Source organism: Nocardioides alkalitolerans DSM 16699 (assembly GCF_000426525.1).
Classification (GTDB): domain Bacteria; phylum Actinomycetota; class Actinomycetes; order Propionibacteriales; family Nocardioidaceae; genus Nocardioides; species Nocardioides alkalitolerans.
The window spans coordinates 56,645-114,171 of the sequence record NZ_AUFN01000011.1 but is presented as its reverse complement, the minus strand read 5'-3'; the positions used below and the strand labels follow the sequence as shown (position 1 = coordinate 114,171).

Annotated in this window: 50 protein-coding genes (2 of these 50 running past the window's edge); 25 read left to right on the top strand and 25 right to left on the bottom strand. The window is 74.3% G+C overall.

All coding sequences use genetic code 11. The annotated features are described in order from the left end of the window. Nucleotides 1-383, top strand: the 3' end of a protein-coding gene (locus K329_RS0107185; RefSeq protein WP_028472499.1) for a citrate synthase. 925 nt of this gene lie to the left of the window's left edge; the window shows 383 of its 1,308 coding nt (coding positions 926-1,308); the start codon falls outside the window, past its left edge; it ends in the stop codon at nt 381-383. Nucleotides 384-882: 499 nt separating this feature from the next. On the opposite strand, the gene K329_RS0107180 is transcribed toward K329_RS0107185, so the two are convergent. From K329_RS0107180 to K329_RS0107160, 5 genes are all read right to left on the bottom strand, one after another. Further along, on the bottom strand, nt 883-2,610 hold the full coding sequence (locus tag K329_RS0107180) for a DEAD/DEAH box helicase (RefSeq protein WP_028472498.1): 1,728 nt from the start codon (nt 2,608-2,610) through the stop codon (nt 883-885). A gap of 114 nt (nt 2,611-2,724) precedes the next feature. Then, on the bottom strand, nt 2,725-4,047 hold the full coding sequence (locus tag K329_RS0107175; protein WP_028472497.1) for a M1 family metallopeptidase: 1,323 nt from the start codon (nt 4,045-4,047) through the stop codon (nt 2,725-2,727). Continuing rightward, nucleotides 4,044-8,108, bottom strand: coding sequence for a Pls/PosA family non-ribosomal peptide synthetase (locus K329_RS25290; protein ID WP_245596469.1), 4,065 nt, complete (start codon nt 8,106-8,108; stop codon nt 4,044-4,046). Before K329_RS25290 ends, K329_RS0107175 begins: the two co-directional genes overlap by 4 nt. A gap of 287 nt (nt 8,109-8,395) precedes the next feature. Next, on the bottom strand, nt 8,396-10,036 hold the full coding sequence (locus K329_RS25285; RefSeq protein WP_084541083.1) for a long-chain-fatty-acid--CoA ligase: 1,641 nt from the start codon (nt 10,034-10,036) through the stop codon (nt 8,396-8,398). A 112-nt stretch (nt 10,037-10,148) separates the two neighbouring features. After that, nucleotides 10,149-11,870 (bottom strand): ABC-F family ATP-binding cassette domain-containing protein, encoded by a 1,722-nt coding sequence (locus K329_RS0107160; RefSeq protein ID WP_028472496.1) that lies wholly within the window; start codon nt 11,868-11,870, stop codon nt 10,149-10,151. Between the two features lie 85 nt (nt 11,871-11,955). Here K329_RS0107160 and K329_RS0107155 point away from each other — a divergent pair, with 85 nt between their 5' ends. The 4 genes from K329_RS0107155 (at nt 11,956) to K329_RS0107140 (ending at nt 15,314) form a co-directional block, all read left to right on the top strand. Next, nucleotides 11,956-12,849: an MOSC domain-containing protein gene (locus tag K329_RS0107155; protein WP_245596468.1), complete on the top strand. Its 894-nt coding sequence runs from the start codon at nt 11,956-11,958 to the stop codon at nt 12,847-12,849. Nucleotides 12,850-12,983: 134 nt separating this feature from the next. After that, the gene (locus tag K329_RS0107150) at nt 12,984-13,571 is read left to right on the top strand and encodes a dihydrofolate reductase family protein (protein WP_028472494.1); all 588 of its coding nucleotides are present in this window, start codon (nt 12,984-12,986) and stop codon (nt 13,569-13,571) included. Nucleotides 13,572-13,695: 124 nt separating this feature from the next. Further along, nucleotides 13,696-14,457: an SDR family oxidoreductase gene (locus tag K329_RS0107145; protein ID WP_028472493.1), complete on the top strand. Its 762-nt coding sequence runs from the start codon at nt 13,696-13,698 to the stop codon at nt 14,455-14,457. Further along, the gene (locus K329_RS0107140; protein ID WP_084541082.1) at nt 14,454-15,314 is read left to right on the top strand and encodes an SDR family NAD(P)-dependent oxidoreductase; all 861 of its coding nucleotides are present in this window, start codon (nt 14,454-14,456) and stop codon (nt 15,312-15,314) included. Before K329_RS0107145 ends, K329_RS0107140 begins: the two co-directional genes overlap by 4 nt. Before the next feature lie 22 nt (nt 15,315-15,336). Here K329_RS0107140 and hemE read toward each other — a convergent pair whose 3' ends face one another. Beyond that, on the bottom strand, nt 15,337-16,401 hold the full coding sequence (gene hemE, locus K329_RS0107135) for a uroporphyrinogen decarboxylase (protein ID WP_245596467.1): 1,065 nt from the start codon (nt 16,399-16,401) through the stop codon (nt 15,337-15,339). A 69-nt stretch (nt 16,402-16,470) separates the two neighbouring features. On the opposite strand from hemE, the gene K329_RS0107130 reads away from it, so the two are divergent. Together K329_RS0107130 and K329_RS25280 are read left to right on the top strand one after the other, a co-directional pair. After that, complete coding sequence (locus tag K329_RS0107130; protein WP_052336525.1) at nt 16,471-17,082, top strand: DUF3000 domain-containing protein; 612 nt, start codon at nt 16,471-16,473, stop codon at nt 17,080-17,082. After that, the gene (locus tag K329_RS25280) at nt 17,079-18,440 is read left to right on the top strand and encodes an HRDC domain-containing protein (RefSeq protein WP_084541081.1); all 1,362 of its coding nucleotides are present in this window, start codon (nt 17,079-17,081) and stop codon (nt 18,438-18,440) included. Before K329_RS0107130 ends, K329_RS25280 begins: the two co-directional genes overlap by 4 nt. Nucleotides 18,441-18,461: 21 nt before the next feature. On the opposite strand, the gene K329_RS0107120 is transcribed toward K329_RS25280, so the two are convergent. The 5 genes from K329_RS0107120 to K329_RS0107100 all read right to left on the bottom strand — a co-directional run bounded on the left by K329_RS0107120 (nt 18,462) and on the right by K329_RS0107100 (nt 22,913). After that, nucleotides 18,462-19,835, bottom strand: a complete 1,374-nt coding sequence (locus K329_RS0107120) for an ABC transporter substrate-binding protein (RefSeq protein WP_028472489.1) — start codon at nt 19,833-19,835, stop codon at nt 18,462-18,464. Nucleotides 19,836-19,914: 79 nt separating this feature from the next. Further along, nucleotides 19,915-20,421 (bottom strand): type II toxin-antitoxin system PemK/MazF family toxin, encoded by a 507-nt coding sequence (locus K329_RS30760; protein ID WP_245596466.1) that lies wholly within the window; start codon nt 20,419-20,421, stop codon nt 19,915-19,917. A 218-nt stretch (nt 20,422-20,639) separates the two neighbouring features. Next, nucleotides 20,640-21,242 carry a hypothetical protein gene (locus K329_RS0107110; protein ID WP_028472487.1) on the bottom strand — a complete coding sequence of 201 codons (603 nt, stop codon included), beginning with the start codon at nt 21,240-21,242 and terminating at the stop codon, nt 20,640-20,642. Nucleotides 21,243-21,330: 88 nt separating this feature from the next. Further along, nucleotides 21,331-21,774 (bottom strand): hypothetical protein, encoded by a 444-nt coding sequence (locus tag K329_RS0107105; RefSeq protein WP_028472486.1) that lies wholly within the window; start codon nt 21,772-21,774, stop codon nt 21,331-21,333. Further along, the gene (locus K329_RS0107100) at nt 21,771-22,913 is read right to left on the bottom strand and encodes a WXG100 family type VII secretion target (protein ID WP_028472485.1); all 1,143 of its coding nucleotides are present in this window, start codon (nt 22,911-22,913) and stop codon (nt 21,771-21,773) included. The genes K329_RS0107105 and K329_RS0107100 overlap by 4 nt, the downstream gene beginning before the upstream one ends. A 178-nt stretch (nt 22,914-23,091) precedes the next feature. Between K329_RS0107100 and K329_RS25275 the strand changes: the two genes are divergently transcribed. Beyond that, nucleotides 23,092-23,652, top strand: a complete 561-nt coding sequence (locus K329_RS25275; RefSeq protein WP_043642545.1) for a DUF3558 domain-containing protein — start codon at nt 23,092-23,094, stop codon at nt 23,650-23,652. Nucleotides 23,653-23,656: 4 nt separating this feature from the next. Here the strand turns inward: K329_RS25275 and hrpA are convergent, their stop codons facing one another. After that, nucleotides 23,657-27,538, bottom strand: coding sequence for an ATP-dependent RNA helicase HrpA (hrpA, locus tag K329_RS25270; protein ID WP_043642544.1), 3,882 nt, complete (start codon nt 27,536-27,538; stop codon nt 23,657-23,659). A 188-nt stretch (nt 27,539-27,726) separates the two neighbouring features. Between hrpA and K329_RS0107085 the strand changes: the two genes are divergently transcribed. Then, nucleotides 27,727-28,707 (top strand): hypothetical protein, encoded by a 981-nt coding sequence (locus tag K329_RS0107085; RefSeq protein WP_028472877.1) that lies wholly within the window; start codon nt 27,727-27,729, stop codon nt 28,705-28,707. 84 nt (nt 28,708-28,791) lie between these two features. Here the strand turns inward: K329_RS0107085 and K329_RS0107080 are convergent, their stop codons facing one another. Both K329_RS0107080 and K329_RS29430 read right to left on the bottom strand, forming a co-directional pair. Continuing rightward, a complete protein-coding gene (locus K329_RS0107080; protein WP_028472484.1) occupies nt 28,792-29,430 on the bottom strand; it encodes a hypothetical protein in 639 nt (212 codons plus the stop codon). Further along, nucleotides 29,427-30,101, bottom strand: coding sequence for a hypothetical protein (locus K329_RS29430; RefSeq protein ID WP_052336524.1), 675 nt, complete (start codon nt 30,099-30,101; stop codon nt 29,427-29,429). Before K329_RS29430 ends, K329_RS0107080 begins: the two co-directional genes overlap by 4 nt. A 61-nt stretch (nt 30,102-30,162) precedes the next feature. Here K329_RS29430 and K329_RS0107070 point away from each other — a divergent pair, with 61 nt between their 5' ends. The 5 genes from K329_RS0107070 (at nt 30,163) to K329_RS25245 (ending at nt 36,815) form a co-directional block, all read left to right on the top strand. Beyond that, entirely contained in the window at nt 30,163-30,873 is a 711-nt protein-coding gene (locus K329_RS0107070; protein WP_028472483.1) for a response regulator transcription factor, read from the top strand. A gap of 3 nt (nt 30,874-30,876) precedes the next feature. Further along, nucleotides 30,877-32,472, top strand: coding sequence for a sensor histidine kinase (locus tag K329_RS25260; protein WP_245596465.1), 1,596 nt, complete (start codon nt 30,877-30,879; stop codon nt 32,470-32,472). Nucleotides 32,473-32,527: 55 nt separating this feature from the next. After that, nucleotides 32,528-33,793 carry an ornithine--oxo-acid transaminase gene (gene rocD, locus K329_RS25255; RefSeq protein WP_052336523.1) on the top strand — a complete coding sequence of 422 codons (1,266 nt, stop codon included), beginning with the start codon at nt 32,528-32,530 and terminating at the stop codon, nt 33,791-33,793. A gap of 80 nt (nt 33,794-33,873) precedes the next feature. Further along, the gene (locus tag K329_RS25250; RefSeq protein WP_052336522.1) at nt 33,874-35,982 is read left to right on the top strand and encodes an ArnT family glycosyltransferase; all 2,109 of its coding nucleotides are present in this window, start codon (nt 33,874-33,876) and stop codon (nt 35,980-35,982) included. Continuing rightward, nucleotides 35,979-36,815, top strand: coding sequence for a dolichyl-phosphate beta-glucosyltransferase (locus tag K329_RS25245; RefSeq protein WP_084541078.1), 837 nt, complete (start codon nt 35,979-35,981; stop codon nt 36,813-36,815). The genes K329_RS25250 and K329_RS25245 overlap by 4 nt, the downstream gene beginning before the upstream one ends. Nucleotides 36,816-36,827: 12 nt before the next feature. Here the strand turns inward: K329_RS25245 and K329_RS25240 are convergent, their stop codons facing one another. Both K329_RS25240 and K329_RS0107040 read right to left on the bottom strand, forming a co-directional pair. Beyond that, nucleotides 36,828-37,532, bottom strand: coding sequence for an NUDIX hydrolase (locus K329_RS25240; RefSeq protein WP_052336521.1), 705 nt, complete (start codon nt 37,530-37,532; stop codon nt 36,828-36,830). Between the two features lie 50 nt (nt 37,533-37,582). Continuing rightward, entirely contained in the window at nt 37,583-38,236 is a 654-nt protein-coding gene (locus K329_RS0107040) for a TetR/AcrR family transcriptional regulator (protein WP_052336520.1), read from the bottom strand. 72 nt (nt 38,237-38,308) lie between these two features. Between K329_RS0107040 and K329_RS25235 the strand changes: the two genes are divergently transcribed. From K329_RS25235 to K329_RS0107020, 4 genes are read left to right on the top strand one after another with little or no spacing between them, the layout of a single operon-like run. After that, nucleotides 38,309-39,871 carry a flavin-containing monooxygenase gene (locus K329_RS25235; RefSeq protein WP_052336519.1) on the top strand — a complete coding sequence of 521 codons (1,563 nt, stop codon included), beginning with the start codon at nt 38,309-38,311 and terminating at the stop codon, nt 39,869-39,871. Further along, nucleotides 39,868-40,695: an SDR family NAD(P)-dependent oxidoreductase gene (locus tag K329_RS0107030; RefSeq protein WP_028472481.1), complete on the top strand. Its 828-nt coding sequence runs from the start codon at nt 39,868-39,870 to the stop codon at nt 40,693-40,695. Before K329_RS25235 ends, K329_RS0107030 begins: the two co-directional genes overlap by 4 nt. Nucleotides 40,696-40,754: 59 nt before the next feature. Beyond that, nucleotides 40,755-41,300, top strand: coding sequence for a ribonuclease FAU-1 family protein (locus tag K329_RS31440; RefSeq protein WP_052336518.1), 546 nt, complete (start codon nt 40,755-40,757; stop codon nt 41,298-41,300). A 50-nt stretch (nt 41,301-41,350) separates the two neighbouring features. After that, complete coding sequence (locus K329_RS0107020; RefSeq protein ID WP_157571616.1) at nt 41,351-41,821, top strand: hypothetical protein; 471 nt, start codon at nt 41,351-41,353, stop codon at nt 41,819-41,821. A 97-nt stretch (nt 41,822-41,918) separates the two neighbouring features. Here K329_RS0107020 and K329_RS25225 read toward each other — a convergent pair whose 3' ends face one another. Next, entirely contained in the window at nt 41,919-43,250 is a 1,332-nt protein-coding gene (locus tag K329_RS25225) for a threonine/serine exporter family protein (protein ID WP_043642543.1), read from the bottom strand. A gap of 6 nt (nt 43,251-43,256) precedes the next feature. Here K329_RS25225 and K329_RS0107010 point away from each other — a divergent pair, with 6 nt between their 5' ends. After that, complete coding sequence (locus K329_RS0107010; RefSeq protein WP_084541147.1) at nt 43,257-44,456, top strand: glutamate--cysteine ligase; 1,200 nt, start codon at nt 43,257-43,259, stop codon at nt 44,454-44,456. Nucleotides 44,457-44,497: 41 nt separating this feature from the next. Here the strand turns inward: K329_RS0107010 and K329_RS0107005 are convergent, their stop codons facing one another. Further along, on the bottom strand, nt 44,498-45,901 hold the full coding sequence (locus tag K329_RS0107005; protein ID WP_028472479.1) for an aminotransferase-like domain-containing protein: 1,404 nt from the start codon (nt 45,899-45,901) through the stop codon (nt 44,498-44,500). Between K329_RS0107005 and K329_RS0107000 the strand changes: the two genes are divergently transcribed. Beyond that, entirely contained in the window at nt 45,900-46,817 is a 918-nt protein-coding gene (locus tag K329_RS0107000) for a DMT family transporter (RefSeq protein ID WP_043642542.1), read from the top strand. The two genes, K329_RS0107005 and K329_RS0107000, sit on opposite strands and share 2 nt — an antisense overlap. Nucleotides 46,818-46,820: 3 nt before the next feature. On the opposite strand, the gene K329_RS0106995 is transcribed toward K329_RS0107000, so the two are convergent. The 3 genes from K329_RS0106995 to K329_RS0106985 form a co-directional block, all read right to left on the bottom strand. Continuing rightward, the gene (locus tag K329_RS0106995) at nt 46,821-47,921 is read right to left on the bottom strand and encodes an FUSC family protein (protein WP_028472478.1); all 1,101 of its coding nucleotides are present in this window, start codon (nt 47,919-47,921) and stop codon (nt 46,821-46,823) included. 54 nt (nt 47,922-47,975) lie between these two features. Continuing rightward, nucleotides 47,976-48,425 (bottom strand): hypothetical protein, encoded by a 450-nt coding sequence (locus K329_RS29425; protein WP_052336517.1) that lies wholly within the window; start codon nt 48,423-48,425, stop codon nt 47,976-47,978. Nucleotides 48,426-48,577: 152 nt separating this feature from the next. Further along, nucleotides 48,578-49,276 carry an HNH endonuclease family protein gene (locus K329_RS0106985; protein WP_084541075.1) on the bottom strand — a complete coding sequence of 233 codons (699 nt, stop codon included), beginning with the start codon at nt 49,274-49,276 and terminating at the stop codon, nt 48,578-48,580. A gap of 174 nt (nt 49,277-49,450) precedes the next feature. Here K329_RS0106985 and K329_RS0106980 point away from each other — a divergent pair, with 174 nt between their 5' ends. Then, nucleotides 49,451-50,869: a WS/DGAT/MGAT family O-acyltransferase gene (locus tag K329_RS0106980; protein ID WP_028472476.1), complete on the top strand. Its 1,419-nt coding sequence runs from the start codon at nt 49,451-49,453 to the stop codon at nt 50,867-50,869. Nucleotides 50,870-50,884: 15 nt separating this feature from the next. Here K329_RS0106980 and K329_RS25215 read toward each other — a convergent pair whose 3' ends face one another. Next, nucleotides 50,885-52,093 carry a site-specific DNA-methyltransferase gene (locus K329_RS25215; RefSeq protein ID WP_052336612.1) on the bottom strand — a complete coding sequence of 403 codons (1,209 nt, stop codon included), beginning with the start codon at nt 52,091-52,093 and terminating at the stop codon, nt 50,885-50,887. A gap of 60 nt (nt 52,094-52,153) precedes the next feature. On the opposite strand from K329_RS25215, the gene K329_RS0106970 reads away from it, so the two are divergent. Continuing rightward, on the top strand, nt 52,154-52,648 hold the full coding sequence (locus K329_RS0106970) for a GNAT family N-acetyltransferase (RefSeq protein WP_245596464.1): 495 nt from the start codon (nt 52,154-52,156) through the stop codon (nt 52,646-52,648). On the opposite strand, the gene K329_RS0106965 is transcribed toward K329_RS0106970, so the two are convergent. Then, nucleotides 52,645-53,085 (bottom strand): hypothetical protein, encoded by a 441-nt coding sequence (locus K329_RS0106965; protein WP_157571615.1) that lies wholly within the window; start codon nt 53,083-53,085, stop codon nt 52,645-52,647. The two genes, K329_RS0106970 and K329_RS0106965, sit on opposite strands and share 4 nt — an antisense overlap. 49 nt (nt 53,086-53,134) lie before the next feature. Between K329_RS0106965 and K329_RS29420 the strand changes: the two genes are divergently transcribed. The 3 genes from K329_RS29420 (at nt 53,135) to K329_RS25205 (ending at nt 55,973) form a co-directional block, all read left to right on the top strand. After that, nucleotides 53,135-54,016 (top strand): zinc metalloprotease, encoded by an 882-nt coding sequence (locus tag K329_RS29420; protein WP_157571614.1) that lies wholly within the window; start codon nt 53,135-53,137, stop codon nt 54,014-54,016. A 201-nt stretch (nt 54,017-54,217) separates the two neighbouring features. Next, on the top strand, nt 54,218-55,120 hold the full coding sequence (locus K329_RS0106955) for an ABC transporter permease (RefSeq protein ID WP_211225768.1): 903 nt from the start codon (nt 54,218-54,220) through the stop codon (nt 55,118-55,120). Continuing rightward, the gene (locus K329_RS25205; RefSeq protein ID WP_245596463.1) at nt 55,113-55,973 is read left to right on the top strand and encodes an ABC transporter ATP-binding protein; all 861 of its coding nucleotides are present in this window, start codon (nt 55,113-55,115) and stop codon (nt 55,971-55,973) included. The genes K329_RS0106955 and K329_RS25205 overlap by 8 nt, the downstream gene beginning before the upstream one ends. A gap of 115 nt (nt 55,974-56,088) precedes the next feature. On the opposite strand, the gene K329_RS25200 is transcribed toward K329_RS25205, so the two are convergent. After that, complete coding sequence (locus K329_RS25200) at nt 56,089-57,063, bottom strand: type IV toxin-antitoxin system AbiEi family antitoxin domain-containing protein (RefSeq protein ID WP_052336515.1); 975 nt, start codon at nt 57,061-57,063, stop codon at nt 56,089-56,091. 239 nt (nt 57,064-57,302) lie between these two features. Beyond that, nucleotides 57,303-57,527: the final stretch of a glycosyltransferase family 2 protein gene (locus K329_RS25195; protein ID WP_052336514.1), read on the bottom strand. It continues 828 nt past the right edge of the window; 225 of the gene's 1,053 nt are visible here — the last part of the coding sequence; its start codon lies off the right edge, out of view — the gene reads right to left on this strand; the stop codon is at nt 57,303-57,305.

The following is a 57,527-nucleotide window of genomic DNA, read 5'->3' as shown; positions in this document are numbered from 1 at the left end:
GGTTCGGCCACCGGGTCTACAAGAACTACGACCCGCGCGCCCGCATCATCAAGAAGGCCGCCGACGACGTCTTCGAGGTCACCGGGGTCAACCCGCTCCTGGAGATCGCGCTCGAGCTCGAGAAGATCGCCCTCGAGGACGAGTACTTCGTCAAGCGCAAGCTCTACCCCAACGTGGACTTCTACTCGGGCCTGATCTACGAGGCCCTGGAGTTCCCGCCGGAGATGTTCACCGTGCTGTTCGCCATCGGCCGTACGCCGGGCTGGCTCGCGCAGTGGAACGAGCTCGTGCAGGACAAGGAGCAGAAGATCGCCCGCCCGAAGCAGATCTACACGGGCGAGCGCACGCTCGACTTCGTCCCCGCCTCGCAGCGCTGGGCGTGAGTCGCACCGTCGGGGCCTGAGCCCCGGCGACCGCTCCGTCCGAAGGGCCCCCGACCGCACTCCGGTCGGGGGCCCTTCGTCGTACGTCGGGGTCTCGCGCATTGCTCCCGCGGCCCTCATGTCGCTGGCGCCCGCGGAGGACGGGAAACGCGGACCGGTGCGCCCCGTGACGAGAAACGCGGACCCGTGGGCCCCGTGAGGGGAAACGCGGACGCCGGACGGCGACACGCCGGCGGTGCATCCGGGGAGCTCCGCGTTCCCGCCGGCCGGAGGGTCGCGGTCCGCGTTCTCTCCCGCCCGGCCGGCGACTCTCGCCGCCAGGCTGCGCTCGCAGTGTGGCGGACCGATGCGTTCGCACGTCGGGAACGGGCGCATCCGTCCGCCACACTCCTCGGCCCCCACGGGGGCGGCCCGGGGCCCGGCTCGGCATCACCCGACGCACGAGGGCCCCCGACCGCACTCCGGTCGGGGGCCCTTCGTCGTACGTCGGGGGTGTCGCTCAGTGGCGGGGCTTGCGCGAGCGACCGCCGGCGGGGGCGCCGCCGTCCGGCTGCAGCTCGATGAGCTGGCCCGAGACGCGCGTCTTCTTGAGCGCGTCCCACGTCGCCGGCGAGAGCTCGGCCGGCAGCTCGACCAGCGAGTGGTCGGCGCGGATGTCGATGTGCCCGAAGTCGCGGCGCGACAGGTTGCCCTCGTTGGCGATGGCGCCGACGATCTGGCGCGGCTCGACCTTGTGGCGCTTGCCGACCGCGATCCGGTAGGTCGCCATCGGCTGGTCCGACTCACGACGCTGGCGCCGCTCGCCGCGCGGGGCCCCGCGGCCCTGCTCGGGCCGGGAGCCGCGCTCGGGACGGTCGCGCTCGGGGCGGTCGCGCTCCGGGCGCTGCACCGGACCGGGCTCGAGGAGCAGGGGCTCCTCGCCCTGGAGCACCACGGCGAGGGCGGCGGCCACGTCGACCTCGGGGACGTCGTGCTCCTCGAGGTAGTGGCGGACCACGTCGCGGAAGAAGTCCACGCGGGGCGACGTGAGGGCCGTCGTGATCTGGTCGTCGAAGCGCGCGAGGCGCGTCGAGTTCACGTCGTCGACGCTCGGCAGGTTCATCTGCGTCAGCGGCTGGCGGGTGGCCTTCTCGATGTGGCGCAGCAGGTACTTCTCGCGCGGGGTCACGAAGGAGATCGCCTCGCCCGAGCGGCCCGCGCGACCGGTGCGGCCGATCCGGTGGACGTACGACTCCGGGTCGGTGGGGATGTCGTAGTTCACGACGTGGCTGATGCGCTCCACGTCGAGGCCGCGGGCCGCGACGTCGGTGGCCACGAGGATGTCGAGCTTGGCGGACTTCAGCTGGTTGACCGTGCGCTCGCGCTGCACCTGGGCCACGTCGCCGTTGATGGCCGCGGCGGAGAACCCGCGGGCGCGCAGCTTCTCGGCGAGCGACTCCGTCTCCTGCTTGGTGCGGACGAAGACGATCATGCCCTCGAAGTTCTCGACCTCGAGGATGCGCGTGAGGGCGTCGACCTTCTGCGGGTAGCTGCAGATGAGGTAGCGCTGCGTGATGTTGGGCGCCGTGGCCGTCTTGTTCTTCACCGTGATCTCGATCGGATCGGTGAGGTACTTCTTCGACAGGCGGCGGATCTGCGGCGGCATCGTCGCGCTGAAGAGCGCGACCTGCTTGTCGTCGGGCGTGTCCGCGAGGATCGTCTCGACGTCCTCCGCGAAGCCCATCTTCAGCATCTCGTCGGCCTCGTCGAGCACGAGGAACCGCAGCTCGGTGAGGTCGAGGGTGCCCTTGTCGAGGTGGTCCATGATCCGACCGGGCGTCCCGACGACGACGTGGACGCCGCGGCGCAGGGCGGAGAGCTGCACGCCGTACCCCTGGCCGCCGTACACGGGGAGCACGCTGACGCGGCTGCCGCTGGCGTACTTCTCGAAGGCCTCGCAGACCTGGAGCGCGAGCTCACGGGTCGGTGCGAGCACGAGCGCCTGCGGGGTCTTCTGGCGCAGGTCGAGCCGGTCGAGGATCGGGAGCGCGAACGCCGCCGTCTTGCCCGTGCCGGTCTGGGCGAGGCCCACGACGTCGCTGCCGGCCAGCAGGGGCGGGATCGTCTGCTCCTGGATGGCCGACGGCCGCTCGTAGCCGACGCCCTTCAGCGCCTTCAGCACGGCCTCACCGAGGCCGAGGTCGGCGAAGGTCACGGGCTCTGGTTCTGTCTGCTCCTGCTGGCTCACCCGACCACGGTAGTGAATAGATGGCCGATCCGCCGCTTCAGCGGGCAGGTGATCCTCGTCCGACCCGTCGTCGGCGGCTGGTCCGGGACCCGCGAGCGCGTCCGCGGGCCCCGCTCAGGCCGGCAGGTCGGGCAGCGCCGTCTCGAACAGCCACGGCGCCAGCAGCCCGCTGACGTCCGTGCCGGTGCGCGCGTCGGCGTACTCCAGGAACGCCTCGGTCGTGACGGACCCGCCGGCGTGGTCGGCCACCCAGCCCGTCAGCAGGTCGAAGAACGCCTCGTCGCCGACGCTGCGTCGTACGACGTGCAGGGCGACCGCGCCGCGCTTGTAGAGCCGGTCGTCGAACATGAGCTCCGGGCCGGGGTCGGCCAGCAGGAGGTCCTCGTCGGCGTCGGTCAGGCCGGCGTGGTGGTGCTCGACCCACTCCTGGCAGGAGCGCTCCCCCGACCGCTCCGACCACAGCCACTCGCTGTAGCAGGCGAACCCCTCGTGGAGCCAGATGTCCTGCCAGCGGGCGAGCGTGACGCTGTTGCCGAACCACTGGTGGGCGAGCTCGTGGGCGACGAGCCGCACCTGCTCCCAGTCGGCGGAGACGAAGTTGCGGCCGAAGGTCGAGAGGCTCTGCGACTCCAGCGGGATATCGAGCGGGTCGCCGGTGACGACCGCGGCGTAGGAGGCGAACGGGTAGGGCCCGAACCACTCCGCGAAGGCCGCCATCATCTCGGCCTGGCGGCCGAAGCCGGCCTCGTAGCCCTCGCTGCGGCGGCGTCCGGAGCCCTCGGGGACCGCCGAGAGCAGCGGCACCGCGGCGTCGTGCTCGACGATCTCGTAGCGGCCGATCTGCACGGTGGCGAGGTAGGTCGCCATGGGCTGGTCCATCACGTAGGTCCACGACTCGGTGCTGCCGCGGCGCTTGCGCGCCTCGAGCAGGCCGTTGGAGACGACGGTGTAGCCGGTGTCGGTGGTGACCGTGATGCGGTACGGCGCCTTGTCGTCCGGCCGGTCGTTGCAGGGGAACCAGGTGGGCGAGCCGTGCGGCTGCCCGGCGACGATGACGCCGTCGGTCAGCTCCTCCCAGCCCGCGTCGCCGTGGTGCTTCTCGACGAGGGGGGCGGGGTGGCCGCCGTACTTCACGACGAGGCGCAGCGTCGTGCCCGCCGCCCCGGCCTCGCGGAGCTTGACGACCAGGCGGTGCCGGCGCTGGCTGAACTTCGCGGGCGCCTTGCCGTCGACCGTCACCTTCGAGACGTCGAGGCCGGCGAGGTCGAGCACGACCCGGTCGGTCTCCTCGAGCAGCTCGACCTCGATGCGGGCCTCGCCGCTCAGCCGGTTGCCCTCGAGCTTGTAGGTGAGGTCGAGGGCGTAGGACCGGGCCGACCAGGAGCGGTCGCCGTGGCCAGGCAGGTAGTCGTCGGCCGTCGGCAGTCCGCCGATCACGCGGTCACCGGCTCGCCGGACGTCGGCGACGCGGGAGCGGTCACGCCCGTCGTGGGGGCGAGCGACGCGGGCCAGGGCCCGATCGGGTTGCCGATCCACGCGGTCTTGTCGGGAACGGACTCGCCTCGCATGACCAGGGACACGGGGCCGACCGTAGCGTGCCGACCGAGCACCGCCGCGGGCAGGATGACGCTGTTGGGGCCGAGCGTCGCGCCCCGTCGCAGGGTCACCGTGTCCATGGCCAGCACGCGGTCGTGGAAGAGGTGGGTCTGCACGACCGTGCCCGGGTTGACGGTCGCCCCGTCGGCGAGGTGCACGAGGTCGGCCTCGGGCAGCCAGTGGGTCGCGCACCAGACCCCGCGGCCGATGTGGGCGCCCATCGAGCGGAACCACACGTTGAGCAGCGGCGTGCCCGACACCGTGCGGGCGAACCACGGCACGGCGAGCACCTCGACGAACGTGTCGGCCAGCTCGTTGCGCCACACGAACGAGCTCCAGAGCGGGTGGCTGCCGGGGCGCATCCGGCCGACGAGCGCCCACTTGGCGGCGGTCGTCACGAGCGCCGCGACGAGCCCGCCGACCGCCAGGAGCGGACCGACGAGCGCCGCGGCGAGCAGCGCGCCGTACGCGGCGTCGTCGGGCACCGCGAGCAGCGCGGCGAGGCCGACCACGACCGTCACCGTGAGCGCGACGGTGAGCAGCACGGGCACGAGCCGGCAGACCTCGACGAGCGCGCGGGCCACGTGGAGGCGCCGCGCCGGGGCGTAGGTGCGGGCGGTGTCGCCGCTCTCCGACGTCCGTCGCAGCGCCGCGGGCGGACTGCCCAGCCAGGACTCGCCGCTGCGCGCCGTCTTGCGCTGCGGGGCCGCCGAGAGCACCGCCACGAGGGAGGCCTTCGGCACCTTGCGGCCCGGGGCCGCCATGCCGGAGTTGCCGACGAACGCCCGCTTGCCGATCTTCACGCGCTCGACGCGCAGCCAGCCGCCGCCGAGCTCGTAGCCCCCGATGAGGGTGTCGTCGGCGAGGAACGCGTGGTCGCCGACCTGGGTCAGGCGCGGCACCATCAGCACCGTCGAGGCCTCGACACCGGTGCCGATCCGGGCGCCGAGCGAGCGCAGCCAGTACGGCGTGAGCGACGACGCGTAGAGGCCGTAGAGCCAGGTGCGCGCCTCGTCGAGCACGCGCATCGTCGTCCACACCTGCAGGGCGGTGCGGCTACGCACGGGGTGGATGCCGGTGGCGAGCCGCAGCGCGCACAGACGCACGACGGCCCAGATCGAGACCGTGAGCACGAGCAGGCCGACGAGGACGCCGAGGGGCAGCCGCACGAGCAGGTGGGCGAGCAGCGCGCCGTACCCGTCGACGGCGGCCAGCCCGGGCAGCGCCACGAGGGCGCCGACGCCCATCGCGAGGGCGGGGAGGAGGCCGAGCACGACGGCGCTGGCGGCGTACGCCGCGACCCACGCCCGGGGGCGCTCGGGCCGCTCCTGCCAGGGGCCGCGGGCGGTACGGCGCACCCGGCGCGCGGGCGAGCCCGCCCAGAACTCGCCGGACGGCACGTCGCCGAAGACGGCGGAGCCCGGGGCGATCTCGGCGTCGGAGCCGACGTGGGCACCCGGCACGAGCATGCTGCGCGCCCCGATGCGGGCGCGGGCCCCGACCTCGATGCGGCCGACGTGCACGACGTCGCCGTCGATCCAGTGGCCGGTGAGGTCGACCTCCGGCTCCACGGAGGCGCCCTTGCCGAGGCGGAGCATGCCGGTGACGCCGGGCAGCGAGTGCAGGTCGACGTCGCGACCCACGTCGGCGCCGAGCAGGCGGGCGTACCAGGTGATGAGCGGCGCCCCTGCGAGGTTCGTGGCGCCGATCTCGTCGGCGAGCTTCTCGGCCAGCCAGAGCCGCAGGTGCACCTTGCCGCCGCGCGGGTGCTCCCCCGGGGTGACGCCCCGCAGCAGCAGCCGGGCCTGGCCGGCGGCGAGCAGCATGCGCCCGGGCGGGGTGAGCAGCGCGGCCCACAGCACGACGAGCAGCCACCAGGGGTAGGTCGGCAGCCAGTCCGCGTCGTCGAGCACCGGTGCGAGCAGGGTGGAGCCGATCATCGTCCAGACCACCCAGCGCAGGCCGCCGACCGCGCGCACCAGCAGCGTCGCCGCCACCTGGCCGCGCTGGCTCTTCACCGGCAGCGGGCGCACCTTGCGGTCGCTCGCCGTCGTCGCCGGGGCGGCCATCGCGTCGAGGTACGCCGCCAGCGCCGCCACCGTCGAGCGCTCGTAGACGTCGCCGACCGCGACCTCGGGGAACCGGGTGCGCAGCCGCCCCACGATCTGGGCCGCGGTGAGGCTGCCGCCGCCGAGGTCGAAGAAGTCGGCGTCGGCGCCCTGCACGTCGGCGCCGAGCACGTCGAGCCACAGCTCGGCGATCCAGGCCTCGGTGTCGGAGAGGTCGTCGCGGGGCCCGCTCTCGGCGGCGCCGGGGAGCGGCCAGGGCAGCGCGTCGCGGTCGACCTTGCCCGACGTACGCGTCGGCAGCGTGTCGACCACCGCGAGCCGCGGCACCAGCGCGGCCGGCATGGCGGCGCGCAGACGGTCGAGCGCGGCGGAGGCGTCGAAGCCGGGCTCGGCGGTCACGTAGCCGACGAGCAGCTGGTTGCCCGCGGCGGTACGGCGCACCGCGGCCGCCGCGCTGCTCACCCCGGGCAGCGCGAGGAGGGCCGAGTCGACCTCGCCCAGCTCGATGCGGCGCCCGCCCAGCTTCACCTGGTCGTCGGCGCGGCCGGCGAAGAGCAGCCCGACGGGGTCGTTCACGACGATGTCGCCCGAGCGGTAGGCGCGCTCCCAGCCCAGGGTGGGCATCGCGGCGTACTTCTCGGCGTCCTTGGCCGGGTCGAGGTAGCGGGCCAGGCCGACGCCGCCGATGATCAGCTCGCCCTGCTCGCCCGGGGCCACGGGCACGCCGGTGGCGGGGTCGACGACGGCGAGGTCCCAGCCGTCGAGGGGCAGCCCGATGCGCACGGGGGCCTCGCCGGTGAGCTCGCACCCGCAGGCCACGACCGTCGCCTCGGTGGGGCCGTAGGTGTTCCAGACCTCGCGGCCCTCGCGCACCAGGCGGGCGGCCAGCTCGGGCGGGCACGCCTCGCCGCCCATGATCAGCAGTCGCACGCGCTCGAGCGCCTCCGCGGGCCACAGCGCGACGAGGGTCGGCACGGTCGACACGACGGTGACCCGGTTGGCGACGAGCCACGGACCGACGTCGATGCCGGAGCGGACGAGAGCGCGCGGTGCGGGCACGAGGCACCCGCCGTACCGCCACGCCAGCCACATCTCCTCGCAGCTCGCGTCGAACGCCACCGAGAGCCCGGCCATCACCCGGTCGCCCACCCCGAGCGGCGCGGGCTGCAGGAACATCCGCGCCTCCGCGTCGACGAACGCGGCGGCGTTGCGGTGGGTGACGGCGACGCCCTTCGGCGTGCCCGTCGAGCCGGAGGTGAAGATCACCCAGGCGTCGTCGTCGGGCGAGGGGTCCTGCTGCGCGCGGGGCTCCCCCGACCGGCGGACCTCGACGGCGAGCTCGTCGGTGACGACCGCGGCCACGTCGGCCTCGCCGAAGACGAGCAGGGCGCGCTCCGGCGGGTCGTCGGCGTCGACCGGCACGTACGCCGCCCCCGCCAGCAGGACGCCGAGGATCGCGACGTAGAGGTCGGTCGTGCCGGACGTGACCTGCACGCCCACCTTGTCGCCCGGCCCCACGCCCTGCTGCGCCAGCTCGGCGGCGAGGCCCTCGGCCTGCTCCTCGAGCTCGGCGTACGTCAGCACCCCCAGCCCGGCGTCGACGGCCGGCTCGTCGGCGGCCTGCTCGACCGTCGCGCGGAACACGTCGACGAGCGTGCGCTCCACCGGCGCCAGGTGGCCGCGCCGGAGCGGGTCGTCGGCGGGGGCGCTCCGGGCGGACGGGGCGGCCGGGGCGGCCGGGGCGGCCGGGGCGGCCGGGGTGCTCGGGGCGGGAGGGGGAGGCGGGGCCACCGGCTGGTCGCCGGTGCTCCCGTCGTGGGGGGCGTCGCTCACGCGGGGCAGTGTGGCCGGTCCGGGTGAACGGACGGTGATGGCGCGCGAGGGGTGGGCGGTGGGGTTCGGGGGCGGCCCGGTGTGCCTGGGGCGGTGGGTCGCGGGCCGGGTCGCGGTGTGGGCGCCCCGTCCGCCCTGTCGCTGACACCGCGACCCACCCGACCCCACCGGTCGCGGTGTGGGCGCCCCGTTCGCCCTGACGCTGACACCGCGACCCGCCGGACCGGCATCGCCGAGGTCGAAGGCTCCACCGACCCTGCAGCGAAACCGCCGCCGCCCCCGCCGCCTCAGATCACCGACCCGCGCCCGTCCCAGTACGGCGCGCGCAGGTCGCGCTTGAGGATCTTGCCGGTCGGGTTGCGCGGCAGGGCCGGGAGCACGTCGACGGTCTTGGGGCACTTGAAGTGGGCGAGGCGGTCGCGGCAGAACGCGATGATCTCCTCGGCCGTCGCGGAGGTGTCGGGCTTGAGCGCCACGACCGCCTTCACCGTCTCGCCCCAGCGCTCGTCGGGCACCCCGATGACGGCGCACTCCATGACGGCCGGGTGCTCGGCCAGGACGCGCTCGACCTCGGGCGAGTAGATGTTCTCGCCGCCCGAGATGATCATGTCCTTGATGCGGTCCTGCACGAAGCAGAAGCCCTCGTCGTCGAGGCGGCCGACGTCGCCCGTGCGGAACCAGCCGTCGGACGTGATCACCTTCGCGGTCTCGTCGGGCTTGCCGAGGTACCCCTTCATCACCTGCGGTCCGCGCAGCCAGATCTCGCCGTGCTCGCCGGGGGCCGTGTCCTCGCCCGTGACGGCGTCGACGATCCGGACCTCCATCTCCGGCAGCGCCTGGCCCGCCGAGACGAGCCGCTCCGGGTGGTCGGCGTCGCGGTGGGCGTCCGGCATCAGGTGGGTGGCCACGCCGGCGACCTCGGTGAGCCCGTAGACCTGGATGAAGTCGGTCTCGGGCCAGGCCTCCATGGCGGCCCGCAGCAGCGGCGGGGGCATGGGGGCGGCGCCGTACGTGTAGTTGCGCAGGGCCCCGAAGAGCTTGATGGCGTCCGGCCCCGACTGCAGCACCTGCGCGAGCACGGCCGGCACGAGGAACGTCTTGTTGGCGCCGGCCATGATCGCGCCGGCCAGCGACATGCCGTCGGGGTCGCGGGTCATGATCGACGGGATGCCGTCGTGCAGGCCGAACAGCACGTACGACGAGCCGCCGACGTGGAACAGCGGCATCGCGACGAGCGAGACGTCGCCGGGGCCGAACTCCCAGCCGTCGTGGGCGTTGAGCGTGTGGGCGACCATGTTGCGGTGCGTCAGCATGACGCCCTTCGGCCGCCCGGTCGTGCCGGAGGAGTACATGACGAGGCAGGTGTCCTCCACGTCCACGTCCGCCGCGCGGCCCCGCGGGGTGGCGGCGGCCAGCCAGGCCTCGTACTCGTCGGGCTCCCCCGCCGCGTCGACGCCCTCGGGCGTCACGACCACGATCCGCTCCACGTTCACCAGCCGGTCGCGGATCGCCTCGATCGTCGGCAGCAGCTCGGCGCCCACGACGAGCAGCCGCGCCCCCGAGTCGTTGACCGCGTAGTCGACCTCGTCGCCGGCGCTGCGCCAGTTCACGATCGCGTTCGCCGCCCCGAGCGAGCCCGCCGCCATCGACAGCTCGACGCAGGCGGGGTGGTTCTTGTCGAGGAACGCCACGACGTCGCCCCGGCCGATGCCCGCGTCGGCGAGGGCGCCGGCGAGACGGCGGACGCGGTCGTCCCACTCCGCGTAGGTCCAGCTGCGGCCCCCGTAGCTCATCGCCGGCGCGTCGGGCGTCTGCTGCGCCCACCACGCCAGGCGGTCGTCGACGTACGACGGGCGCGGCGCGGCGGACGGGTCGGAGCCGGTGGACGGCGCGGGGGCGGTGGTCTCGGATGCGGTGACAGCGTTCAAGGCGGGGTCCCTCCCGGGTCGCCGACCGTCCTCGGTGACAGTCGGACTGTCACGATTGTGACGGCGGTCACAGACGGGGGCAAGGGGTGGCGTCCCCCATCCCGTCGACCGCTCAGCGCGCCCGCACCACGCGGCCCTCGTCCCACACCGGCTCCGGCGCCTCGTAGACGTGGCCGTCGGCGCCGTACACGAGGTAGCGGTCGAAGCCGCGCGCGAACCAGCGGTCGTGGGTCACCGCGAGCACCGTGCCCTCGAAGGCCTCGAGCCCCTGCTCGAGCGCCTCCGCGGAGGCGACGTCGAGGTTGTCGGTGGGCTCGTCGAGCAGCAGCAGCGTCGCGCCCGACAGCTCGAGCAGGAGGATCTGGAACCGCGCCTGCTGCCCGCCCGAGAGCGCGTCGAAGGTCTGCTCGGCGCTGGCGGCCAGCTCGTAGCGGTCGAGGGTCCGCGCCGCCTGCTCGCGCCCCATGCCGCGGCGGCCGTGCTCGGCGCCGTCGCCGCGGTGGAGGATCTCCGTGAGCGTGCGTCCGGCCAGCTCGGGGTGCTCGTGGGTCTGCACGAACCAGCCCGGCCGCACCCGCGCCCCCAACCGGGCGCGCCCCGTGTGGGGCACCGGCTCCGGCGGCACGTCGCCGACGGGCCGCTGCTCGATCTCCGGGTCGGTGCCGCCGGCGGCGAGCAGCCGCAGGAAGTGCGACTTGCCCGACCCGTTGGAACCCAGCACGGCGACGCGCTCGCCGTACCAGACCTCGAGGTCGAACGGCTGCATCAGCCCGCTCAGCTCGAGGCCCTCGCAGACCACCGCCCGCTTGCCCGTGCGCCCGCCGGAGAGCCGCATGGTGACCTTCTGCTCGCGGGGCTGCGCGGTGGGCGGGCCGGCCTCCTCGAACTTGCGCAGCCGGGTCTGGGCCGCGCGGTACTGGCTCGACATGCCGTCGTTGTACTCGGCCTTGATCTTCAGCCGCAGCACGAGCGACTTCAGCTTGGCCTGCTCCTCGTCCCAGCGCTTGCGCTGCTCCTCGAAGCGGGCGAACCGGTCGGTGCGGGCCTCGTGGTACGACGCGAAGCCGCCCGGGTGGGTCCACACCGAGTTGCCGGCGCCCTCGGTGCCGAGCTCGACGGTCACCACCCGCGTGGCCGCGTTGGCGAGCAGCTCGCGGTCGTGGCTGACGAACAGCACCGTCTTCGGCGAGCCGGCGATGCGCTGCTCGAGCCAGATCTTGCCGGGCACGTCGAGGTAGTTGTCGGGCTCGTCGAGCAGCAGCACCTCGTCGGGACCGCGCAGCAGGTACTCCAGCACCAGCCGCTTCTGCTCCCCACCGGAGAGGGTGCGCAGCACGCGGTGGCGGGCGCGCTCGTACGGCGTGCCCAGCGCGGCGGTCGTGCAGGTGTCCCAGACGACCTCGATGTCGTAGCCGCCAGCGTCGGCGAACTCGGAGAGCGCGGTGGCGTAGCGCATCTGGGTGGCCTCGTCGTCGGTCTCCATGAGCGCCAGCTCGCAGGCGTCCACGGCGGCCGCGGCGCGCCGTACGCGGTCGGGGGCCACCGACAGCAGCAGGTCGCCCACGGTGGGGTCGTCGACCTGCTCGGCGCCGCTGCCCACGACGCCCTGGCCGACGAACTGGCGCATCACGCCGAGCCCGCCCGACCGGGTCACCACCCCCGCGTGCGGGGCGAGGTCGCCCGTCACGATCTTCAGCAGCGTCGACTTGCCCGCCCCGTTGGCGCCCACCAGCGCGACCTTGGCGCCGTCGCCGACCCGGAACGAGACGTCGTCGAGCAGCACCCGCCCGTCCGGCAGCTCGAACCTGACCCCGGCGACCTCGACATGACCCACGGGAGGCGATTGTCCGGCACGACGCCGGCCAGGTCACGTCGATATCGCCGCGCACGCGAGGAACGGCCGCCTTAGCCTGTACGGCGTGCCCCTCACCGTCACCTCGCTGCACCGCTACCCCGTGAAGTCGATGCGTGGCGAGGCCCTCGCCGACGCCGTCGTCGAGCCCTGGGGGCTGGCCGGCGACCGCCGCTGGATGGTGGTGCTGGGCGAGGGGCCCGACACCGGCCGCTTCGTCTCGGCGCGCAGCGATCCCCGGCTCGTGCTCGTCGAGCCGCGCCTGACCGCGGCCGGGCTCCACCTCGCGGCGCCCGGCGTGGAGGACGCACCCGCCCCGCTCGACGTGCCCCTGCCCGACGCCGCGACGCTCCTCGACGTCGAGATCTGGGGGTCGGAGCTGCCGGCCGCCGTGGCGAGCACGGCGGCGGACGCCTGGCTCAGCGACTACCTGGGGCACGCGGTGCGCCTCGTGCACCTCGACGACCCGACGCGGCGCCCCACGAGCCCGGCCTTCAGCCGCGCGGACGACCGCGTGGGCTTCGCCGACGGCTACCCGCTGCTGCTCACCACCGAGCGCTCGTTGGCAGCGCTGAACGAGGCGGTCGCCGAGAACGACGGCGACCCCGTGGCGATGAACCGGTTCCGGCCCAACCTGGTCGTCGACGGCGACGTGGCCTGGGCGGAGGACGACTGGCGCCGCGTGCGCGTCGGCGACGCGACGTTCCGTATGGTCAAGGGCTGCGCCCGCTGCGTGCTCACCACCGTCGACCCCGACACGGGCGCCAAGGGCCGCGAGCCCATGTGGACCCTCGCCCGCACCCGCCGCTTCGACAAGGGCGTCTGGTTCGGGGTCAACCTCGTGCCCGACGGCCCCGCCGACGCCGGGGTGACGCTGCGGGTCGGCGACGAGCTCGAGGTGCTGGAGGCCGTCGCGCCCGGGGGCGGGCCGCTCCGGGCCGCTCCCGCCGTACCCGCCTGACCGACGCCGCCGCACCCGCCTGGCCCCTGCCGATGGGTCCGGCCGATCGATCCGGCCGATGAGTCCGGCCGGCGGACCGGGTCGGCACAGGGGTACGGCGCCCACCCGGCGCCCCCGACGGAAGGTCCCACGGCATGCGCAGGCTCGTCCTCACCCAGAACATCACCCTCGACGGCGTCGTGGAGGCGATCAGCGGCTGGTTCGGTCCGGCCGGCGACGACCGGCGGGGCGACCAGTCGGACGTGCTCGCCGAGCTGCGCCGCCAGGACTCCGCCGCCGACGGCTTCCTCACCGGCCGGCGCACGTTCGAGGACATGCGGGGCTACTGGCCGCAGCAGACCGACGACACCACCGGCATCACGGCGTACCTCGACCAGGTGCAGAAGTACGTCGTCTCCTCCACCCTCACCGACCCCGCCTGGGAGCCCACCGAGATCCTCCCCGGCGCCGACCTGGCCGCCGAGGTCACGGCGCTCAAGGAGCGCGACCGGCCCGGTGAGCGTCAGGAGATCGTGGTCACGGGGTCCATCACGCTGTGCCACGACTTGCTGCGCCTCGGTCTCGTCGACGAGGTCCGACTGTTCGTCCACCCCGTCGTCGTCGGGCGCGGCCGCCGGCTCTTCCGCGAGGCCGACGGCCCCGTGGACGACACCTGGCTGACCCTGCTGGAGACCCGGGCCTTCACCTCGGGCGTCACGCTGCAGCGGTACGCCGTGGCGTGAGGCCCCGGGTCGTGGAGCGCCGGGTCGTGCGGTGCCGGCTGCGACTCCTCTGGTAGACGTACGGTGACGCGGGTCACGCCCCCGCGGACCGCCCGTGCCACCGATCGTCCGAGGAGGACCCTCCATGCCCGCATCCCCCGGCCTCGCCGGCAAGACCGCGATCGTCACCGGCGCCAGCCGCGGCATCGGCCTCGCCATCGCCCAGCGTCTCGTCGACGAGGGGGCGCGCGTGGTCATCACCGCCCGCAAGGCCGAGGCCCTCGAGGCGGCGGTGGCCGAGCTGGGCGGGCCCGACAAGGCGCTCGGCATCCCGGGGCGCGCCGACGACGCGGAGCACCAGGCCGACGTCGTGCGGCGGGCCGTCGAGACGTTCGGCAGCATCGACCTGCTGGTCAACAACACGGGCATCAACCCGGCGTACGGCACCCTGATGGACCTCGACCTCGACGCCGCCCGCAAGATCCTCGAGGTCAACGCGGTGGGCACGCTCGCCTGGACGCAGAAGGTGGTGGGCGCCTGGATGAAGGAGCACGGCGGCGCGATCGTCAACGTCGCCTCCGTCGCGGGCCTGCGCCCGGCGCCCGGCATCGCGTTCTACGGCGCGTCGAAGGCCCTGCTGATCCACCTCACCGAGGAGCTCGCCGTCGAGCTCGGCCCCGACATCCGCGTCAACGCGGTCGCCCCCGCCGTGGTGAAGACCCGGTTCGCGGAGGCGCTCTACACCGACCGCGAGGAGGAGGTCGCCGCCGCCTACCCGCTCAAGCGCCTGGGCCTCCCCCACGACATCGCGGGCGCGGTCGCCTACCTGCTCTCGGACGACGCGTCCTGGACCACCGGCCAGACCCTCGTGCTCGACGGCGGCCTCACGCTCAGCGGTGGCGTGTGACACCGACCCCCGCCGGTCGGCTGGCCGGCCAGGGCGTCGTCGTCACCGGCGCCGGACGCGGCATCGGCCGGGCGCTCGCCCTGCGGGCCGCGGCCGAGGGTGCCCGCGTGGTCGTCAACGACCTCGACGAGGAGCACGCGGCGGCGGTGGCGGCCGAGGTCGGCGGGGTCGCCGTCCCGGGTGACGCCGCGACCGACGAGGGCGTACGACGCGTGGTCGCCGCCGCGACCGAGACCCTCGGCGCGATCGACGTCTACCTCGCCAACGCCGGGATCGACACGACGCCCGACGCCGGGACCGGGCTGGGCGACGGCCTCGCCGAGGGCGCCCCGACGAGCCTCGACACCCCCGACGCCGCCTGGGCACGGATGCTCGAGGTGAACGTGATGGCCCACGTCCGGGCGGCCCGCCTGCTCGTGCCGGGGTGGCTCGAGCGCCCGGAGGGCCCGGACGGCGCCCCGCGCGGACGCTTCGTCGTCACCGCCTCGGCCGCGGGCCTGCTCACGATGCTGGGCTCCGCGCCGTACTCGGTCACGAAGCACGCCGCCGTGGGCTTCGCGGAGTGGCTGAGCGCGACGTACGGCGCCCGCGGCGTCGCCGTGCAGGCGATCTGCCCCCAGGGGGTGCGCACGGCGATGCTGGAGAACTCCGGACCGCTGGCCGCCCTGCTCTCGCGCGACAGCGCGCTCGAGCCGGAGCAGGTGGCCGACGCGTGGACGGTCGCGCTCGACGAGGGCCGGTTCCTGGTGCTGCCGCACCCCGAGGTGGCCGACTACTACCGGATGCGCGCGCAGGACACCGACGCCTGGCTCGGCGGCATGCAGCGGCTCCAGGCGAAGCTCGACCGGTCGGTCTGAGGGCCGGGCCCGGCGCCGCCGATCAGCCCAGCGGGTAGCCCTGCACGAACTCGGTCAGCGCCTTGAGCTGGTCGGGGTCGGTGGAGGGGATGACGCCGTGGCCCAGGTTGAAGATGTGGCCGCGGGCGGCGCGTCCGGCCTCGATGATCTCGGCCGCGCGGGCGGTCATGACGTCGGTCGGGGCGAACACCAGGGTCGGGTCGAGGTTGCCCTGGACGCCCCGGTCGCCGACGACGGCGAGGGCGGACTCCAGGGGGGTGCGCCAGTCGACGCCCACGACGTCGGCGCCGGCCTCGCCCATGAGGCCGAGCAGGTTCGACGTGCCGACCCCGAAGTGGATGCGCGGCACGCCGAGCTCGCCCGCCTCGGCCAGCACGCGCGCGGAGTGGGGCATCACGTGCTCGGCGTAGTCGGCCGGGGTCAGGGCCCCGGCCCAGGAGTCGAAGAGCTGGACGGCGGAGGCGCCCGCCCGCACCTGGACGGCGAGGAACGCCGCGGCGATGCCGCCGATCTTGCGCATGAGGGCGTCCCACACGTCGGGGGCGCCGAACATCATGGCCTTGGTCTTCGCGTGCTCCTTGCTGGGCCCGCCCTCGACCAGGTACGACGCCACCGTGAACGGCGCCCCGGCGAAGCCGATCAGCGGCGTGCCGCCCAGCTCGCCGGCGAGCGCGCCGACGGCCTCGGTGATGAAGGGGACGTGCTCCGGCGTCAGGTCGGGGATCGCCGCCACGTCGGCCAGCGTCCGCACGGGCGAGGCGACGACCGGGCCCACGCCGGGCTTGATGTCGAGGTCGACCCCGACCGCCTTGAGCGGCAGCACGATGTCGGAGAAGAACACGGCCGCGTCGACGCCGTAGCGGCGCACGGGCTGCAGCGTGATCTCGGTGATGAGGTCCGCCCGCATGCACGACTCGAGCATGCCCACGCCCTCGCGCAGCGCCAGGTACTCCGGGAGCGACCGGCCGGCCTGACGCATGTACCAGACCGGCGTGTGGGGCACCTGCTCACCGCGCGCCGCCTTCAGGAAGGCGGAGTCGGCGAGTCGCGGGTCGGGCGTGCGGGTGGTCTCCACTGGGTTCGACACCCAGCGATCCTCCCAGGTCAGGCGGCGTGGCGCAGCAGCGACCTCGCGGAACCGGCCTACGGTGGGCCCATGGTGGCCGGACACGACACGCGACCGGGCGGACGCCCGGCGCTGCAGCCACGCGAGTTCACCGACGCCGTGGCCGCCCTGCGGGCCGCGCGGGTGCGCCCCGAGGTGAGCCTCGAGGAGATGCCCGCGCCGCAGCGCATCGCGCCGTACGCGGTCGCCCTCACCGGCGACGTGACGGGCGCGGACGACGACGAGGTCGCGACCGGCCGCATCATCCTGCTGCACGACCCGGCCGGCAACGACGCCTGGGACGGCACCTTCCGCTGCGTCGCCTACGTGCGCGCCGAGATCGACTCCGAGCTGGCCGCCGACCCGCTGCTGGCGGAGGTCGGCTGGACCTGGCTGGAGGAGGCGCTGGAGGCCCACGGGGCGTCGTACGGCGCCGCGGCCGGCACGGTGACCTGCGTGACCACCCAGAGCTTCGGCCAGATGGCCGACGAGGACTCGACCGCGCAGATCGAGATCCGGGCGTCCTGGACGCCGCAGGGCCTCGACCTCGACACCCACGTCGAGGCCTGGGGCGAGCTGATGTGCCAGGCCGGCGGCCTCGAGCCCGTCCCGGAGGGCGTGGCCGTGATGCCGAGCCGCCGCGGCCAGCGAGGCAGGTCGTGAGCGGCGACACGCAGGTCGCGCCCGAGCCCGACGACGGGGCTGCCGACGCGCCCACCGACGACGTGACCACCGACGCCGCCGAGCCCGAGGCTCCCCTGGCTCCCCTGCTCGAGCTGCGCGACGGGCTGCCGCCGATCATCGAGACCGACGAGGCGCTCGCGGCGTACTGCGAGAAGCTCGCGGCCGGCAGCGGCCCCGTGGCGATCGACGCCGAGCGCGCGTCGGGCTACCGGTACTCCTCGCGGGCCTACCTCATCCAGCTGCGTCGCGAGGGTGCCGGTACGGCGCTCGTCGACCCCATCGCGTTCGAGTCGCTCGCCCCCGTGCAGGAGGCCATCGGCGACGCCGAGTGGATCCTGCACGCCGCGACCCAGGACCTCGCGTGCCTCGCCGAGGTCGGCCTGCGCCCCACGACCCTCTTCGACACCGAGCTCGTCGGGCGCCTGCTCGGCCACCCCCGGGTGGGCCTGGCGACCCTCGTCGAGACCCTGCTCGGCCAGCGCATGCGCAAGGAGCACTCGGCCGTCGACTGGTCGAGGCGCCCCCTGCCCGAGCCGTGGCTCGACTACGCCGCCCTCGACGTCGAGGTGCTGCTCGAGCTGCGGGAGCTGCTCGTCGCCGAGCTCGAGGAGGCCGGCAAGACCGAGTGGGCCCGCCAGGAGTTCGAGCACCTGCTCTCCTTCACCCCCACCGTCCGGGCCGAGCCGTGGCGCCGGGTCTCCGGCTCCCACCGCCTGCGCGGACGCCGCGCCCTCGCCGCCGTCCGCGCCCTGTGGGAGGTGCGCGACGACATCGCCCGCAGCCGCGACGTGACCCCCGGCCGGGTGCTGCCCGACCCGGCGATCATCGCCGCGGCCGAGGCGCTGCCCACCACGAAGGCCACCCTGCTCGCGACACCCGGCTTCAAGGGCCGGGGCGCCGACCGGTACTCCGCCCGCTGGGTCGCCGCGCTCGAGGCCGTGACGCAGCTCGACGAGGCCGACCTGCCCAGCCGCGCCCCGCGCGGCGACGGTCCCCCGCCCCCGCGGGCCTGGGCCGACAAGGACCCGGTGGCCGCCCGACGGCTCGCCCTGGCGCGCGAGCGCATGGCGACGCTGTCCGACGAGCTCCACCTGCCGGTCGAGAACCTGCTGACGCCCGACTACCTGCGCCGCATCCTGTGGCAGCCGCCCGAGGAGCGCGAGGTCGGGGAGCTGCGCGAGGCCGTGACCGTGCAGCTGCTGGGGTACGGCGCCCGCTCCTGGCAGGTGGCGCAGACCCTCGAGCTGATCGTCACCGCGATCCTCGAGGCCGACGCGACACCGCCGCCGGCCGAACCGAGCGCGACGGTCGAGCCCGACCAGTCCGACGAGGACTGACCGGCCCGACCGGCGAGCGGGCTACTCGCCCTCGCTGCTCTGCTCCTGCTCCTGGGCGGCCTCGCCGCCGAGCAGCAGCTGGGACTCCTCGTCGATCTCGAGCGTGATCGCCTCGATCGTCTCCGGGTTGAGGATCGCCGAGTTGAACAGGCGGTCGAGCAGCGGCTCGACGGCGGCGTCGAGGGCCGCCCGGTCCTCGAGCGGGGGCAGGAACTGCGTGTAGCGCAGGAAGGCGAAGAAGGAGCCCGAGTTCTCGGGGCGCTCGTCGGTCTGGAGGTAGGCCTCCGACTGCGCGACCTCGAGGTTCGACGGCACGATGTAGCCGGCCTCGGCGACCCGCGACATCACGTCGACCGAGACGAGGTCGACGATGACGTCGGCCGCGGCCTGGGGGTTCTCCGTGTCGGCCGACATGCAGATGCCGACCGCGTTGCCGACGGTGGCGCGGGAGTCGAGCTCGGGCATCGGCATGACGTCGAAGTCGAGCCCCTCGGTCTCGCGCAGGGTGGGCGTGAGCGAGCGGGGGCCGACCATCATGCCGAGCTCGCCCTGGGTGAACCAGTCGAGCGCCGGGGCCTGCTGCAGCTGCTCGGTGGTCAGCGTCAGGTCGGGGCGGCGCAGCACCAGCAGCGCGCGCTCGAGCGCGCTGCGGCTGCTCTCGTCGGAGAGCGCGAGCGACGTCGGGGGCTCCTCGTCGGCGAAGACCGCGCCGCCGCCGGAGAGCACGAAGGGGGCGATCTGGTCGAGCGTCGGGTCGACGTGCACGCCCTTGGTGCCGGTGTCGGGGTTGCTCGCGAACTCGGCGGCGGCCTCGAACATGTCGAAGGTCCAGCGCGCCCGGGCCTCCGACGGCACGGGGAGGTCCTGCTCGGCCATCGCGTCGAAGTCCACGAGGTCGGTGTTGTAGTAGACGGCCAGCGGGTCGACGCCGTACGGCATGCACATGAGCCGGCTGTCGACGCTGAAGGCGCCGACGGCGTCGAGGGAGAACCCGTCGCCGAAGTCGACGTCGCGCTCCTGCATGAGGCTGTCGACGGGCTGGATGAGCTCGCTGCGGTCGAGCCACGCCAGGTCCTCGTAGGAGGCGAGGAAGAGGTCGGGCACGTCGGCCTCGCCGGCGCGCACCTGCGCCCACGCGGCGGCGCCGTCCTCCGGGCGGTCGACGGTGACCTGGCGGGTGGCGGTGGTGGTGTTGAGGTCGGTCACCGAGTCGACGAACGCGTCGGCCACGGTGTCGGGCGTGCCGTAGAGGCCGAGCGTGAGCGCGGCGGGCGCGTCCTCCGTGGTGGGGGCCGGCTCCTCCGGGTCGTCGTCGCTGCCCGTGCAGGCGCTCAGCGCCAGGGTGAGCACGACGAGCGCGACACCCGCCTGACGCAGGTTGGTACGACGCTGCACGGAGGCGCTCCTCTCTTGCCCCCGGACCTCGAGGCGCCCGCTCACGATACCGACCCCGCACGCGTCGTCACGACGAGGCTCACGCCAACCGGTGGTGCTCCCGGGCGGCCGCGACGACGCGGTCGAAGACGGGACGCGGCAGGGCCGCCCCCTCCCGACGGATCGCGTCCGGGCGCAGCCGCAGCAGCCGGTCGAGCCGTACCTCGCTGGGACGGCCCTGGCGGTCCCAGCCGCCGGTCCCGACGTCCATCCAGTGGCGTCCGGCGGCCGCCTGACGACCGGTGTCGCGGTCGTGGTCCTTGCTCGTGAGGCCCAGCCCGAGCCAGGCGTCGTCGTCGCGGGCGAGCAGCAGCACCGGCCGGTCCTTGCCCTGGGCCGGGTCGTCCTCGAACGGCACCCAGGCCCACACCACCTCACCGGGGTCGGGCAGACCGTCGGCCCGCGGGGCGTACGACGGGGTGGCGCCGCCGCCGGGACGCGCAGGAGCACCGGGGCGGGCGGGACGGGAGGGACGGGAGGTCGGGCGCGCACGTCGGACGACGTCGGCGGCGCGCCGCAGGGTGCGGAGGAGGGGGTTGCCGGCCATGCCGGGCAGCGTAGACGCCGCTCGTCGGCGGGGCCGACGACGAGGCCCGGCCGAGCGACGGGGCGGGGAACGTGAGGCAGGTACGCCGGACCGGGAGCGCCTCACGGCGCGTGGCCGCTCGAAGCGGCTTCAATTGGGACCCGGGGCTGCCGCGGCCCGACGTACCTGCTCTCCCGATTGTAGGCCGGGGGCGGTGACGACGCACGCCGACCGGAGGATCAGACCAGCGGGTCGTCCAGCTCGGCCAGGGCGGCGTGCTCCAGCTGCTCGGAGAGGGTCAGCATGCGCTCCGTCTCGAGGTCGCCGACGGCCTCCAGCCCGGCACGGCCGGCGGCCACGACCCGCGCGAACGCCGCCGCCCGCAGCAGCACGTCGGCGAACTCGCGCTCGGCGATGCCGCGCAGCACGTCGTCGATCATCCGGCGCAGCTCGTCGGGCCCCGGCGGCTCGGCGACGCCCGCCACGACCCGGGCGACCGGGGCGTGGGTGCGGCCGACGTCGAACTGCCGGGCGGCGCCGACCGGGTCGGCGTACACCCAGGAGCGCAGCACGTAGAGGCGCCAGAGGCAGCCGGCGAGCGAGTCCGGGGACGCGCCCGACCACAGCTCGGCCAGGGTCTCGAGGCCCTCGGTGTCGGCGAGGCGCACGACGCGGTCCGAGACCTGCGCATCGCCGGCGTCGCGGGCGCCTCGCACGAGCAGGGTGGCGGCACGGTCGGCCGCGGCGGAGACCTCGGCGGGGTCGGGACCACTGGTGCGGGCGTCGAAGAACGCCGCACCCGGTCGGGTCGGACGGTGGTGACGTCGGGGGTCGTCGTTCACCGGCTCAGCCTACGAGGCACCCGAGGGGGTGGCCGCCACGTCGCCGCCACGTCGCCGCCACCTCCCCCGCCGCGTCCCCGCGTCGCGTTCAGCGGCCGTCCAACCAGGGCCGCATCCGGTCGCGCTCCGCCTCGGCCGCCGCGACCGCGGCCGCCTCGTCCGCCTCGGCCCGACCGGCGGCCTCCTCGTGCTCCGCCTCGCGCAGGCGCGCCTCGATGCCCGGCCCGCTGGCCGCGAACAGCTCGGCGATCTCCGGCGCCAGGCTGGTGCGGCCCTTGAGCACGTCGTCCCAGGTGCAGCGGCCCTCCGCGACGGCGGTCGCCACCGCCTTCAGCTGCGGCGGGGCGTCGGGGCGCGCGGCAGCCCGGGCCAGGTCCTCGGGGTCGACGCGCTCGCTCTCCGGCATCTCCAGCTGCTCCACCCGGGCCATCCGGGTGCGGAACGAGCTCAGGGCGTCGTCGAAGGAGCGCATCGCCGCCTCCATGTGGGGCGGCACGTAGGGGCGTTCGCCGGGCTGCTTCACGGGGCTCATCCGTTCCTCCGGGGGTTCGCTCCGACGCCGTAGTCCTCGGTGGGCACGTCGGTGAGCCCGGACGGGTCGGTGACCTGGATGAGGTCGGAGCCGATGTCGACGGCGGTGCCCGCGGCCTCGGCGGCCTCGATGAGCGGGGCCAGCTGCTCCTCGACCTGGCCCTGGACGAAGCCGATCGGGTCCTGGGCCGCCTCCACCACCGTGTTCACCTGCTCGACCACGGTCATGAGGCTGTCGATGAGGTCCTTGGCCTCCTGGATGATCTCGATGGCCTTGCGGACCGCGTCGATGATCTTGATCCAGCCGGCACCCGGGATCCACGCGGTCGCCGCGGCCTGGACGATCTTGTCGACCGCGTCCTTGAGCGCCCCGACCATGAAGGTCGCCACGCGCTCGAACTCGGCCGCGACGGTGGTGTAGACGAAGCCGACGAGCCGGTTGATCGGGCCCTCGATGTCGAGGGCGGCAGCGACCCGGGCGGCGTAGGAGTCGAAGGCCAGCGCCGCTCCGCCGTCCCAGTGGCCGCCGAGCGGGGCCAGCTGCGTGGTCAGGTTCGTCGCCACCTGCTCGGCGCCGTCACCGGTCTGCTCGAGCACGGTGCCGGCCCGGGAGAGCGCGTTCCAGTTGCCCGACATCGGCGTGACCAGCTCGGTGACCGGGCTCCAGCCCGTGATGAACGCGATGGCGTCGTCGACCGCGTTGATCGAGCCGCCCACGTCGTCGAGGATGCCGCGGATGTCGGCCTCCTCGAGCGCGGGCGCGTCCAGCGACGGGGCGGTGCCCGCGGGGTAGCCCACCGGGCCCGGGAAGTCCTTGTAGCCGGTGACCTGGCCCGGCATGATCGGCGAGATCTCCTCGTAGGACTTCCGGTCGGCCCCCGAGTAGTCCCACGCCGCGCGGTTGAGCTCCGTCCCCATGGCCGTGAGCAGGTCGACGCGGTTGGCGATCCGGACGCCGGTCAGGTGCGCGTACTCGTCGACGGCGGGCTTCACGAGCTCCATCAGCCCGGTGAAGCCGGACTCGGCCTTCGCCTCGTTGAGGACGTGCCCCATCACGCTCGCCGTCTGCAGCGACAGGTCGCTGCAGAGCACCGCGAAGCCCGCGAGGTGCTCCTCCTCCACGTGAAAGCTCTCGCCCATGGCGCGTCCTTCCTCTCTCGTCCGCACGGTCGGCCCCGAGGCCGGCCGGGTCGTGCCGGGTGGTCGTGTGTGGTGGGGAGGCCTGCCCACGCCGACGCGTCGCGAAACGGACGGGCCCGTCCCGTCCGGTCCGCCCCTCGGGGGTTCGGACGCCGTCCGAGCGGGCACGACCCCTGCCATGCGTACGACGAGGAACCACCTCCGGACCGGCACCCGCACGGCGGCGGGCGTGCTGCTCGTCGCCGTCCTGAGCGCCTGCGGGAGCGGCACCGGCGACGACTCCGGGACCGACGCCGGGACCGACGCCGGCACCACCTCCGACGCCGCGGCCGGCGACGACTGGCGGACGGTCGACGCCTGCACGCTGCTGACGGCCGACGACCTCGCGCCGTACCTGGAGGACCCCGCGACCCCGGGCGTCGACGACAGCGCGGACGGTCGCCCGGGCTGCGTGTGGGAGGGCGCCGACGGGTTCGCGTCGGTGCGCGTGATGCTCTGGGCGCCGCCGGCGCCGGAGGTCCAGCAGGGCGGCGACGCCCTCACCGTGGGCGACGCCGCCGGCTACGTGACCTCCCAGACGGCCACGTCGTGCCTCGTCGACGTCGAGGCCGAGCCCGCGTGGGTGCAGCTCGACGCGCGGGCGTCCTCCGACCTCGTGCCCGACGGCGTCGACGACACCACCTTCTGCAGCGAGGTCGCGGCGCCCACCGCGCAGGCGGTGCTCGACCGCGTCGGGTGAGGGCTCAGCCCGTGAGCGCCTTGCGGATGCGGGCGTCGCTCACCGGGTGGGCCGTGCCGAGCTGCTGGGCCCACAGAGAGACCCGGTACTCCTCGAGCATCCAGCGCACCGAGCGCAGCGCCGCGCCGGGCGGACGCCCGGCCGGCAGCGCCGCGAGCTGGTGCGCGTAGGAGTCCTGCAGGTCGCCGATCTGCGCCATCAGCTGACGGTCGCGCGACACCGCCTGGTTGCCGCCGGTGACGAGGCGCTCGTGGCGCTCCTCCATGGCCCGCAGGTACGTCGGGTAGCGACGCAGCTGCGTGGGCCCGGCCTCGGCGACGAAGCCGGGGCCGACCAGCCGGGCGAGCTGCGCCTTGAGGTCGGCGAGCGAGGTCAGCAGCTGCATGTCGGCGCGGCCGGTGAGGCGCTTGTCGACGGCCCGGTGGGCGGCCAGGGCGCGCACCACGTCGGCGACCACGCCCCGGACCCGGGCCTCGAGGTCGCGGCGCACGACGGCGAGCAGCGCGTCGTACGACGCCTCGTCCCGCACCGCCGGGCGCGCGTCGACCGCCTCGCCGACCGCGGCGGCGCGGGCGTCGGCGATGAGGTCGGCGATGCTCCCGTACGGCGAGCCGACGAGCCCCAGCTTGTCGGTGGTGCTCAGCCCGTCGGCCACCCGCTTGACCAGTCCGGGCTGCTCCTCGCTCACGGCGAGCAGCAGCAGGCGGCGGACGCCCAGACGGTGCCGCGCCTCCTGCTCGTCGGCCGATCCGACCACCCGCAGCCCCACGGTGGCGCCCTCGTCGTCGAGGGTCGGGAACCCGCGCACCTCGTGGCCCGCGCGCTGCTGGGTGAAGGACGTCTCGATCGTGCCGAACACCCAGGTGGTCGCGCCCGTGACGGTGTGGCCCGCGTCGGCGGCGACGTCGGCGATGGCCTGCTCGAGCGAGGGCCGCAGCGGCTCGGCGAGCACGACGAGGTCCTTGCCGCGCGCGACCACGGCGCCGTCGTCGCCCACCACGCGGAAGGTGGGGCGCAGGTGGGGTGCGACCTTCGACCAGTCCCACGCCTCGCGCGGCACCAGCGTGCCGGTGGTGGAGCGGGCGTAGCGCTCGAGCGCGTCGAGCAGCGGCTCCTCCCCCGGCGGCGTCTGGGCCAGGAAGGTGCGCGCGTGGTCGGGTGCCGGCACGAGCGAGGTGCGCAGGTTCTTCGGCAGCGACCGGATGAGCGACGTCACCAGCTCCTCGCGCATGCCCGGCACGTTCCAGGAGAAGTCGCCGGGCTCGAGCTGGTTGAGCGTGGCCACGGGTACGTCGATGGTCAGGCCGTCGTCGTCGGAGCCGGGCTCGAAGTGGTAGCTGATCGGGAAGGTGAGGTGGCTGCCCGCCGTGCCCGTGCCGACCCACTGCTCCGGGTAGTCGTGGGCGCCGATGGTCTCCGCCGTGTCGTGCGTGAGCATCGCGGGGTCGAAGACCAGGAGGCGCGGTCGCTTCTGCCGCTCGCGCTTCCACCACTGGTCGAAGTGGGCCGCGCTCACGACGTCGGCGGGCACCCGGGCGTCGTAGAAGTCGAAGAGGGTGTGCTCGTCGACCACGATGTCGCGGCGTCGGGCGCGGTGCTCCAACTCCTCCGCCTCGGCGAGCAGCTGCTGGTTCTCGACGAGGAACCGGTGGCGGCCGGTCTCGGCGGCGCCCCACTCGCCGTACACGAGCGCGTGGCGCAGGAACAGCTCGCGGCTCAGCGGGGCGTCGATGCGGCCGTACTGCACCGTGCGGTCGGTGACGATCGGGACGCCGTACAGGGTCACGCGCTCGGTCGCGACGACGCTGCCGCGCTTCTTCGACCACCGGGGCTCGGAGTAGGTGCGCTTCACGACGTGGGCGCCGATGCGCTCCGCCCAGGCGGGGTCGATGGCGGCGGCCTGGCGCGCCCACAGCCGCCCGGTCTCGACGAGCTCGGCGGCCATGAGGAACGGCGGGTTCCTCCCCTTCAGCACGCTGCCCGGGAAGATCGCGAACTTCGCGCCGCGTGCGCCCAGGTACTCGCGGGCGCCGGGGCGCTTGCCCTTCGGCGCCTCCTTCTCCCGCTCCTCGAGCATGCCGATCTGGCTCAGCAGCCCCGACAGGAGGGCCTGGTGGATGCCGTCGGCGTCGGGAGCGTCGGCGGGGGCGCCGACCTGGACGTCCATCTCCTTGCAGACCTGGCGCAGCTGGGCCTCGAAGTCCTGCCACTCGCGCACGCGGAGGTAGTTGAGGAACTCCGCCTTGCACATGCGGCGGAACGCGCTGCCGGAGAGCTCGCGCTGCTGCTCCTTGAGGTGGCGCCAGAGGTTGAGCCAGGTGAGGAAGTCGCCGGAGGGGTCCTTGTAGCGCGCGTGGGCCTGGTCGGCCTGCGCCTGCTGCTCGGCCGGGCGCTCGCGGGGGTCCTGGAGGCTCAGCGCGGCGGCGATGACGACGACCTCGCGCACGCAGCCGAGGCGCTCGGCCTCGAGGATCATCCGGGCCAGGCGCGGGTCGATCGGCAGCCGGGCGAGGCGGCGGCCCAGCGTCGTGAGACGGGGACCGGGGCGGGCGCCGGGCCGCGGCTCCTCGACCTCCAGGGCCCCGAGCTCCTCGAGCAGCTGCACGCCGGCGGTGACGTTGCGGCGGTCGGGCGGCTCGACGAACGGGAACCGGCCGACCTCACCGAGGCCGAGGCTCGTCATCTGGAGGATGACGCTGGCGAGGTTGGTGCGGAGGATCTCCGGGTCGGTGAACTCGGGACGGGCCTCGTAGTCCTCCTCGGAGTAGAGGCGGATCGCGACCCCGGCGGCGACGCGGCCGCAGCGGCCCGAGCGCTGGTTGGCGCTGGCCTGGCTGATCGGCTCGACGGGCAGGCGCTGCACCTTGGTGCGCGCGGAGTAGCGCGAGATGCGCGCGACGCCCGAGTCGACGACGTACCGGATGCCCGGCACCGTCAGCGAGGTCTCGGCGACGTTGGTGGCGAGCACCACCCGGCGGCGCGACCCCGACGGGGAGAACACGCGGTGCTGCTCGGTGGCCGAGAGGCGGGAGTAGAGCGGCAGCACGTCGACGCCGCGGGGCCCCTGGACGGCGGCCAGCTCGCCCAGCGCCTCGGCGGTGTCGCGGATCTCGCGCTCGCCCGGCAGGAAGACGAGCACGTCGCCCGGGCCCTCCGTCGACAGCTCGCGGACGGCGTCGACGATCGCCTCGGTCTGGTCGCGGACGATCGGCTCGCCCTCCTCGTCGGCCTCGGGCAGCTCGACGAGCGGGCGGTAGCGGACCTCGACCGGGAAGGTGCGGCCCGACACCTCGATGATCGGCGCGGGCGTCCCGGACCGGTCGGCGAAGTGCTCCGCGAAGCGCTGCGGGTCGATCGTGGCGGAGGTGATGATCAGCTTCAGGTCGGGCCGGCGCGGCAGCAGCCGCCGGAGGTAGCCGAGCAGGAAGTCGATGTTGAGGCTGCGCTCGTGGGCCTCGTCGATGATGATCGTGTCGTACTTCTTGAGGTCGCGGTCGCGCTGCAGCTCGGCCAGCAGGATGCCGTCGGTCATCAGCTTGACCCGGCTCTGGCGCGATGTCTTGTCGGTGAACCGCACCTGGTAGCCGACGGCGTCGCCCAGCTCGGTGCCGAGCTCCTCGGCGATGCGCTCGGCCACCGAGCGTGCGGCGATCCGGCGGGGCTGGGTGTGGCCGATCAGGCCGCCCCGGGTGCGCTTCTTCCCGTCGCGCCCCACGTGCTCGGTGCGCTGGCCGCGCCCCAGCTCGAGGCAGATCTTCGGCAGCTGGGTCGTCTTGCCCGACCCGGTCTCGCCCGCGACGACGACGACCTGGTGGTCGCGGATCGCCGCCGCGATGTCGTCGCGACGCGCCGAGACCGGCAGCTGGGGTGGGTAGGTGATGTGCACAGCCCGACCATTCTCCCCGAGGCCCCCAGGGCCGCGCGACCGGGATTCGCCCGGAGGCGCTCTGCGGGCATCGGTCGAGTGCCGGGCTCCGGTGCCACCTGGTGGCAGCAGGTCCCGGCACTGACGTTCTCCACAGGCGGATGGCCGGGCGGTGGCGGCGTCCCGCGGGCTCCGCCAGGCTCGTCTCCGTGCCCGAGACCCTGCCGCCCGACGTCGTCGCCCTGGCCGGGCGCCAGGCCGGCGTGGTCGCGCGCGGACAGCTGGTCGAGCAGGGGGTCGCGGCCCATGTCGTACGTCGGTGGCTGCGACGCCGCCTGCTCTCACCCGTCCATCCGGGCGTCTACATCGACCACACCGGTGCCCCGTCGTGGCGTCAGCGGGCCTGGGCAGCGGTCCTGCTCGCGGAGCCCGCGGCGCTGTACGGCGCCTCCGCGCTCCGGGCGGCGGACGGCCCCGGGAAGCGCGAGCACCGCGACGAAGGCCCGATCCACGTGGCCGTCGACCGCACGCGCTGGATCGTGGCCCCGACCGGATCCGTCGTCGTCCATGCGGTGCCGCGGCTGCAGGAGCGCGTCCGGTGGAACCTGGGCCCGCCGCGCCAGCGCTACGACGACGCCACCGTCGACGTCGCGCTGGCCACGACGGACCGGGTCGCCGCCATCGGGGTCATGGCGCGGAGCATCCAGCTCGGCCGGACCACCGCCGCGCTCCTCCGGGAGAACCTGGAGGCGCGCCCCCGGGTCGACGGCCACGACCGGACCTGGCTCGCCGCCGTGCTGCGCGACCTGGAGGACGGGGCCTGCTCCGTGCTCGAGCAGGGGTACGTCGACCTCGTCGAGCGCCCGCACGGCCTGCCGCGCGCCGACCGTCAGGCCCGGGCGACGGCGACGAGCGGTGTGGTCTACCGCGACAACGACTACGGCGAGGTCCTCGTCGAGCTCGACGGCCGGCTCTTCCACGACACCGCCGAGGCCCGTGACGCCGACATGGAGCGCGACCTCGACGCCGCCGTCGACGGCCAGGACACGCGACGGCTCTCCTACGGCCAGGTCTTCGAGCGGCCCTGCACGACGGCGGTCAAGCTCGGGGCGATCCTGCGCGCACGTGGATGGCAGGGCGAGGTGCGCGCCTGCGGCGCCGCGTGCGCCGTACCGGCTGCGGAGGCCTGACCAGGTCGGCCCGGGGAGGGTGCAGTGCCGGGCTCTGGTGCCAGCCAGTGACACCGGACCCCGGCACTGTCGGACCCGGTCCGCTCAGGTCGTGCCGGACGTCGTCCCAGGGGCCGCGGACCCCGTGTCGGTGTCGTCGCGCGGGGCGGTCGAGCCGGGCATGCCGCCCGGCGGAGCCGGCGGCGCGCCCTGGCCGGCGAAGGGGTCGACGGTGGTGCCGTCCGGGAGCGTGCCCGTTCCATCGGTGCCGTCGTCGGTGCCGTCGTCGGTGCCGTCGTCGGTCGTGGTGCCGGTGCCGTCGTCGGTGTCGTCGGTGTCGTCGTCGGTCCCGTCCGGCGCCTGCTGCCCGAACTGCTGGCCCTGCTGGCCGCCGCGGAATCCCTGCCCGCCGGGACCCCCGGAGGTCGAGGAGCCGTCGGTCACGGCGCCCAGCGCGACGCCGCCGCCGGCGCCGAGGATGACGCTCGCGAGGGCGACGGCGGCCACGGCGCGCAGCGAGAGCACCCGATCGCGCAGGGTGGTGCGGGGCGGCTCGACGCCGGGGCCCTGCTCCACGACGTACGTCGCGGTGCCGTCGTGCGGCGGCGGGCCCAGCCGGGGCGGAGGCTCGGCCGCGGAGGGGAACGCCGCCGTCGACGGCGGCTCCTGGGGGTAGAGGCCGAACGCATCGGGCGTCCGGTCGCCGGGACGCGGCGGGAGGTCACGGTGGGGCTGGTCGCTCATGACGTCGAGGCTGCGCGCCGTACCTGTGGCGACGCTGTGACCGAGCCGGGGATCTGCTGGGTATAGCGGGCCGGGGCCGGACCCGAGGCCGGGTCGGGGCCGACGAGGCGCCGCAGCGCGCCGTACCCGACGAGCAGCCAGCCCAGCGCGAGCACGCCCGCCAGCAGGCCGAGCAGCGTGGGCACGAACGCGCCGGCGGAGGGGTCGAGGAAGCCGTAGGCGTCGAGGCCGACGGCGTAGTAGAAGCCCAGGTAGGCGAGCGGCGGCAGCAGCCAGGTGAGGGGGTACCACCAGCGGACGGCGCGCTGGTTGCGGCCGACGAGGAGGTAGTCGGCGAGCACGAGCACCGGCGTCACGAGGTGCTCGAGCAGCGACCAGGTCTGGTCGACGTCACCGCCGAGCAGGGCGAAGTAGGCACCGCCGACGAGGAGCAGCACCACGGTGGTCGCGCCCCGCAGCCAGGGTGAACGGGGCTCGTGCCGGCGACCACCGACCAACGCCGGGTAGCAGAGCAGGCCGACGTAGACGCACGCCGTGGCCAGGCTCGCGAGCTGGCTGAGGGCCTGCCAGGCGCCCGGTCCGAGCCGGTCGGTGGCGAGCACGAACCCGGTGAGGGCGGAGCCCGCGACGACGAGGCGCCAGACCGACAGCAGGAGCAGGGAGGCGGGCACGGGCGCACGCTCTCACACCACTCACAGCAGGCGCACAGGAACCTGCGGCACAGTGCGTCGCATGGACCTGACCCGCCCCGACGGCTCCCCCCTGCGCGTCCTCGTCGTCGACGACGAGGTGAACATCGCCGAGCTCGTCGTGATGGCGCTGCGCTACGAGGGCTTCGAGACCCGGATGGCGCACACCGGCACCAAGGCCGTCGCCGCGGCGAAGGACTTCGGCCCCGACGTCGTGGTGCTCGACATGATGCTGCCCGACTTCGACGGCCTCGAGGTGCTGCGCCGCGTCCGCGTCACCGACCCGGACGTGCCCGTCCTCTTCCTCACCGCCCGCGACGCCGTCGAGGACCGGGTCGCCGGGCTCACCGCCGGCGGCGACGACTACGTGACCAAGCCGTTCTCGCTCGAGGAGGTCGTGGCCCGCCTGCGCGCCCTGCTCCGCCGCGCGGGCGCCCGCGCCGCCGACCGGGAGAACGTGCTGCTCGTCGGCGACCTCAGCCTCGACGAGGACAGCCACGAGGTACGCCGCGGCGACACCGAGGTGCAGCTGACGGCGACCGAGTTCGAGCTGCTCCGCTTCCTCATGCGCAACCCGAAGCGGGTGCTGAGCAAGGCCCAGATCCTCGACCGGGTCTGGAACTACGACTTCGGCGGCCAGGCCAACGTGGTCGAGCTCTACATCTCCTACCTGCGCAAGAAGATCGACGTCGGCCGCGCACCGATGATCCACACGATGCGCGGCGCCGGCTACGTGCTCAAGCCGGCCGACTGACCCGTGCCTCCCCCGACCCGCTCCCCCCTGGCCCGTTCCTCCCTGGCCCGCAACTCGGGCCGGCGCCCGTTCGCCTCCCTCACCTCGCGCCTGGTGGTCACCGCCGTCGCGCTGGTGGCCGTCGTGTCGCTCTGCGTCGGGGCGGCGACCACGGTGGCGATGCACGCCTACCTCACCGCGCGCCTCGACGCCGAGGTCAGCCAGTCGCTCGCCCGCGCCACCGGGTTCGACCGCGGCCCCGACGACTCCCCCGGCCTGCCGCCGCGCCCCACCGACGGCACCGGGTGCTTCCGCGCGATCCCCGGGCAGGGGGCCGGCACCCTCACGGCCACGTACGACGCGAGCGGCGGTACATCGGGCGGCTCGGGCGACATCGGCTGCGTCATCACCGCCAGCGCCGGCACCCAGACCCTCTCGAGCGCGGCGATGGAGGTGCTCGAGACCGTCCCGACCGACGGCGAGGTGCACGCCGTCGACCTGCCCGGCGTCGGGGACTACCGCGTCGCGGCCCTGGAGACCGGCAGCGGCACCGTCGTCAACGGCCTGCCCACCGACGACGTCGACGGCGTGCTCGCGAGCCTCATCTGGTGGGAGGCGCTCCTGGCGCTCCTGGGCATCGGGGTGGCCGCGGGGGCGGGCCTCGTCGTCGTACGACGCCAGCTGCGGCCCCTGCGCGAGGTCGCCGCCACCGCGCACGAGGTCGCGACCCTGCCGCTCGCCCGCGGCGAGGTCGACCTCGTCGGCCGCGTGCCGCCGTACCTGACCGACGAGCAGACGGAGGTCGGCCGGGTCGGGGCCGCCCTCGACACGCTGCTGACCCACGTCGACGACGCCATCACCGCCCGGCACCGCAGCGAGCAGCAGGTGCGCCAGTTCGTCGCCGACGCCTCCCACGAGCTGCGCACGCCGCTGGCGACGATCGCGGGGTACGCCGAGCTGGCCCGCCGCCGGCGCGGCGACGCCGACGCGGCGCGGACGGCGCTGGTCAAGGTGGAGGGCGAGTCCGGACGCATGGCGCGGCTCGTGGAGGACCTGCTCATGCTCGCCCGGCTCGACGCCGGCCGCCCGCTGGCGCAGGAGCCCGTCGACGTGACGATGCTGCTGCTCGAGACGACCGCCGACGCCCGGGTGCTGGCGCCCGACCACCGGTGGCGCCTGGAGCTGCCCGACGAGGCCGTCGAGGTCACCGGCGACGCCCACGGCCTGCACCAGGTGGTCACCAACCTGCTGACGAACGCCCGCAAGTACACGCCCGCGGGCACCACGGTGACGGTCACGGCCCGGCCCGAGGACGACGTCGTGCGCCTGCTCGTGCACGACGACGGACCGGGGTTCCCCGAGCCGCTCGTGGGGTCGGCGTTCGACCGGTTCGTGCGGGGCGACACCGCGCGGACCCGCGACACCGACGCCGACGACGGCCCCGACGGGCCCGACGGGGGGCGCGGAGCGGGGGGCTCCGGACTCGGGTTGGCCCTGGTCAGGGCCATCGTGGAGGCCCACGGCGGCTCCGTCGGCTTGAGAAGTCGGCCCGGAGACACCACGGTGGAGGTGCTGGTCCCGCGCGGACCCGCTACGCTGACCGACGGGCAGATTGTCTGACAATCCGGGCGCCACGACCCGGAGGCCATGCCCGCAACGACACGAGGAGGCGAGCATGACCAGCACGACGACCCACGGCACCACTGCGACCCCGACCACGGACGGGACGGTCGACGCTCCCCGCAGCCAGGCCTACTTCCAGGAGGCCCAGGAGCGCACGGCGCACAACTACCACCCGCTCCCGGTGGTGGTCGCCCACGCCGAGGGCGCCTGGATGACCGACGTCGACGGCACCCGCTACCTCGACATGCTCGCGGGCTACTCCGCCCTCAACTTCGGCCACGGCCACCCCGAGCTGCTGGCCGCCGCCCACGAGCAGCTCGACAAGCTCACGCTCACGAGCCGCGCGTTCGTGCACGACCAGTTCGGCCGGTTCTGCGCCGGGCTCGGTGACCTCGCCGGCAAGGAGCTCGTGCTGCCCATGAACACGGGGGCCGAGGCGGTCGAGACCGCGATCAAGGTCGCCCGCAAGTGGGGCTACGACATCAAGGGCGTCGAGAACGACTCCGCCGAGATCATCGTGGCCGGCGGCAACTTCCACGGCCGCACGACGACCATCGTGGGCTTCTCCGACGACCCCGACGCCCGCGACGGCTTCGGCCCGTTCGCGCCCGGCTTCGTGCAGGTGCCGTACGGCGACGCGGCCGCCCTCGAGGAGGCCATCACCCCGAACACGGTGGCCGTGCTCATCGAGCCCATCCAGGGCGAGGGCGGCGTGGTCATCCCGCCGACCGGCTACCTGCGGGCGGTCCGCGAGATCACGACGCGCCACAACGTGCTCTTCGCGGCCGACGAGATCCAGGCCGGCCTCGGCCGCACCGGGCGCACCTTCGCCTGCGACCACGAGGACGTCGTGCCCGACCTCTACGTGCTCGGCAAGGCCCTCGGCGGCGGCATCGTGCCCGTCTCGGCGGTCGTCGCGAACCGCGACGTGCTCGGTGTGCTCCACCCGGGCCAGCACGGCTCGACGTTCGGCGGCAACGCGCTGGCGTGCGCGGTCGGCGCGAAGGTCGTCGAGATCCTCGCGAGCGGCGAGCTGCAGGAGCGTTCCGAGAAGCTGGGCATCGTGCTCCGCACGCGCCTCGAGTCGCTCGTCGGGCGCGGCGCGCTCGCCGTCCGCACCCGCGGGCTCTGGGCCGGCATCGACGTCGACCCGGCGGTCGGCACCGGTCGCGCGGTCTGCGAGGCGCTCATGGCCCGCGGCGTGCTCGCCAAGGACACCCACGGCTCGACCATCCGCCTCGCGCCGCCGCTCGTGGTGACCGAGGACGACCTCAACTGGGGCCTCGACCAGCTCGAGGCCGTGGTGACCGGGGGCTGACGCCTCCCGGGGTGCGCCTCACAGCCTGCTGACAGGCGCACCCCACGCCCCACCCAGCGGAGCGGTCGAGCCTCGGGGTCATGGACTCGACCGCCACCCCCACCCTGACCGCCGCCCGCGGCGCGACCACCGCGCCGCCCCGGCCCAGCGGCGCCGCCCTGTCGGGCGTCGGCGCCCGCGTGCGCGGCATGGAGCGCCGCACCGCCCAGCGCCTCGGCCTCGCCGCCCTCCTCGTGGCGACCGCCGCCCTCTACCTCGCTGACCTCGGCGCCTCCGGATGGGCGAACTCCTTCTACGCCGCGGCGGCGCAGGCGGGCTCGGAGTCGTGGAAGGCGTTCTTCTTCGGCTCCTCCGACGCCGGCAACGCGATCACCGTCGACAAGACCCCGCTCTCGCTGTGGCCGATGGCGCTCTCGATCCGGGTCTTCGGGCTCTCGTCGTGGAGCCTGCTCGTGCCCCAGGCGCTCATGGGTGTCGCCTCCGTGGCGCTGCTGCACAGCCTGGTGCGGCGCACGACCGGTTCGTACGGCGCGGGCCTCCTCGCCGGTGCGACCCTGGCGCTGACGCCGGTCGCGACCCTGATGTTCCGCTTCGACAACCCCGACGCGCTCCTCGTGCTGCTCATGGTCGGCGCCGCCTGGGCGACGCTCCGGGCCGTCGAGGCCTCCACGCTCGGCGGGACGGGGCGGCCCGTGGGTCACCCGGTCCGCTGGCTCGCCCTCGCCGGCGCGCTGGTCGGCCTGGCGTTCCTCACGAAGATGCTCCAGGCCTTCCTGGTGCTGCCGGCGCTGGCCGCGGCGTACACGCTCTTCGCGACCGCGCCCTGGGTGAAGCGGATCGGCCACCTGCTCGTGGCGTTCGGCTCGATGGTGGTCGCCGGTGGCTGGTGGGTGGCGATCGTCGAGCTCGTGCCCGCGGGCTCCCGCCCCTACATCGGCGGCTCGCAGGAGAACTCGATCCTCGAGCTCACGCTCGGCTACAACGGCCTGGGCCGGCTCAACGGCGAGGAGACCGGCTCCGTCGGCGGCGGCGGTGGCTGGGGCACGACGGGCATCGGCCGCATGTTCTCCGAGACGATCGGCGGCCAGATCGCGTGGCTGCTGCCCGCGGCGCTCCTGCTCGGCGGCGCGGCCCTCTGGTTCGCGCGGCGCCGCGGCACGACGTACGACGTCGCCCGCGGCCGCAGCGTGCGCGCCAGCCTCGTGCTCTGGCTCGGCTGGCTGCTCGTCACCGGCCTGACGTTCAGCTTCATGGCCGGGATCTTCCACGAGTACTACACCGTGGCCCTGGCCCCGGCGGTCGCCGCGCTCGTGGGCATCGGCGCCGTCACGCTCTGGCGGGCACGCCGCTCGCTCGTCGCCTCCGGGCTGCTCGGCTTCACGGTGGCGCTCACCTCGGCCTGGGCGTTCGTGCTGCTCCAGCGGGCGGGCGACTGGCACCCGTGGCTGAAGTACGTCGTCGCCGTCGTCGGGATCGCCTCGGCCCTGCTGCTCGTCGGGGTGCGGCACCTGCCGGCCCGCGTCGGGTACGCCGTCGCGACCACCGCCCTGCTCGCCGGCCTCGCCGGGCCCGCGGCGTACTCGCTGGCCACGGCCGCGACGCCCCACGAGGGCTCGATCGTCACCGCCGGACCCGCCAGCGCCGCGAGCGGACCGGGCGGCATGGGCGGACCGGGGGCGACGGGCGGCGGGGGCGGCATGCCCGGAGCCACGCCGGGCGGCACGGCGCCCACCCTCCCCGGCGGGACGACCGGGACCGCACCGGGTGGCCAGACGGGTGGCCAGACGGGTGGCGGTGTCGGCGGGCTGCTCAGCGGCAGCGAGTCCACGGACGAGATCACGGCGCTGCTGCAGGAGGACGCGTCGACCTACACCTGGGCGGCGGCCGCGGTGGGCTCGAACTCGGCGGCCGGCTACCAGCTGGCCAGCGAGGAGCCGGTGATGGCGATCGGGGGCTTCAACGGCTCCGACCCGAGCCCCACGCTCGAGGAGTTCCAGACGTACGTCGCCAACGGCGACATCCACTGGTTCATCGCCGGCGGCGGCCAGATGGGCGGGATGGGCCAGATGGGCGGCACCGACGGCGCGACGTCGACCGCCTCGGCGATCTCGGCCTGGGTCGAGTCGACCTTCACCGCCACGACCGTCGACGGCGTGACGCTCTACGACCTCTCGGTGGGCGTCCGGTGAGCGCGCTGGCGGTGCCGGACCGCGTCGAGGTGACCGGCCCGGTGCTCGACGTCGTCATCCCGGTGTTCAACGAGGCGCACACCCTGCCCCGCGCCGTCGCCGCCGTGACGGCCCACCTGGCGACGCTGCCGTGGAGCTGGCGGGTGACGATCGCCGACAACGCGTCGACGGACGCCACCGCCGAGGTCGCCGGGCGCCTCGCCGCGTCGTACCCCGGCGTGCGGGTCGTGCACCTCGAGCGCAAGGGACGCGGACGGGCGCTCCGGGCGGTGTGGAGCGCGTCGGACGCCGAGGTGCTCGCCTACATGGACGTCGACCTCTCGACCGACCTGGCGGCCCTGCTGCCGCTGGTGGCGCCGCTCGTGTCGGGCCACTCCGACGTCGCGATCGGCTCCCGCCTCGACCCCGCGTCGGTCGTGGTGCGCGGGCCGAAGCGGGAGGTCATCTCGCGGGGCTACAACCTGGTGCTCCGCGGGGCGCTGCGGGTGCGGTTCAGCGACGCGCAGTGCGGCTTCAAGGCGGTGCGGGCCGACGTCGCGCGGGCGCTGCTGCCCCTCGTCGAGGACGACACCTGGTTCTTCGACACCGAGCTGCTCGTGCTCGCGGAGCGTGCCGGGCTGCGCATCCACGAGGTGCCGGTCGACTGGACCGACGACGCCGACTCCCGGGTCGACCTGGTGCGCACGGCGCTCGACGACCTGGCGGGGGTACGACGCCTCCGCCACGGCCTGCACACGGGGGCGCTGCCGCTGGGGCGGGTGCGCGACGAGGTGCGACGGGCGCGGCACGACGCCGGCGTGCCGGCCGGAGCCCTGGCGCGGCTGGCGTCCTAGCGGCGCGTGGCGCTACATCGCGCTGCGGAAGATCGGCGCCCCCAGCGCCTCGAACGGCTCGCCGAGGGCACGGAACACCTCGGCGGGCCGTCCGCGGCCGCTCGCCGGCTTCACCGAGTCGCCGGTGGACTCGAGGAACCCCGCGCTCGCGCGCAGCTTGCGCTGGAAGTTGCCGGGGTCGATCCGCAGGCCCCAGACCGCCTCGTAGACGCCGCGCAGCTGGGCGATCGTGAACTCCGGTGGCAGGAACGAGGCCGCGAGCCGGGTGTACTCCAGCTTCGACGCCGCCCGGGCCCGCGCCTCGTCGAGGATCGCGTCGTGGTCGAAGGCGAGCCCGCCGGTGACCTCGTCGACCGGCACCCACCGGGCGTCCTGGGCGTCCGTGCCGGCGGTGGCGGTCTCGGCGTACGGCGTGACGCCCAGGTGCGCGACGCTGACGACGCGGTGGGGGCGGCGGTCCCGGTCGGGGGCGCCGAAGGTCTTCAGCTGCTCGAGTGCGAGGCCGTCCCCGACGATGCCGGTCTCCTCGACGAGCTCGCGCCGCGCGGCGTCGACGAGCTCCTCGCCGTCGCCGACGAACCCGCCGGGCAGGGCCCAGGCCCCGGCGTACGGCTCCTCCCCGCGGCGCACGACGAGCACGACGAGCTGGCCCTCGCGCACGGCGAGCAGCACGACGTCGACGGTGACGTAGAAGATCGGGAACTCGCTGCGGAACATGCGAGCGACCGTAGTTGTCGGCCTGACAAGAAGCAATCGCGCGGACGGCGTCAGCCGCGCACCGGCGGCGCGCTCGTCGCCACGTGCGCCAGCGTCGCGGCGATGGTGGCGAGCAGGTCGTCGCGCTCGATGCCGAGCGGCTCCTCGACCCAGCGGATCACGACGTCCTCCACCATCGCCGACCAGCCGCGCACGAACAGCCGCACCGCGGGCGTGTCGACGACGCCGAAGTCGCGCAGCCCGTCCTCGCCGGCGGTGTCGAAGATGCGGTCGGTCAGGGCGGCCCGGGCCTCCTCGTAGATCTCCCGCATCACCGGGTTGCTGCCGTTCGCGGCGCGCACGAGCGAGACGTAGCCGCGGTGGTTCTGCTCCACGAAGGCGAGGTAGCGGTCGAGGGAGACCAGGAGGCGGGTGGCCATGTCGCCCTCGGCGACGGGCGCGGTGACGGCGATGAGGTCGGCGGCGGCCCGTCGTACGACGGCCTCGTGGAACTCCTGCTTGTTGCCGAAGTAGTGGTAGAGCAGCCCGCGCGAGATGCCCGCCTGCTCGGCCAGCAGGTCGATGGAGAGCTCGTCGAGGTCGCGGGTCGACAGCAGCGTCACGCCCAGGCCGAGCAGCTGCTCGCGCCGGCTGTCGGGGTCCATGCGCACCCGGGCGCCGTCGCCGCCCTTGGCCCGCTTGGTCGATCCGCTCGTGGCCGTCATGGGCGACACCCTACTGAACGGAGTTCCAATTCGCTATTGACTTCCGTTCAACAGAAAATCTACCGTGGGGTCATGACCGCACCTGCCTCCACCGGACACCTCGGCCACACCGGTCCCCTGCCCGCGCACGTCGACGTGCTCGTGGTCGGTGCCGGGTTCGCGGGCCTCTGCGCCGCGATCAAGCTCGCCGAGGACGGCCGCGACTTCCTCGTCGTCGACAAGGGCGCGGACGTGGGCGGCACGTGGCGCGACAACACCTACCCGGGCGCCGCCTGCGACGTGCCGAGCCAGCTCTACAGCTTCTCGTTCGCGCCGAACCCGGCCTGGACGCGCTCGTTCTCGCAGCAGCCGGAGATCCATGCCTACCTGCGGTCGGTGGCGGAGCGGTCGGGCGTGCTCGACCGGTTCGTGTTCTCCTCCACCGTCGACCACGCGGAGTGGGACGAGACGGCGCAGCGCTGGGCCGTGCGGACGTCGGCCGGCGACCTCACCGCGACCGCGCTGATCAGCGGCGCTGGCGGTCTCTCCGAGCCGAAGCTGCCCGACATCGAGGGCATCGACGGCTTCGCGGGCGAGATCTTCCACTCCGCCCGCTGGAACCACGATGCCGACCTCGCCGGCAAGCGCATCGCCGTGATCGGCACCGGCGCCTCGGCGATCCAGATCGTGCCCGAGCTGCAGCAGGTCGCGGGCCACCTCGACGTCTACCAGCGCACGGCGCCGTGGGTGCTCCCCCGCCACGACCGCAGCTACCCCGCCGTCGAGCGTGCCGCCCTCCGCCACGTCCCGGGCCTGCAGAAGGCCTACCGCACGGCGATCTACTGGGGCCGCGAGACCTACGTGCCGGCGTTCACGGTGGTGCCCGACATGGCCTACCCGGCGAAGCTGCTGGCGCAGGGCAACATCCGCAAGGGCATCGACGACCCCGAGCTGCGCCGCAAGGTCACCCCGGACTTCAAGATCGGGTGCAAGCGCATCCTCATCTCGAACGGCTACTACCCGGCGCTCGCCGCCGACAACACCGAGCTGGTCACCGACGGCATCGCCCGGGTGACCCCGACCGGGATCGTCACGAAGGACGGCACGGAGCGCCCGATCGACGTGCTCGTCGTCGCCACCGGCTTCCACACCACCGACCAGCCCATCGCCCACCACATCGTGGGCCGCGAGGGCCGCACGCTGGCCGAGGTCTGGGCCGAGACCGGCATGAGCGCCTACAAGGGCACCACCATCGCCGGCTTCCCGAACCTCTTCCAGATCGTCGGGCCCAACACGGGCCTGGGCCACAGCTCGATGGTCTTCGTGATCGAGTCGCAGGTGGCCTACATCCGCGACGCGCTGGCCACGATGGAGCGCAACGGGTACGCCGCGGTCGAGCCCCGGCCCGCCGCCCAGGCCCGCTGGAACGACGCCCTGCACCGCCGCATGAGCCGCTCCGTGTGGAGCACCGGCGGCTGCGCGAGCTGGTACCTCGACGAGCACGGCCGCAACACGACACTGTGGCCCCGCTCCACGTTCAACCTCCGCGCCGTGCTGCGCAGGTTCGACGCCCGGCACTACAAGATCACCGGACCCGCCCCCGCCGTGGGCGGTCCGGGCACCACCCCCACCCAGCGAGAGGCAGTGACCGCATGAAGACCCTCGATGACAAGGTCGTCGTCATCACCGGCGCCGGATCCGGCATCGGCCGCTCCCTGGCGGTGAACGCCGCCGGCCGCGGCGCCCACCTCGCGATCTCCGACGTGAACGAGGCCGGCCTCGACGAGACGGTCGAGCTCGCCAAGGCCGCCGGGGCGCGCGCCGTACGTGCCGACACCCTCGACGTCGCCGACCGCGACGCGTTCACGACGTACGCCGCCGCCGTCGCCGAGCACTACGGCCGCGTCAACGTGGTCGTGAACAACGCCGGGGTCTCGATGAACGGCGACTTCGAGGGCATGACGTACGACGAGATGGAGTGGATCGTCGGCATCAACTTCTGGGGCGTCGTGACCGGCACCAAGGAGTTCCTGCCCCACCTGATCGCCTCCGGCGACGGCCACGTCGTCAACATCTCGTCGCTGTTCGGCCTCATCTCCATGCCGAGCCAGACGCTCTACAACTCGACGAAGTACGCCGTGCGCGGCTTCACCGAGGCGCTGCGCGAGGAGATGCTGATCAGCAAGCACAAGGTCGGCGTGACCTGCGTGCACCCCGGTGGCATCAAGACCGGCATCGTGCGCAACGGCCGCATGACCGCGGGCGGCGACCACGACGAGCTCGTGAGGTTCTTCGACCAGCGCCTGGCCCGCACCAGCCCCGAGGACGCCGCCAAGGTCATCGTCAACGGCGTGCTGAAGAACAAGCCGCGCGTGCTCATCGGCGCCGACGCCCACGCCCTGCACCACATCGGCAAGACGCTCGGTGCGCGCTACCAGGACGTGTTCGCCGCGGCCGCCAAGCGCGTGATGCCGAGCTGAGGCCGGCCGTCGGCCGGGGGTGCCGGTCTCGGGTGCCGGGAACCGGCATCATGACCCCCATGCTCCCCGGCACCCCGGTCCGCGTCGAGATGACCAAGCTCGGCGACCACCCGCACTGGCGGTTCACGGGCCGCTACCTCGGCGCCGACGAGCACGGCGACTGGATCGGCTTCCCGGCCGGCACCCACCACGTCCGGCCCGGTCTCGCCTTCGACTCCGACGTCGACTCCGTGACGCTGGTGCGGGCCGGCGCCCACCACCTCGCCTCCCTGCACGCGCCCGGGCTGTGGTGCGACGTGTACGTCGACATGGCCACCCCGCCCGTCTGGGACCACTCGGGCGACGTCGCCGTCGTCCGCTCCGTCGACCTGGACCTCGACGTCGTCCGTCGCGACGACGGCACCGTGTTCGTCGACGACGAGGACGAGTTCGCCGAGCACCGCGTCTCCCTGGGCTACCCGGCCGAGCTCGTCGCCGCCGCCGAGCGGGCCCGCGACGAGGTGCGGGCGGCCGTGGTCGCGGGCGTCGCGCCGTACGACGAGGCGACCCGCCGCCGCTGGCTCGGCGCCCTGACCGCCCTCGACCTGCCCCGGCCGGGCCGGTGACGACGCCGTCGGGACCCGGCTTCCTCCGTGACCCGGACCGTCCCGGACTGGTGCGGGTCCTCAACGTGGTCGCCGTCGTCGGCGCCCTGCTCGTGCTGCTCGGCGCACCGGTGTGGTGGCAGATGGGCGGGTCCGCCCGCGGCTGGGCCGACGACCGGGCCGTCGTCGTGACCGTGCCCGAGGACACCACCTGCCGCACCGGCCCACCCCCCGGCCGCCCCCAGACCTGCACCGCCACCTGGCGCGACGAGGACCGCATCGTCGAGGGCGAGGTCAGCGACCGGTACGGCGGGCCCGCCCCGGACGCGGGCGAGGAGGTCGCCGGGCGCGTCGTTGGCGACGGCGACCCCGCCCTGGCCTTCACCGGCTACCACCCGGTGCTGCTGCGGTGGGCGCTCGCCGCGCCCTGGCTGACCGGCGCCGGCCTGCTGCTGCTCGTCGGCGGCGCCACCGGGCTCGTGCGCACGGACCCGCGATGGGGCTCCTCCCGCTCCGACCTGCCGCAGCCCGGCGCAGGCTGAGCGGGGCCGGACGCCACGTCGGGCGTTCGCGGTACGTCGTACCCGCCTCACGGGTATCTCCTACCGCGAACCGGCCGCCGCGAGAGGTCGACGGGCCTCAGCGCCGGCGAATCGCCCGGATGCGCAGGGGGCCGACGAGGCGGGGGCCGGCGAGCCGGTTCTCGAGGCGTCCGACCTCCCGCTTGAGGGGTTGGGCGACGTACTCGCCGAGGATCACGCCCGAAGCCAGGGCGACGGCGACCGAGGCCGCCTGCATGATCGCGAGCAGCCCCAGCGAGGTCGACGTGCCGCCCTCGGCGAGCAGGGAGAGGCCGCGGTAGATGGTGAGGCCCGGCAGCATGGGCACGATCGTCGGCACCACGATCACGAGCGGGGGCACCCGCACGCGGCCGGCCACGCCGTACGCGACGAGACCGATCGCGAAGGCGGCGATGCCGGCGGCCCACACCCGGCTGTCCGAGACCTCGCGCACGCCGCTGTAGAGCAGGATCGCCAGCGAGCCCACCACGGCCACCGGCAGCAGCGCCCGGCGCGGCGCGTAGGTGGCGGCCGCGAAGGCCGCGGCACAGATCGCCGAGCCCAGCGCGAGCGTGCCGATGCCCTCCCACCCGGCCCGGCCCGGGTCGACGCGGGCGATGTCGACGCCGACCAGCCCCGCCAGCGTGAGGCCGCCGCTGACGCCGGCGATGATGCCGGCGGTGGCGAGCAGGGCCTCGAGGATCCGGGCGCCCGCGGTGACGTAGAAGCCGGTGAGGGCGTCCTGGATGGCGCCCATGAACCCGATGCCCGCGAGCAGCATGATGATGTTGGCGGTCACCATGAGCGACACGTCGGTGTCGGGCACGACGGCGGCGATCGCGGTGGCGAGCAGCGCGGCGACGAGCCCGCCGGCCACCTGCTGGTAGAAGCCCGGCAGCCGACGGCGCGACATGGCGAGCTGGACGCGGTCGATGAGGGCCGCGGCCACGAGCGCCAGGCCCACGACGAGCAGCGTGCCGCCAAGCTGGAGGGTGACGCCCGCGCACATGAGGCCCCACGCCCCCGTGACCGCCCAGCGCGGCAGCCCGTGGCCCGACGACACGATGCCGGCGAGGCGCATCCGGGCGCCCAGCAGGTCGACCTCGTCCGTCAGCACCGCGCTCACCAGGTGGTCGACCCGGGTGAGGTCGTCGTAGTCGATGTCGCGCTGCTTGACCTGCCGCAGCTGCACGATCGGGGGCTCCTCGGGCTCGCCCTGGTAGCTCATCGAGAGCGACGTGAACGTCACGTCGATCTCCGGGTGACGGATGCCGAGGTGCCGCGCGAGGGACTGCATCGTGGCCGTCACGTCGGCGGCGCCGGCACCCGAGGCGAGCAGCAGCTCCCCCACCCGGAGGCAGAGGTCGAGCGTCAGGTTCAACGTCCGGGTATCCAGGTTCTCGCCACGCATGGCCGCATGCTCGCACGTCCGTCGACCACCCATTTCCTGCGCCTCTGTGGTTGGCTCGTGCGCGTGCGCATCGACTTCCACGGCTCTCCTCGACCGACCCTCGGGGTCGAGTGGGAGCTCGCCCTCGTCGACCGGGAGACGCGGGACCTGGCCGGGGTCGCGAGCGCCGTCATCGACACGGCCCGGGGCCGCATGGACGACCCGAAGCTGCTGCACGCCGAGCTGCTCCGCAACACCGTCGAGCTCGTCACCGGCATCTGCGACGACGTGCCCCACGCCATGGCCGACCTGCGCACGACGTACGACGCCGTGGCCGGCGCCGCGGGCGACCACGGGGTCGACCTGTTCGGCGCGGGCACGCACCCGTTCGCCTCCTGGTCGACCCAGCAGCTCTCGCCGGGCAACCGCTACGAGGAGCTCATCAACCGCACGCAGTGGTGGGGCCGTCAGATGCTGATCTGGGGCGTGCACGTGCACGTCGGGCTGCCCGAGCAGTCCCGGGTCATGCCGGTGCTCTCGTCGCTCCTCAACTACTACCCGCACCTGCAGGCGCTGTCGGCGTCGTCGCCGCTGTGGGCGGGCACCGACACGGGGTACGCCTCCAACCGGGCGCTCATGTTCCAGCAGCTGCCCACCGCCGGCCTGCCGTTCCAGTTCGACCGCTGGGAGGAGTTCGAGGCCTTCGCCCGCGACCAGCTCAAGACCGGCGTGATCGACGACCTCTCGGAGATCCGCTGGGACCTGCGTCCCGCCTCCCATCTCGGCACGCTGGAGAACCGGATCTGCGACGGTGTCTCCAACTTCACCGAGCTGGCCGCGCTGACCTCGCTGATGCACTGCCTCGTCGTCGACCTCGACACCCGGCTCGCCGCGGGCGAGACCCTGCCGGTGATGCCGCCGTGGCACGTGCAGGAGAACAAGTGGCGCACGGCGCGCTACGGCCTCGACGCGATCATCATCCTCGACGCGAGCTCGCGCGAGCGGCTCGTCACCGACGACCTCCACGACCTGCTGGAGCGGCTCGAGCCCGTCGCCCGACGTCTCGGGTGCGCCGACGAGCTGCGGTCGGTCGCTGACATCCCGGCGCGGGGCGGCTCCTACCAGCGCCAGCGCGCCGTCGCCGAGGCGACCGGGGGCGACCTCCCCGCCGTCGTCGACTCCGTCGTGCGCGAGCTGCGCGACGGCCTGGGGCCGGTCGGCGCCTAGGGCGTCACCGGGCTCAGGACCCCGGACTCAGGACCCCGGGCTCAGGACCTCAGGGCCCGGCCGAGCACGACCGCCGCCTCCGCGAAGGCCTCCGGGCGCGGACCGGCGAAGTTCAGCCGCACGTACGGGCCCGTCGGCTCGGCCGGGAACCACTCCCGCCCCGACGCGAGGAGCACGCCGTCCGCCTCGCACCGTCGCACCAGCCGGTCGACGTCCGTGCCGTCCGGCAGGCGCACCCACAGGTTGAGGCCGCCGGTCGGGACCAGCTCGACGTGCGCCTCGGGGGCGTGCTCGCGCAGGCTCGTGACCAGCAGGTCGCGCCGGGAGCGCAGCTGGACGCGCAGCTGCCGCAGGTGCGTGCGCCACGCGGGCTGGGTCACCACGTCGAGCGCGGCGGCCTGCAGCACCCCGCTGACGTACATGGCCTCGGCGGCCCGGTCGTTGCGGATCCGCTCCCGGGCCGGGCCGCGCGCCACGACGGCGGCCACCCGCAGCGACGGCGAGACGCTCTTGGTGAGCGAGCGCAGGTAGACCACGTGGCCGCCGTCGTCGTGGACCGCCAGCGGGGTCGGCTCGGCGTCGATCCCTAAGTCGTGGGCCCAGTCGTCCTCGACGACGAACGCGCCGTGCTCCCGCGCGACGGCGAGGATCTCGAGCGACCGCGTCGCCGTCCACCGGGCACCGGTCGGGTTGGCGAAGCTCGGTTGCGCGTAGAACGCGCGTGCACCGGTCTCCGCGAAGGCGCGGGCGAGGTCGTCGACCGCGGGTCCCTCGGGCCCGCTGGGCACCGGCACCACCCGTACGCCGGCCGAGGCCGCCGCGGTGAGGGCGCCCCAGTAGGTCGGTGACTCGACGAGCAGGGGCCGACCCGCGCCCACCAGGCTCCGGAAGATCGAGCTGAGACCGCTCTGGCTGCCCGGCAGGACGGTCACGTCGGCGGGAGCCGGGGGCGTGACCCCGGACGGCGTCGCGCGGGCCAGCTCGGTGGCGAACCAGCCCTGCAGCTCGGGCAGGCCGGCGACCGGCGAGCGGGAGAGCGCCACGTCGGCGCGCGCGGCACGGGCCAGGGCCGCGCGGACGAGACGTTCGGGCAGGAGCTCCCGGGCGGGGTAGCCGGACTGCAGCGCGACCACGTCGTTCGGCACGTCGCGCATCGTCGACGACACCGGGGACCCGAGGCCCGGCGACGCACGCAGCGCCGCCGTCTGCCAGCCGTGGTCCGCTGGACGGACGACGCGGACCGCCCGCACGAACGTGCCCGCCCCGGGCCGGCTCTCGACCAGGCCCTGGGCGGCGAGCGTCCGCAGGGCCTTCTGCACCGTGACCGGACTGGCCTGGTGCTCGGCCACGAGGGCCCGCGTCGAGGGCAGTCGGGCGCCGGGCGCCGCGTCCGCCACGACCGCACGGAGGGCCGCGACGATCCGGGCGCTGCTATCGTCGTTCATGACGAACAAGAGTAGCGCTATCGCCTCCCGACCGACACCGGTACCGACCCCGACGACCGGGCTCCTCTGGGGGTTGGTCGGCGTCGTCGCCTTCTCCTTCACGATCCCGCTGACCCGGGTGGCCGTGGGCGGGCTGTCGCCCCTGTTCATCGGCTCGGGGCGCGCGGTCGTGGCCACGCTCCTCGCCGTGGCTGCCCTGACGCTGACGCGGCAGCCCCTGCCCTCGCCCCGCCAGTGGCGGCGACTGGCCGTCGTGGCCGGCGGCGTGGTCGTCGGGTTCCCGATGCTGACGTCCTACGCGCTGGTCTCGGCGCCCGCCGCGCACGGCGCTGTCGTCATCGCAGTGCTGCCCGCCGCCACGGCGGTGATGGCCGTGCTCCGCGGCCGCGAGCGGCCACCCGGCCGCTTCTGGCTCGCGGCCGGCGCCGGCACGCTCGCCGCGGTGGTGTTCGCGTCGGCGCAGGGCGGGGGCGTCGGTCGGCTGCACGTGGCCGACCTGCTCCTGCTCGGGGCGGTCCTGGCCGCGGCCGTCGGCTACGCCGAGGGCGGTCTGCTCTCCCGGGAGCTCGGCTCCTGGCAGACGGTCTCGTGGGCCCTGGTGCTCGCGTTCCCCCTGATGCTCGCGCTGAGCGTCGCGACCGCCGTCGCGTCGCCTCCCCGGGGGACGCCCGCGGAGTGGGCGGCCTTCGCCTACCTGGCGGTCGTCAGCATGTTCCTGGGCTTCGTGGCCTGGTACCGCGGTCTCGCGATCGGACCCATGGCGCAGGTCAGCCAGGTGCAGCTGGCCCAGCCCGCCCTCAGCATCGTGTGGGCCGCGCTCCTGCTCGGCGAGCCGCTGACCGGGGCGACCGTCGCGGGCGCCGCCGCCGTGGTCCTCTGCGCGGGTACCGCCGTCCGGGCGCGTGCCCGCCGCTGAGGCTCAGCTGCGCACGGGCGGCAACGAGTCGGTCGCCTCGAGCGCCTCCATGCCGGTGACCTCGAGCAGGTCGGCCGTCACGGAGCGCAGCTGCGCGAGCAGCACCTCGATCGAGAGCTCGCTCGTGCGCTCGAGCTGGGCCGAGCCGCGACCGACGGCGAGCAGGGCCGGACGGGCCGCCTCGGCGACCCGGTTCTGCCCCAGCTCGTCGGCCACCTGGTCGGCGGCGTCGGCGAGGTCGGCGCAGAGCGCGGCGTACGACGCCGGCACCGGCCGCCGCCGGTAGGCCGCGATCGCCGTACGGCGGGTGAGCACCCGGGTGCTGCGCAGCGCCTTGTCGAGCGGCTCGACGAGCTGGGTCATGCGCCGCACGCCGGGCTTGTGCCGCACCCGGAAGGGCGACGACGCCACCACCGACATGCCCTCGTCGGCAGCCGTCTGCAGCTCGCGGATCAGGTAGTCGGTGGCACGGGCGTCGGCCAGCACCTCGAACGCGTGCTCCGGGTCGCCGTCGACCATGACCTCGCTCGCGGCGCGCAGCAGCGAGGCGATCTTGCGGACCACCACCGCCGCCTGCTCCCGGGGCCTCCGCAGGGGCGCCCGGGGCACGAGCGTCGCCGCGACGAGCGCGACGCCTCCCCCGATGAGGGCGTCGGTCCAGCGGACGAACGCACCGCCCGCGGTCGGCACCAGCGTGGCCACGACGATCGACTGCACCGCCGCCTGGGTGACGAGCAGCTGACCGCCGTCGACCAGCAGGGCGGCCGACATCGCCAGCCCCACCACGAGCATCAGCTGCCACGCCCCGGAGCCGATCTGGGTGACCAGCAGGTCGGAGATGAGCACGCCGACCGCGACCCCGATGGTCACCTCCGTCACGCGGCGCAGGCGCTGGCCGTAGGAGGTGCCGAGGCTGATGACCGCCGCGATCGGGGCGAAGAACGGGGTGTCGTGGCCGAGCAGGTCGGAGGCGATGAACCACGCGACGCCGGCCGCGACCGCGCACTGCGCGACCTGGAAGGACTTCGCGCGCCACCGGGCGGCCCGGGCCCGGGCCGACAGCCTGCTCTTCGCCCACAGCCGGTCGACCGGGAAGCCCTCCACGAGGGGTGAGTCTGCCAGAGCGGAGGCGGGACGACGTCCGCTCCGGCAGACGTCTCAGGAGTGCAGCCGGTGACCCGGGCCACGGCCCGCGTCGTACCGTGCCCAGCGCAGCGCCACCTGCAGGTCGGCGAGGTCGCGGTACCAGGTCTCGACCTCGGCGTTGCAGACCGCGACCTGCACCTCGGTGTCGTACTCGGAGCACTCGGCCGCGGCCTCCGAGTCGGTCGGCGGGTGCAGCGTGCTGCCGTCGAAGCGGCGGATCGAGAAGCCGTTCGCGGCGTCGCCGGTGACCTCGACGATCGTGTCGGCGGGCGGCGTCCAGGCGCGGGCCGCGCCCGGGCCGGCCTGGACGCCGGCGGTCGCGGCGCCGACGAGCGTCGTGCCGAGGACGGCCGCCGCCGTCGCGCCGATGCAGCCCGCGACGACCCTGCGACGCGAGCGGGTACGGCGCGACGCGCCCCCGGACGGGACGGACGGGCGGGTGCTGGTGGTGGTGTCGGGCATCAGGTCTCCCCCTTCGTGCGCACCGGGAGGTCCGGTGTCGCGGGGACGACGCTAGGAGCGGAGCGGCGTCCCCGGGTCCGGTGCGGACCGACCTGGGGAGGGCGGCCCGACGTACCGGACCTGGGGACGCGGAACGGCCCGCGGGCCGGCCGTCAGTAGACCTCGACGCTCACCGTCTGGCTGCAGCCCGACGCGAGCGAGGTCAGGGCGCTGCGCTCGGCGCTGTCGACCGTCAGGCCCCAGCGCACCTTCACCGACACCCACTCGGTGACGTAGCGGCAGACGTAGCCGGCGGGCGGCATCCACTCGGCGGGGTCCTGGTCGCCCTTCGAGCGGTTGGTCGCGGCGCTGACCGCGATGAGGGAGTAGTCCTCGCCGAGGTCGTTGGCGAAGGCCTCGCGGCGGGCGGGCGTCCACCCCGAGGCGCCCGAGTCCCACGCCTCCGCCAGCGGCACCATGTGGTCGATGTCGAGCGACGAGGCCGACGTGTAGCTGGTGGCGTCGTAGTAGGAGAACCAGCGACCGCCCGTGAGCGCGCACGACGAGCCGACCGAGGGGGCGTCGTCGGCCTCCGCGATCAGCACCTCGTTGCGGGTGCTGCAGCCGTCGCCGTCGGCGTCGACCCAGTGCTTGAACAGGTCGCGGTCGTAGCCGGTGCGGCTCTCCGTGGCGACCGGGAGGTCGGCGATCGCCTGGCCCACCGGGGCGCTGTAGGTGGCGGCCTGCGCGGGGCCGGGGACGGCCACGAGGCCGAGGCCGACGAGCAGCGCCAGGAGGAACGTGGGCAGCAGCGGGCGGGCGGAACGGTGCTGGGTGCGCGCGTGCGGGCGCGACCGGTGGACTCGACGCATCTTCTTCTCCCGAGATGGATGGACGTGTGTCGGTGCGGGCACCACCCTGCCCCGGCCGCCGTGGAGGACGGAAGGGCCGGGCTGGAAACGGTCTGTCACACTTCACGCGCGGGTCGTGTGACCCGCGCCACTCGGCGCCGGTTCGGGCGGCCGCTCCCGACCCCAGGAGGTCTCGTGGGTGCTCCCCTCGACCCGACGGCGACCGCGTTCCTCTTCGCGGAGAACCGGGCCATGCCGATGCACGTGGGGGCGCTGCAGCTGTTCGACCCGCCGGCCGACGCGGGCCCGTCGTACACGGCCGACCTGGTGCGCCGCATGCGCGAGACCGACGACATCGCGCCGCTCTTCCGCAAGCGCCTCCACCGGTCGCTGGCCACGGCGGGCACCTGGACGTGGACCGACGACGACGAGTTCGACATCGAGTACCACGTGCGCCACAGCGCGCTGCCGCAGCCGGGCCGGATCCGGGAGCTGCTCGACCTCCTGGGGCGCCTGCACGGCACCCGGCTGGCGCGCGAGCGTCCGCTGTGGGAGTGGCACCTCATCGAGGGCCTGGCCGACGGGCGGGTCGCCATGTACTCCAAGATGCACCACTCGCTGCTCGACGGCGTCGGCGCGATGCGGCTGCTGCAGAGCGTGCTGACCGAGGACCCCGAGGAGCGCGACATGGGCGCCCCGTGGGTCGCTCGTCCGCGACCGCCGCGCCCCGAGGGCCCGGGTGGCGCGAGCGGCGCGGGCGGCCTGGTGCCCGTCGCCGCGGCGCGCTCGGCGCTCGGGTCGGCGCTGGCGGTGGCCTCCGACGCCGCCGGCATGCCCGCCGCGCTCGTGCGCACCCTGAACCGCGGGGTCCGCGACGAGACGGCGGCCGTCAACTACCACTCGCCGCGCACGATCCTCAACCACCGCATCACCGGCGCCCGGCGCTTCGCCGCGGAGGACTGGCCGCTGGAGCGGCTGCGCGCCATCGGACAGGCCTCCGGCACCACCATCAACGACGTCGTGCTGGCGCTGTGCAGCGGCGCCCTGCGGGCCTACCTGCTCGAGCTCGACGCGCTGCCCGACACCAGCCTCACCGCGATGGTGCCCGTGTCGTTCCGGGCCGCCTCGGCCGCGACCGCCTCCCAGGAGGGCGGCAACGCGGTCGCCGCCCTCATGGTGCGCCTCGGCACCCACCACGCGGACGCCGCCGACCGCCTCCAGGCCGTGCACGACTCGATGCTCGAGGGCAAGAGCGCGCTCGGCTCGATGACGCAGACCCAGGCCCTGGCCATGAGCGCCCTCGGCCTCGCCCCGGCCGTCGCCCTGCCCCTGCTGCGGCTGCAGGACATGGCCCGCCCGCCGTTCAACCTGATCATCTCGAACGTGCCCGGTCCGGAGACCACGCGCTACTTCGACGGGGCGCGCATGTCGGGCTTCTACCCCCTCTCGATCCCGCTCCACGGCATCGCCCTCAACATCACCTGCACGTCGTACGACGGGAAGATGGGCTTCGGCCTCACGGGCTGCCGGCGCACGGTGCCGCGCCTGCAACGCCTGCTCGCGCACCTCGACGCCGAGGTGACGGCCCTCGAGAAGGCGACCGGGGTGGCCTGAGCCCTCCCGCGCACCTCAGCCGGCAGCGCCCGGCTCGTCGAGGCCGCCGCCGACCCGTGCGGCGACCGCGCGCAGCCGCGCCCGGGTGACGTCCGCGACCGAGCGGAACCCCGCGTCGTACGCCGGGGTGCCCGGCCGCACCGCCTCGCCGACGTTGACGCTGAGGCAGTGCCGGGTGCCGCCGTCGGCCGCGTTGAGCAGCGCGGTGGCGTGGCCGGTGGTCCCGGAGCCGGCGAAGGGGTCGAGCACGCGGGCGTCGGGCGGGTACGTCGCGAGCACCCGCCGCAGCAGCCCCGTCGGCTTCGGGGAGTCGAAGACCTTGCCGACGAGGTCGCGCAGCTCGGCGACCGCGGTGTCGGTCGAGCCCACCTCGGCGGCCGACCAGATCGTCGTCAGCTTCTTGCGGCGCCCCTCACCCAGCCAGTCGCGCTGGTAGACGTCGACGCGCACCCCGTGGCGGCCGACCACCTCGCGGCAGACCAGGTCGTCCGGGCGCGCGTCGACCAGCGGTCGCGACCACCGCCAGACCGCCGACGACCCGTCGCCGAACACGGGCTCCACCACGACGGACCCGTCGAACGGCTCGGTCGCCACGCGGCCCGTGGCGGGGTCGCCGTGCAGCGCGTAGTGCATCGTCGGCGCGCTGAGCGGGTGGAACTTCTTGTTCGTGTTGCGCAGCGGCAGCAGCCGGTGGTGCCGGCCGGCCCCGTCGACGTGCTTGAAGTCCGACGGGTCGACGGTGTCGGGGCTGGTCGGGTCGAGCACGCAGCGGCGCGGGTCGCGGGCGTAGACGAGGAGGTACTCGTGGCTCGTGGCGAACCCGCCCCCGAGCTGGCGGCCCTTCGGGTTGAGGTTCACCACCACCTGGGCGAGGAACGCCGCCTCGCCGAAGAGCTCGTCGAGCAGCAGCCGCAGCCGGACGACCTCGCGGTCGTCGATGCTGCAGAAGACCGCGCCGCCCGGGGCGAGCACCCGGTGCACCTGCGCGAGCCGGGGCCGCATCATCCGCACCCACGCCTCGTGGCGCGAGGAGCGCGCACCGCGGCGCGCCCGCGGACCCTCCCGGCTGTCGTCGGCGACCCGGAAGTCGTCGCTGTAGGCCAGCGTCGTGGCCCGGTTGTACGGCGGGTCCAGGTAGGCGACGTCGACGCTGCCGTCCGGCAGCCCCGTCAGCACGTCGAGGTTGTCGCCCTCGACGAACGTGTTCCACACCGCGTCCCCCACGGGCCACATCATGCCGCGCCCGCCTCGGACCCGCGGCGCTTCCGCCGTACGATCCGACGCGTGCTGCCCGTCGTCATCGCGGTCGACCCCGACCTGACCTCCCCCGACGTCGTCGCCTTCCTCGAGGCCCACCTCACCCAGATGCGGGAGGTCTCGCCGCCCGAGTCGGTGCACGCGCTCGACCTCGACGGCCTGCGCCACCCGGCCGTCACGTTCTTCACGGTGCGGACGGCGGACCAGCCCGGAGCGGGCGCGCTCGTCGGCACCGCGGCCCTCAAGCGCCTCGACGGCCCGGGCCGGGCCGGCCACGTCGAGCTCAAGTCGATGCGCACCGACCCGACGCGCGTGCGCTCCGGCATCGCCACCGGCCTGCTGACCCACCTGCTGGCGACGGCCCGCGCCGACGGCCACACCCGGATCAGCCTCGAGACCGGCGCCGAGCCCTTCTTCGCGCCCGCCCGCGCCCTCTACGAGCGCCACGGGTTCACGGCCTGCGCGCCGTTCGCCGACTACGCGCCCGACCCGCACAGCGTCTTCCTCACCCGCGCGCTCTAGCGCAGGTCGTCGGGGCCTTCGAGCGGGTGTACGGCGGGACCGGCCTCGGGCCCGGGCGAGCGGCGGCCCGGCATCCTCAGCCGGCTCCCGCCCTCCTCCCCCGGCACCAGCTTCTTCGAGAGGTCCGCGTGCTCGACGAGCGTGGTCAGCGGCACCTCGACCGGCGGGTACGCCGCCACGGGCGTGGTGCCCGACAGCACGACGTACGTCGTCTCGCCCTTCGGCGCGAGCCGCAGCACGCCGCCGTCGACGAGCCCGTCGGCGTGGGCGAGCGCGCGGCGACGGGCCCGCAGCGACTGCGCGCGCCGGACGGTGGCCGTGCTGGCCTGCCGACCGCCCTTGTCCCACGCGATCTTCGCCTGGGGTCCGTACTTGACCGCGAGCGTCGCGGCGGCCGCGGCGAGCTTCGCCGCCTTCTTCGGATCGGGCTTCACCATGTTCACCATCATGGCGCGCGGGTCGTGACCGACCACGCATCATGGAGCCATGGGGGAACAGCGGCGACCCGGCCGACGCGAGCGGCGCGCGCAGAAGCAGTGGGCCCGCGAGATGGAACGTCGGATGGCCGAGCTCGACCGGCTCGACGCCCACTACGGCCTCGGCGCCTCGCCGTACTCGCCCCCGCCCCCGCGACGCGGCGGCCTCACCAACCGCGGCACGGTGCCCGCGGCGATCGTCGCGCTCCTGCTCGTCGGCATCGTCGTCGCGCTGCTGCCGGCCGCCGCCCCGCTGCGGGCGCTGCTGGGCGTCGGCGAGCGGTACGGCGACCGCCCCGCCTACACCGAGGGCGCGGGCTCGTACGAGTTCATCGCGACCCAGGACGGCAGCGACGAGCCCGTCGGCTACGACCCGTGCCGCACGATCCGCATCGAGATCAACCCGGACGGCGCCCCCGACGACCACCGCGAGCTCGTCGAGCACGCCATCGACCAGATCGGCGGCGCCACCGGCCTGGACCTCGAGGTCGTCGGCGAGACCGACGACCGCGACCTCGACGGACGCCGCCAGAGCGTCACCGGCACGGCGCCGCCCGTGCTGGTCGCCTGGCTCACCGAGGACGACGAGCCCGACCTGGCCGGGGACGTCGCCGGGTTCGCCGGCAGCGCGTCGGTGCGGGTCGCCGGCCGCTGGAGCTACACCACCGGCATCGTCGTGCTCGACCGCGAGGACTTCGCCGACATCGAGGACGCCCCGAACGGCGACGCCCAGCGGCAGGCGATCGTCGACCACGAGTTCGGCCACCTCGTCGGGCTCGGCCACGTCGATGACCCGAACGAGCTCATGCACGCCGAGAACGTGAACCAGACCGAGTTCGGCCCCGGCGACCGCGAGGGCCTCGGCCGGCTGGGCCAGATCCCCTGCGGGTGACGCGACGCGGAGTGATCGGGGCCGCACGTGTCGAGTCGGACGGCGCAGGGCCACGCGCTACGCTGCCGGGTGCGCTGCCGGAGGCTCCCGCTCGACCGGATCCACCGCAGCCCGGCCCCGTTCGACCCCGCCCGACCCGAGGAGCACCCGCATGACCCGCGTTGACGCCCGGCCCGAGGTGGGCCTGACAACGGGTCGCTCGTGACGGCGACCGAGCCGCTGCCCGGCGCCCAGGGCCGCACCGCGGCGGAGGAGGGCAAGAGCCTCCGCGAGATCGCCGAGAGCGCCGGCCTCAAGCAGGTCGGCGGTCGGCCGCCCCTGGGCGCCTACCTGCGCGACCTGTGGGAGCGCCGGCACTTCGCCGTCACGCTCGCCCGCTCCTCGGCGTACAGCCAGAACCAGGGCAGCTACCTCGGACAGCTCTGGAACATCCTCAACCCGCTGATCAACGCGGCCGTCTACCTCGCGATCTTCGGCTACGTGCTGAAGACCGACCGCGGCATCGAGAACTACATCGCGTTCCTCGTCATCGGGGTCTTCTTCTTCCAGTTCACGACCCGCTCGATGACGGTCGGCTCCAAGGCGATCACCGGGAACGCCGGACTCGTGAACTCCCTGCAGTTCCCGCGCGCGCTGCTGCCGCTCTCCGTGGTGCTGACCGAGCTGATCATGATGCTGCCCGCGGTGCTGGTGCTGCTGGTGCTCGTGCCGATGACCGGCGAGCCGTTCCAGTGGTGGTGGCTGATGCTGCCGTTCGTGGTGCTGCTGCAGTGGGTCTTCGCGACCGGCATGGCGTTCGCCCTGGCCCGGATGGTGGTGGAGGTGCGCGATATCGCCAACCTCATCCCGTTCGTCACCCGGGCCCTCATGTACTTCTCCGGCGTCTTCTTCTCGATCTCGTCGTACGCCGGCAGCGGCATCCTCGGCTCGGTCCTGGCCTACCAGCCGATCGCCCTCTACATCGAGCTCGCGCGCACCTGCCTCATGGTGGAGTCGCAGCCCTCGCTCGGGCTCTGGCTCGGCGGCATCGGGTGGGCCGTGGGCGCGCTCGTCGTGGGCTTCCTGTTCTTCTGGCGCGCGGAGGAGAAGTACGGACGTGGCTGAGCAGACCGAGCCCGTGACCGCCACCGCCGCCCCCGTGGCCGCACCGGCGGTGGCCGCGACGAGCGCCGAGGAGGCCAAGGCCACCGGCCGGCCGATCCTCGTCGTCGACGACGTGCACCTGAAGTACAAGACGTACGGCGGCAAGCGCCGTACGCCCGGATCGCGACTGCCGTCGTGGGCCAAGGGCCTCACGCAGGGCGTCGGCGCCGTCGACGTCGTGCACGCCGTCAAGGGCGTCTCGTTCGTCGCCCACCACGGCGAGTCCATCGGCCTGATCGGCCACAACGGTTCGGGCAAGTCGACCCTGCTGCGGGCCGTGGCCGGTGCGATGCCGGTCAGCAGCGGCGCCATCTACACCGACGGTGTCGCCTCGCTGCTCGGCGTCTCGGGCGCGCTCATCAAGAACCTCTCGGGCGAGCGCAACATCATCCTCGGCTGCCTCGCGCTCGGCCTGAAGCCCAGCGAGGTCAAGCAGCACTTCGAGGAGGTCGTGGAGTTCGCCGACATCGGCGAGTTCGTGCGACTGCCGATGGAGGCCTACTCGTCGGGCATGGGCGCACGGCTGCGGTTCGCGATCTCGACGGCCGCCTCCCCCGACATCCTGATGATCGACGAGGCCCTCGCCACCGGTGACGCCTCGTTCAAGGCCCGCTCCCAGAAGCGCATCGACGAGATCCGCGAGCGGGCCGGCACCGTGCTGCTCGTGAGCCACTCGATGGGCACGATCAAGGAGACCTGCGACCGCGTGCTGTGGCTCGACTCCGGCGTGCTGCGCGCCGACGGCCAGCCCGACGAGGTCATCGAGGCCTACATGGAGACCCAGCGCGCCAAGGTCGAGGCGGCGAAGAAGTAGGTCGGTGGGGGCTGGCGGCAGTTTCGCCGCTCGAGCGGTTAAACCGCCACTTCGCGACCTAAATTCAGGGCGCAAGGGGCCAGGTTCGTGCACACAGTCCGCTGCGGTACGGCGCTCAGGCCGCCGCCCGGCCTCGCCGGCGCTGCCGGTCGATCGCCGCGCGGATGCGTGCAGCCGTCACACCCGGCGTGCTCAGCTCGGCCCACGTGATGCGGATGCACTCCCAGCCGGTGAGGTTGGCGATCAGCTCCTGGCGGTGCTTCTCGCGCAGCACCACGTCGTCGAGAGACTCGCCCGCGCGGCGCAACGTCGTGTACTTCGCCTTGCCGTCGAACTCGATGAAGACCCCGTGCTCGGGCAGTGCGAAGTCGACGCGTCCGACGAGGTGGGCGCCGTCGTACACCTCGAACTGCGGGACCGGGTGGGGCAGCCCCTCCCGGAACATCAGGTAGAGGGTCCGCGACTCGCCGACGGTCTCGATCCGCGGGTCGGCGAGCCTCAGGACGACCTCAGCGCCCAGGGTGTGGGGCCAGTGGCGGGCCCGGGGCTCGTACTCCTTGATATCGGCCATCAGGACCACCTTGCGGTGGAGGAGGTCGTTGGTGACGGCCAGCGCCCGCTCGGCACCGACGACCGAGATGATCTCGAAGACCGTCCGGGCACCGCTGGTGTGGGGCAGCCCATCGGTCACAACGAGGTCACCCTCCTCCTCCACCGCCGCCCGGTGGCGTCGTACGCCGGCAGTCGCTCGACCGCTGCGACCACCGGCACGGACGACGTGCACGTCGGCGAGCGGCAGGTCCCAGGTGGCGCCGCCGTGGAGCAGGACGCTCGTGGTGTGGGAGAACGCGATGTCGCTCTCCGCAGCCCGGTGCACCGCTCGAGCCGTGAGGAGGTGCCGCTCGCGACGGTCGGCGGCGTCCCAGATCGGAGGCAGGGTGTAGGCGCCGTGGCGGACCCGGATCCAGGCGCCCGACCTCAGCTGCCGGGCGATGACCTTGTCGTCGTACCCGCGGTCGACGGCGTCTCGACGCAGGAAGACGCCTTCCTTCTCGATCAGGCTGTCCAGCTGGGGCAGGGGCTCGTTCATGTCCTCACGATGCCCGCGGGGAGCCGTCACCCCCGCGGCACGGCGCCGTCGTGTGGAGACAAACCCGGCGGACGGGGGCTGGGGACAGATCCCGGCCCGGGCTGGGTTGAAGCGTCAGGCAACCTTGCGCAGCAACCTGGCACCGTGCGCTCCATATTCAGGGCGCAAAGCGGCGGTTTAACCGCTCGAGCGGCGAAACTGCCGCCCGCGCGCGCCTGCCACCCCTACCTGGCGGAGCCTCACCCCCGGGGCACGCGCTCCTCGGGGGCGACGTTGCGCAGGAAGCCCGAGCCCCAGCTGAGGTGCATGGCGGCGACGACGACGGGCAGCCAGGCGCGGGCGCGGGGCGAGAGGTCGCGGCCCTCGGGCAGGGAGGCGGCGGCGACCGCGGCGACGTACCCCGCCGGGAGCAGCCAGCCCGCCTCGAGCGTGCGCAGTCCGGTGGCGCGGCCGACGACGCCGGC

Bases quoted from the DNA above. Each gene is read 5' to 3' on its own strand.
- K329_RS0107150 (WP_028472494.1), top strand. From the start codon at position 12,984: ATGCGCAGGCTCGTCCTCACCCAGAACATCACCCTCGACGGCGTCGTG.
- K329_RS0107145 (WP_028472493.1), top strand. From the start codon at position 13,696: ATGCCCGCATCCCCCGGCCTCGCCGGCAAGACCGCGATCGTCACCGGC.
- K329_RS0107130 (WP_052336525.1), top strand. From the start codon at position 16,471: ATGGTGGCCGGACACGACACGCGACCGGGCGGACGCCCGGCGCTGCAG.
- K329_RS30760 (WP_245596466.1), bottom strand. From the start codon at position 20,421: ATGGCCGGCAACCCCCTCCTCCGCACCCTGCGGCGCGCCGCCGACGTC.
- K329_RS0107105 (WP_028472486.1), bottom strand. From the start codon at position 21,774: ATGAGCCCCGTGAAGCAGCCCGGCGAACGCCCCTACGTGCCGCCCCAC.
- K329_RS0107100 (WP_028472485.1), bottom strand. From the start codon at position 22,913: ATGGGCGAGAGCTTTCACGTGGAGGAGGAGCACCTCGCGGGCTTCGCG.
- K329_RS25275 (WP_043642545.1), top strand. From the start codon at position 23,092: ATGCGTACGACGAGGAACCACCTCCGGACCGGCACCCGCACGGCGGCG.
- K329_RS0107080 (WP_028472484.1), bottom strand. From the start codon at position 29,430: ATGAGCGACCAGCCCCACCGTGACCTCCCGCCGCGTCCCGGCGACCGG.
- K329_RS0107070 (WP_028472483.1), top strand. From the start codon at position 30,163: ATGGACCTGACCCGCCCCGACGGCTCCCCCCTGCGCGTCCTCGTCGTC.
- rocD (WP_052336523.1), top strand. From the start codon at position 32,528: ATGACCAGCACGACGACCCACGGCACCACTGCGACCCCGACCACGGAC.
- K329_RS25250 (WP_052336522.1), top strand. From the start codon at position 33,874: ATGGACTCGACCGCCACCCCCACCCTGACCGCCGCCCGCGGCGCGACC.
- K329_RS25240 (WP_052336521.1), bottom strand. From the start codon at position 37,532: ATGTTCCGCAGCGAGTTCCCGATCTTCTACGTCACCGTCGACGTCGTG.
- K329_RS0107040 (WP_052336520.1), bottom strand. From the start codon at position 38,236: ATGACGGCCACGAGCGGATCGACCAAGCGGGCCAAGGGCGGCGACGGC.
- K329_RS25235 (WP_052336519.1), top strand. From the start codon at position 38,309: ATGACCGCACCTGCCTCCACCGGACACCTCGGCCACACCGGTCCCCTG.
- K329_RS0107030 (WP_028472481.1), top strand. From the start codon at position 39,868: ATGAAGACCCTCGATGACAAGGTCGTCGTCATCACCGGCGCCGGATCC.
- K329_RS31440 (WP_052336518.1), top strand. From the start codon at position 40,755: ATGCTCCCCGGCACCCCGGTCCGCGTCGAGATGACCAAGCTCGGCGAC.
- K329_RS25225 (WP_043642543.1), bottom strand. From the start codon at position 43,250: ATGCGTGGCGAGAACCTGGATACCCGGACGTTGAACCTGACGCTCGAC.
- K329_RS0107010 (WP_084541147.1), top strand. From the start codon at position 43,257: ATGCTCGCACGTCCGTCGACCACCCATTTCCTGCGCCTCTGTGGTTGG.
- K329_RS0107000 (WP_043642542.1), top strand. From the start codon at position 45,900: ATGACGAACAAGAGTAGCGCTATCGCCTCCCGACCGACACCGGTACCG.
- K329_RS0107005 (WP_028472479.1), bottom strand. From the start codon at position 45,901: ATGAACGACGATAGCAGCGCCCGGATCGTCGCGGCCCTCCGTGCGGTC.
- K329_RS29425 (WP_052336517.1), bottom strand. From the start codon at position 48,425: ATGCCCGACACCACCACCAGCACCCGCCCGTCCGTCCCGTCCGGGGGC.
- K329_RS0106985 (WP_084541075.1), bottom strand. From the start codon at position 49,276: ATGCGTCGAGTCCACCGGTCGCGCCCGCACGCGCGCACCCAGCACCGT.
- K329_RS0106965 (WP_157571615.1), bottom strand. From the start codon at position 53,085: ATGGTGAAGCCCGATCCGAAGAAGGCGGCGAAGCTCGCCGCGGCCGCC.
- K329_RS29420 (WP_157571614.1), top strand. From the start codon at position 53,135: ATGGGGGAACAGCGGCGACCCGGCCGACGCGAGCGGCGCGCGCAGAAG.
- K329_RS25200 (WP_052336515.1), bottom strand. From the start codon at position 57,063: ATGAACGAGCCCCTGCCCCAGCTGGACAGCCTGATCGAGAAGGAAGGC.